The sequence below is a fragment of the Pseudomonas sp. BT76 TE3572 genome (assembly GCF_050435365.1).
In the GTDB taxonomy this organism is placed as follows: Bacteria; Pseudomonadota; Gammaproteobacteria; order Pseudomonadales; family Pseudomonadaceae; genus Aquipseudomonas; species Aquipseudomonas fluorescens_W.
In genome coordinates, this window is sequence record NZ_JBNDKE010000001.1 from 5,761,510 (window position 1) to 5,818,382 (window position 56,873).

Sequence of the window (56,873 nt, forward strand, 5' to 3'; positions counted from 1 at the left end):
TTCGCGAAAACAAAGCGGTGGCCGACCAGGAAATCGCGAACATCGATGACTCCGTGGACACCGCGAAAGTCATTATGGGCATTTCCTTGCTGGTCGCGGTGCTGGCCGCCGGCCTCTGCGGGCTGCTGTTGATGCGCGCGATCATGGCGCCGATGAACCGCATTGTGCAGATCCTCGAAATAATGCGTACCGGCGATCTAAGCAGCCGTCTGAACCTGGCGCGCAAGGACGAATTCGGCGCCGTGGAAACCGGCTTCAACGACATGATGACCGAGCTGACGTCCCTGGTGTCCCAGGCCCAGCGTTCCTCGGTGCAGGTCACCACCTCGGTGACCGAAATCGCTGCCACCTCCAAGCAACAGCAAGCGACCGCCACCGAAACCGCCGCCACCACCACCGAAATCGGTGCGACGTCCCGTGAGATTGCGGCCACTTCGCGGGATCTGGTGCGCACGATGATCGAAGTCTCCACCGCCGCCGATCAGGCCTCGGTGCTCGCCGGTTCTGGGCAGCAAGGCCTGGCGCGGATGGAAGAGACCATGCACTCGGTGATGGGCGCGGCCGATCTGGTCAACGCCAAACTGGCGATCCTCAATGAGAAGGCCGGCAACATCAATCAGGTGGTGGTGACCATCGTCAAGGTCGCCGACCAGACCAATCTCTTGTCCCTCAACGCCGCCATCGAAGCTGAAAAGGCCGGTGAATACGGCCGCGGGTTTGCCGTGGTCGCCACCGAAGTGCGGCGTCTGGCGGACCAGACCGCCGTCGCCACGTACGACATCGAGCAGATGGTGCGCGAGATCCAGTCGGCAGTGTCGGCCGGGGTCATGGGCATGGACAAGTTCTCTGAAGAAGTGCGCCGCGGCATGTCCGAAGTGCAGCAAATCGGCGAGCAGCTGTCGCAGATCATCCATCAGGTCCAGGCGCTGGCGCCGCGGGTATTGATGGTCAACGAAGGCATGCAGGCCCAGGCCACGGGCGCGGAGCAGATCAACCACGCGCTGGTGCAGTTGGGCGATGCCAGCAGCCAGACCGTCGAGTCCCTGCGCCAGGCCAGTTTCGCCATCGACGAACTGAGCCAGGTGGCCGTAGGGCTGCGCAGTGGCGTTTCGCGATTCAAAGTCTGATGAGCGAACCCACGGCCAAGCGCACCGCCGTGAAGCCGGCGCTGCAATCATTGTTTCTGGTGTTTCGCATCGGCAACGAGCGCTATGCCTTGCAGGCCATCGAGGTGGCGGAAGTGCTGCCGCGTCTGCCCTTGAAACCGATTCCCCACGCGCCGGAATGGGTGGCCGGGGTGTTCGCCTACCGTGGCGCGGTGGTGCCGGTGATCGACCTCAGTGCGCTGACGTTCGGCCAACCGGCCCAGGCCCGCACCAGCACGCGCTTGGTGCTGGTCAATTACCGCCCGGATGAAACCGCTGAGGCGCAATTGCTCGGGCTGATTCTGGAACAGGCCAGCGACACCCTGCGTTGCAACCCGGCGGATTTTCAGCCCTATGGCCTGGACAACCGGCAGGCGCCGTACCTCGGGCCGGTGCGTGAAGATGCCCAGGGTTTGCTGCAATGGGTGCGGGTCGCCGACTTGCTCGACGATCAGGTTCGCGCGCTGCTGTTTCCGTTGCAGCCTCTGGACCTGGCGCTGCTTGAGGAGCGGCCATGAACAGCGATCAGCGGTTTTTCGATTTCCTCAAAGAGCGCATCGGCCTCGACGTGACGTCGGTGGGCCCGGCGATCATCGAGCGTGCGGTGCGTCAACGCAGCACGGCATCCAACGCGCTGACGGCGGATGAGTACTGGCACATCTTGCAGGGTTCGCAGGACGAGCAGCAGGCGCTGATCGAAGCGGTGATCGTCCCCGAGACCTGGTTTTTCCGTTACCCGGAATCCTTCGCCACGTTGGCGAAACTGGCCGCCAAACGCCTGAGCGACATCAACAACATGCGCGCGCTGCGGATTCTCAGCCTGCCGTGTTCAACCGGTGAAGAACCGTATTCCATCGCCATGGCGTTGCTTGATGCCGGGCTCCAGCCGCACCAGTTCAAGGTCGAAGGCATGGACGTCAGCCCGTTGTCGGTGGAAAAAGCCCGGCGCGCGCTGTACGGCAAGAATTCGTTCCGTGGCCAGGACATTGCCTTTCGCGACCGGCATTTCACCGCTGAAGGCGAGGAGGGCTATCGCCTCAGCGGGCGAGTGCTCGAACAAGTGCGTTTGCAGGTCGGCAATCTGCTGGATCCGACGTTGCTGGCCAACGAGCCGCCTTATGACTTTGTGTTTTGCCGCAACCTGTTGATCTATTTCGATCAGCCGACCCAGCAGCAAGTGTTCGAAGTGCTCAAGCGTCTGACCCATTTCGACGGCGTGTTGTTTATCGGCCCGGCCGAGGGCAGTTTGCTCGGCCGTTTTGGCATGCGTTCGATCGGCATCCCGCAGTCCTTTGCGTTCAGTCGTCAGAGCGCACCAGAGCCTGCGCCCATTGCCACGTTCGTGCCGACGCCTCTGCCGGTGAGCCAACCGGTGCGCAGCGTGGCACCGCCGCCCGTTCGCAGCAGGCCCTTCGCCACGGTAGCGCCGCTGCCTGTCGTGACGAAAGTCGCCAACCCGGACTCCGCCACACTGCTGGCGAACATCGCCGCGCTGGCCAACGAAGGCAAAAGTGCCGAGGCCCGCGCCGCGTGCGATAGCTATTTGCGCAGTCATGAACCCGTGGCCCAAGTGTTTTACTGGCTCGGACTGCTCAGCGATGTTGCCGGCAGTGCCCTTGAAGCTCAGGGGTTTTATCGCAAGGCGTTGTACCTCGACCCGCAACATCCCGACGCGTTGATGCACCTGGCGGCGTTGCTGCAATCCTTGGGCGACACGGCGGGAGCCAGACGATTGCAGGATCGCGCCGCCCGCAGCGAGCGCGCCGCTGACAGTGAGCGTAAACGATGAACGCCGCCGACACCTTTAGCCTCACCCATGAAGATGCCCAGGCCATCGACGACTGCTGGAACCGCATCGGTATCCACGGCGACAAGTCCTGCCCGCTGCTGAGCGATCACATTCACTGCCGCAATTGCGCGGTGTATTCGGCCGCGGCGACGCGCTTGCTCGACCGCTACGCGCTGCAGCAGGAAGATCGCGGGCAAGTCACCACGGCGGTCGAGAGCGAGGTCAAAACCCGTTCGCTGCTGATGTTCCGTCTGGGCGAAGAATGGCTGGCACTGGCCACTCGGAGTCTGGTGGAAGTCGCGCCGCTGCAAGCGATTCATTCCCTGCCGCACCAACGCTCCCGGGCCTTGCTCGGCGTGGCGAATGTGCGCGGCGCGTTGGTGGCGTGCCTGTCACTGGTGGAATTGCTCGGGCTCGACGGCGCCAGCAGCGTGGCGTCCGGCGCGCGGGTCATGCCGCGCATGCTGATCATCGCCGCCCACGGCGGACCGGTGGTGGTGCCGGTGGATGAAGTGGACGGGATTCACGCCATCGACGAACGCGTCCTCGAGGCGGCGTCCCGCTCCGGTACGCAGGCCAGCGCCAAATACACCCGTGGCGTGTTGCAATTCAAAGGTCGCAGCCTGCGGTGGCTGGATGAAGAACAGCTGCTGTCCGCCGTGACCCGGAGCCTTACATGACCCCCGAGCAAATGCGTGACGCCTCTTTGCTGGAACTGTTCAGTCTGGAAGCCGAGGCCCAGACGCTGGTGCTGAGTACAGGTCTTCTAGCGCTGGAACGCGATCCGACCCAGGCCGATTACCTCGAGTCGTGCATGCGCGCGGCCCACTCGCTCAAGGGCGCGGCGCGGATTGTCGGGGTCGATGCCGGGGTCCGCGTCGCCCATGTGATGGAGGATTACCTGGTCAGCGCCCAGGAAGGGCGCCTGTACCTGCGGCCCGAATACATTGATGCACTGTTGCAAGGCACTGATCTGCTGATGCGAATTGCGACGCCGGGTAACGCTCCGGCGCCTGTGGATGTAGAAGCTTACGTCGTCTTGATGGGACGGCTGCTTGATCACATGGTGACTACCCCCATCGCGCTGCCGATGGCAGAACTTCAGCTGGAATCGCCGACGCCCAAGGGTGAGCCGCCCCTGCCGGCCGCCACCGAAGCCCCCCCGGCAGCGCCCGACGAGCCAGCGCCCCAGACTAGACGCACCCTCGACAATGGCGAGCGCGTATTACGCGTCACGGCCGAACGCCTGAACAGCCTGCTCGATCTGTCGAGCAAATCCCTGGTGGAAACCCTGCGGCTCAAACCGCACCTGGCCACCATGCAACGCCTCAAACGTATGCAGAACAACGGCCTGCGGGCACTGGAAAACCTCAACGTCCACCTCAAGGACCATGCCTTGAGTCTGGAAGCACAGGAAGCCCTCGACGACGCTCGTCGGCTACTGGCTGAGTCGCAGCAATTGCTGGTGGAAAAGAACGCCGAACTGGATGAATTCGCCTGGCAGGCCAGTCAACGGGCGCAAGTGTTGTACGACACCGCGCTGGCCTGCCGCATGCGGCCGTTTGCCGATGTGCTGAGCGGGCAAGTGCGCATGGTCCGCGACCTCGGTCGCAACCTCGGCAAACAGGTGCGGCTGGAGATCGAGGGCGAAAAAACCCAGGTCGACCGCGACGTGTTGGAAAAGCTTGAAGCGCCGCTGACCCACCTGCTGCGCAATGCCGTGGATCACGGCATCGAATCCCCGGAGCAACGGCTATTGGCGGGCAAACCCGCTGAAGGCCTGATCCGTTTGCGCATCTCTCATCAGGCCGGTCTGTTGGTGCTGGAACTGAGCGATGACGGCAATGGTGTCGATCTGGAAAAGGTCCGCCGCAGCATCATCGAGCGCCAATTGTCCCCGGCCGAAACCGCCGCGCAATTGAGTGAAGAAGAGCTGCTGACGTTCCTGTTTCTACCGGGTTTCAGCCTGCGCGACACGGTCACCGAAGTCTCCGGGCGCGGCGTCGGACTGGATGCGGTCCAGCACATGGTTCGCCAGGTGCGCGGCGCGGTCGTGCTGGAGCAGGTGGCGGGCGAGGGCAGCCGTTTCCATCTCGAAGTGCCGCTGACCCTGTCGGTGGTGCGCAGTCTGGTGGTGGAAGTCGGTGACGAGGCGTATGCATTCCCGCTGGCCCATATTGAACGGATGTGCGATCTGGAGCCGGCGGACATTGTTCAGGTCGAAGGCCGTCAGCACTTCTGGCACGAAGGCCGGCATGTCGGGCTGGTCGCGGCCAGTCAGCTATTGCAACGTCCGGCGGGCCAGAACAGTGAGCAAACCCTCAAAGTGGTGGTGATTCGCGAACGCGAGGCGATTTACGGCGTGGCGGTCGAGCGTTTTATCGGCGAGCGCACGTTGGTCGTTTTGCCGCTGGACGAGCGTCTGGGCAAGGTGCAGGACGTTTCCGCCGGGGCCTTGCTCGACGATGGTTCGGTGGTGTTGATCGTCGACGTCGAAGATATGCTGCGTTCGGTGGATAAATTGCTCAATACCGGGCGTCTTGAGCGCATTGCCCGTCAGGGCAGCCAGGCGGTTGAAGCGGCTCGGAAACGGATTCTGGTGGTCGACGATTCGCTGACCGTGCGTGAGCTGCAACGCAAGTTGCTGCTCAATCGCGGCTACGACGTGGCGGTGGCGGTGGACGGTATGGACGGCTGGAACGCCCTGCGATCGGAGAATTTCGATCTGCTGATCACTGACATCGATATGCCACGCATGGATGGCATCGAACTGGTGTCTTTATTGCGTCGGGACAATCGCCTGCAATCCCTTCCGGTTATGGTGGTGTCGTACAAGGATCGTGAAGAGGACCGTCGCCGTGGACTGGACGCTGGAGCCGACTATTATCTAGCCAAAGCCAGTTTTCATGACGACGCCCTGCTTGACGCGGTGGTTGAGCTCATTGGAGGAGCACGTGCATGAGAATAGCGATTGTCAACGACATGGCCATGGCGGTGGAGGCCCTGCGCCGCACCTTGGCGTTCGATCCGGCGCATGAGGTGGTCTGGGTCGCCAGAAATGGGGCCGAGGCGGTGCAGCGTTGCGCTGAAAACACGCCGGATCTGATCCTGATGGACCTGATCATGCCCGTGATGGATGGCGTGGAGGCGACCCGGCGGATCATGGCTGAAACGCCGTGCGCGATTGTCATCGTGACGGTCGACCGCGAGCAGAACGTGCATCGGGTGTTTGAGGCCATGGGCCACGGAGCGCTGGATGTGGTCGATACGCCGGCCATCGGTGCCGGCAATGCCCAAGAGGCAGCGGCCCCGTTACTGCGCAAGATCATGAACATCGGTTGGCTGATCGGTGACCGGGGCAATCGGGAGCGAGCCGCCCCGAGCCCGCTGCGCAATTCGGCTTCGCGCCAGCGCCTGATCGCCATTGGCTCATCCGCCGGTGGGCCGGCTGCGCTGGAAGTATTGCTCAAGGGGTTGCCGCTGGATTTTTCAGCCGCCATCGTGCTGGTGCAGCATGTTGACCAGGTGTTCGCCGCCGGCATGGCTGAATGGCTCAGCAGCTCCAGCGGCCTGAATGTGCGCCTGGCCCGGGAAGGTGAGCCTCCGCAGGCCGGCTCGGTGCTGCTGGCGGGCACCAACCACCATATTCGCTTGTTGAAAAACGGCACGCTGGCTTACACCGCCGAACCGGTCAACGAGATCTACCGGCCCTCGATCGATGTGTTCTTCGAGAGCGTGGCCAATTACTGGAACGGCGATGCCGTGGGTGTTTTGCTCACCGGCATGGGACGAGATGGCGCACAGGGGCTTAAACTCATGCGCCAACAGGGCTACCTGACCATCGCTCAGGATCAGAACAGCAGTGCGGTGTACGGCATGCCGAAGGCGGCAGCGGCCATCGACGCGGCTGTGGAGATTCGCCCACTGGAAAAGATAGCGCCACGATTGCTGGAGATTTTCCCCAAATGAAGACATTTCACAGCAATCTGGCCCAAGTAGTACTCAGGTGACTGCCCATGACTGATTTACAGCTCGACGACTTCAAAACCGACGAAAACGCCGCCATGGTGTTGTTGGTGGACGATCAGGCAATGATCGGCGAGGCGGTGCGCCGCGGGTTGTCGAACGAAGAGAACATCGACTTCCACTTCTGCTCCGACCCGCACCAGGCCATCGCCCACGCGATCCGCATCAAACCGACGGTGATCCTCCAGGATCTGGTAATGCCCGGTCTTGACGGCTTGAGTCTGGTGCGCGAGTACCGCAACCATCCGGCGACCAAGGACATCCCGATCATTGTCCTGTCGACCAAGGAAGACCCGCTGATCAAGAGCGCGGCGTTTGCGGCCGGGGCCAATGATTACCTGGTGAAGTTGCCGGACAACATCGAACTGGTGGCGCGCATCCGCTATCACTCGCGCTCCTACATGACTTTATTGCAACGCGACGCCGCTTACCGCGCGTTGCGGGTCAGCCAGCAGCAGTTGCTCGACACCAACCTGGTGCTGCAACGCTTGATGAACTCAGACGGTCTGACCGGGCTGTCGAACCGCCGGCATTTCGACGAGTACCTGGAGCTTGAGTGGCGCCGTTCGCTGCGTGACCAGAGTCAACTGTCTCTGCTGATGATCGATGTCGACTACTTCAAGTCCTACAACGACAGCTTCGGCCACCTTGAAGGCGATGAAGCCCTGCGCAAAGTGGCCACGGCAATTCGTGATGCCAGCGCCCGACCTTCGGACCTGCCGGCCCGTTACGGCGGCGAAGAATTCGCCATGGTGCTGCCCAATACGTCGCCGGGCGGCGCGCGAATGGTCGCGGAAAAACTTCGCCAGACCGTGGCGGCATTGAAGATTCCGCACATTTTTCCGGCCGAAGGTTCGAGCCTGACCATCAGCATCGGCCTGTCGACCATGACCCCGCAACCGGGCGGCGATTGCCGTCAATTGATCTTGGCGGCGGACAAGGGGCTGTACCTGGCGAAGAACAATGGGCGTAATCAGGTGGGGATTGAGTGAGGATTGGTTGGGATTTTGTGCTGTGGCTTGAATCCACCCCTCACCCCAGCCCTCTCCCCACGGGGGAGAGGGGGAAAGGGAGCCGATCTCCATGGTTTTCGAGTCCTGAGTTCGGCTCGGTAATTCAGGTCGATGTAGCAAGAAGAACACCTCGGTCAGTCCCCTCTACCCTCTGGGGAGAGGGTTAGGGTGAGGGGAGCGATCTCAAGCCAGGCAAATAACCTCAATCCATTCGCCCCTAAAGCCGCCAGGCGGGCTGCCGTGACAGCCTGATTACGTTATACTCGCCGGCTTTCAAAAGTTCGCCAACGAGTGCTGCCCGCCATGGAAATCAACCCGATCCTTAACAGTATCAAGGACCTGTCCGAGCGCTCCGAAACTATTCGGGGGTATCTTTGACTACGATCAAAAGCATGAGCGTCTGACTGAAGTCAATCGCGAGCTTGAAGATCCGTCTGTCTGGAACAACCCGTCGTACGCTCAGGAACTGGGCCGCGAGCGATCCCTGCTGGCCCAGATCGTCGAAACCCTCGACGAAATGCATTCAGGCCTGGCCGACGCCAAAGACCTGTTGCTGATGTCCGCCGAAGAAGAAGACCAGGCCGCCGTCGATGACGTCGCTGCCGAAGTCGAGCGCCTGCGCGAGTCGCTGGAAAAACTCGAATTCCGTCGCATGTTCAGCGGTGAGATGGACGCCAACAACGCCTACCTGGACATCCAGGCCGGCTCCGGCGGCACCGAGGCCCAGGACTGGGCCAACATCCTGCTGCGCATGTACCTGCGCTGGGCTGACAAACGCGGTTTCGACGCGACCATCATGGAACTGTCGGCCGGTGAAGTCGCCGGGATCAAGGGCGCCACTGTCCACATCAAGGGCGAATATGCCTTTGGCTGGTTGCGTACTGAAATCGGCGTGCACCGTCTGGTGCGCAAGAGCCCGTTCGACTCCGGCAACCGTCGCCACACCTCGTTTTCGGCCGTATTCGTGTCGCCGGAAATCGATGACAACATCGAAATCGACATCAACCCGTCGGACCTGCGCATCGACACCTACCGCTCCTCCGGTGCCGGTGGTCAGCACGTAAACACCACCGACTCGGCCGTACGGATTACTCACGTACCGACCAACACCGTGGTCAGCTGCCAGAACGAACGCTCCCAGCACGCCAACAAAGACACCGCGATGAAAATGTTGCGGGCGCGCTTGTACGAGCAGGAAGTGCAGAAACGCAACGCCGCCTCCCAGGCCCTGGAAGACACCAAGTCGGACATCGGCTGGGGTCATCAGATTCGCTCTTACGTGCTCGATGCGTCGCGAATCAAGGATTTGCGCACTAACATCGAACGCAGTGACTGCGACAAGGTGCTCGACGGCGACATCGACGAATACCTGGTGGCCAGCTTGAAACAAGGGCTCTAAGGCACGCGCTACAGGGGTGTCGTGCCCCTGTAGGAGCGAGGCTTGCCCGCGAACCCTGCCGTCAGGCAGGGGCAACGAACCTGTGATGGAATTTTTAAAGACATGAGCGACCTAGAACTCGACCCGCAAGCCCTGCAACAGGAAGAAAACTCCCTGATCGCCCTGCGCAAGGAAAAGCTGGCTGCCGAGCGCGCCAAGGGCAATGCCTTCCCGAACGACTTCCGCCGCGACAACTACTGCGAAGACTTGCAGAAACAGTACGCGGACAAGACCAAGGAAGAGCTGGCAGAGGCTGCAATCCCGGTCAAGGTTGCCGGTCGCATCATGCTCAACCGTGGCTCGTTCATGGTGATCCAGGACATGTCCGGTCGCATCCAGGTTTACGTCAACCGTAAAACCCTGTCCGAAGAAACCCTGGCCGCGGTGAAAACCTGGGACCTGGGCGACATCATCGCCGCCGAAGGCACCCTGGCGCGTTCCGGCAAGGGCGACCTGTACGTCGAAATGACCAGCGTGCGCCTGCTGACCAAATCCCTGCGCCCGCTGCCGGACAAGCACCACGGCCTGACCGACACCGAATCCCGTTATCGTCAGCGTTACGTTGACCTGATCGTCAACGACGACGTGCGCCAGACTTTCCGCGTTCGTTCGCAAGTCATCGCGCACATCCGCAGCTTCCTGATGAAACGAGACTTCCTGGAAGTCGAAACACCGATGCTGCAAACCATTCCAGGCGGTGCAGCGGCCAAGCCGTTCGAAACACACCACAACGCCCTGGACATGGACATGTTCCTGCGCATCGCGCCGGAGCTGTACCTCAAGCGTCTGGTGGTCGGTGGTTTTGAAAAAGTGTTCGAGATCAACCGCAACTTCCGTAACGAAGGCGTTTCGACTCGTCACAACCCTGAATTCACCATGTTGGAGTTCTACCAGGCTTACGCCGACTACGAAGACAACATGGACCTGACCGAAGAGCTGTTCCGCGAACTGGCACAGCTGGTTCTGGGCAGCACCGACGTGCCTTACGGCGACAAAGTGTTCCACTTCGGCGAACCGTTCGTGCGTCTGTCGGTGTTCGACTCGATCCTCAAGTACAACCCTGAGCTGACCGCTGACGACCTGAACGACATAGACAAGGCTCGCGCCATCGCCAAGAAGGCCGGCGCCAAGGTGTTGGGCTTCGAAGGTCTGGGCAAATTGCAGGTGATGATTTTCGAAGAACTGGTCGAGCACAAGCTGGAACAGCCGCACTTCATCACTCAGTACCCGTTCGAAGTGTCGCCGCTGGCCCGTCGTAACGACGACAACCCGAACGTCACCGACCGTTTTGAACTGTTCATCGGTGGCCGTGAAATCGCCAACGCCTACTCCGAGTTGAACGACGCGGAAGACCAGGCCGAGCGCTTCATGGCGCAGGTGGCCGACAAGGACGCCGGCGACGATGAAGCCATGCATTACGACGCCGACTTCGTTCGCGCGCTGGAGTACGGCATGCCGCCAACGGCCGGTGAAGGTATCGGCATCGACCGTCTGGTGATGCTGTTGACCAACTCCCCGTCGATCCGCGACGTGATCCTGTTCCCGCACATGCGGCCACAAGCGTAAGTGTTTCAATAAAAAAGCCGCCTAAAACAGGCGGCTTTTTATTGCCTGTCTGGTACAAACGTATCAATTGGTTACTTTTGAAGTAAGGGAGGAATACCTGTCGTGAACCGTGCAATTGCTCAAGAGGGTGCAGCGGGCGTCGCCACTGCGGTCGCTGAAAGTGTTCAGTACCAGGGTCGCAAGGCCAGCCGACAGGGCAGTGAACAGCGTCGACAGGACATTCTCGATGCGGCGATGCGCATTGTCGTGCGCGATGGCGTGCGGGCCGTGCGTCACCGCGCAGTGGCCGCCGAGGCGGGTGTGCCGCTGTCGGCTACCACTTACTATTTCAAGGATATCGATGACCTGCTCACCGATACCTTTGCCCAATACGTGGAACGCAGCGCGGCGTTCATGGCCAAGTTGTGGGCCAACAACGAAGGCCTGCTGCGCGAGATGGTTGCCTATGGCGATGGCAGCCCCGAGTCGCGTTCACAGCTGGCTGACGATATCGCACGCCTGACTGCCGATTATGTGCAGCGCCAATTGCACAACCGTCGCGAGCACTTGATGGCCGAGCAGGCGTTCCGTCAGGAGGCCCTGTTGAACCCGCGCCTGGCGGAGTTGGTGCGCTCGCATCAGCAAATTCTTCTGCAAGGCACCTGCCATTTTTTCGAGGTGTTGGGTTCCCGCGAGCCACAACAGGATGCCAAAGTGTTGACGGCGATTATCGGACGGATGGAATATCAGGGCCTGCTCAACGACGCCGAGCCTGTCGCCGAAGCCGAAATGCTCGGCATCCTGACCCGCTACATGCATTTGGTATTGGCGTCGGTGTAACCCTCGCGGCGCAGCTACACCCTGTAGGAGCGAGGCTTGCCCGCGAAAGCGATGTTTCAGTCAACGTAGTTGTTGAATGTTAAACCGCCTTCGCGGGCAAGCCTCGCTCCTACAGGGGGCGGTGTTCACATGAGGTTCGCGTGTATTCAAAGGGAGTGTTGAATGAAAGCCTGGCGTGTCGTTGTGATCGCCTTGTCGTTCCTGCTGCTCAGTGGCTGTCTGGTGACCTTCAAGGAGCCGCTGCCCTCGAGTGAGCCCGCGCCTAAAGGGTTGCTCGGCAAATGGACCAGCACCAACGCCTGGGGCGAGCCGCTGAATCTGGAGCTGACACGCCTCGGCGACAATCACTATCAGGCCGTCAGCTACTTCAAGGCCAAACCCAAGGAGCGCGAAGCCTATCCCTTCACGGTGACCCGCCATGGCAGTCGCTGGTACCTGTCGGCCAAGGTGCCGGCGCAATTCGGTGGGCATTTCACGCTCTTGGGTTTTGAACTCACCGATAAGCATGAACTGGTGGTCTATAACCTCGACCTCGAGCAGATCAACCAGGCCCTGAGGCAAAAAGTCCTCAGCGGCGAAGGCTTCCAGACCGACGACGGCGACGGCGTGTTGATCAACAACAATCTGGACCAGGTCTTCGCCTACCTTGACGACCCGGCCAATTCCGATGTGTTCGTCGAGGCCGTGCGCTATCAGCGCCAGGCCAAAGCCAAATAAACCCAGCACGTAAACGGTTTTTCTACAGGAGTTTCGGGTGGACGATTACCAGCAGACGATACGCATGTTGTCCGATCGCATTGTGCTGGCGCAGACGCCGATTCGCGTCCTCGATGCCGTCAAGTGGGACGACAACATCCGCAAAGGTTTCCTCAAGGCCAAGGGCAAGGAAATGCCGGCGGTGGACCGCGATTACTACCTGAACCGGCCACTGGCGTTCGACTCCAGCAAGGTGAAGCTGGAATTCCAGAACATCGAACGCGACATCACCCGTCAGCTCGGACAGTTCAACCCGGTCGGCCAGATCATGCGCCGCATGTGCAAGGAATACCGCATGGTGGTGCGCATGCTCGAAGCGCGCGGCACCGAGGATTTCGGGCTGATTTCACAAGAGCTTTACGGTGCCGCTTCCGACGCGTTCCACGCCGGCGATCCGACCCTTTCCGACCTGGGCCTGATGCTTTCCGATTACCTGAACAACATCGATGGCCGTGGCGACCTGAAGGACGAACCGAAAATCCTCACCGCCAAGGAAGCCGTCCACCTGCTGCAAACCCGCTTGAACAAGGTATTCGGCGAGGCCGAGGAAACCATTCGCGTATTTGAGTCCGACGGGATCGTCGCCGATGCCGCGGCTGGCGCCGACTACATCAAGATTCGCGCCGACGCGATGTTCAACGACCGTGACGTGCGCGCTCTGGAAGTCCACGAAGGGCTGGTGCATGTGGGCACCACGCTCAATGGTCTGAACCAGCCGATCTGCACCTTCCTCTCCAAAGGTCCGCCGTCGTCGACAGTGACTCAGGAAGGCCTGGCGATCCTGATGGAAATCATCACGTTCGCCTCGTACCCGAGTCGTCTGCGCAAACTGACCAACCGCACCCGCGCCATTCACATGGTGGAGGAGGGCGCGGACTTCCTGCAGATCTTCGAGTTCTTCCGCGAGCAAGGTTTTGAAATGGCGGAAAGCTACGGCAACGCCAGTCGGGTTTTCCGTGGCTCGGTGCCGACAGGTCTGCCATTTACCAAAGACTTGTCTTACCTCAAGGGCTTTATCATGGTTTACAACTACATTCAGTTGGCCGTGCGTAAAGGCAAGCTTGAGCAGATACCGCTGCTGTTTTGCGGCAAGACCACGCTGGAAGACATGCGCACCTTGCGCCAGTTGGTGGATGAAGGGCTGGTGGTGCCACCCAAGTATCTGCCGGATCAGTTCCGTGACCTGAACGCGCTGTCGGCGTGGATGTGCTTCTCCAACTTCCTCAATCACCTGAGCCTGGACCGGATCGAAGCGGATTACTCGAACATCCTCTAACGATCACGAAATTCCCCTGTAGGAGTGAGCCTGCTCGCGATTGCGGTTCAACATTCAACATTGATGTTGACTGACACACCGCCATCGCGAGCAGGCTCACTCCTACAGGGATCTTTATTTCAATCCATTTTTGCGAGGTTTCAACGGATGAGATTCCTCGGCATTGTTTGCCTGCTCCTGACACTCGGCGGCTGCAGCTCGCTGCTGTTCTACCCCGAGCCCGGTCAGCTGTTTACCCCGGAAAAAGCCAAACTCGAGTACCGCGACGTCACCCTGACCACCGCCGACGGCCTCAAGCTGCACGGCTGGTGGTTGCCGGCCAAACAAGGTGTCGAGGTCAAAGGCACGGTGCTGCATTTGCACGGTAACGGCGGCAACCTGCCCATGCACCTTGGGGGGAGCTGGTGGTTACCGAAAGAAGGGTATCAAGTGCTGTTGCTGGACTATCGCGGCTACGGTCTGTCCGAGGGGGAGCCGACGCTGCCAGAGATCTATCAGGACATCGACGCCGCGTTCAAATGGCTCGATCAGGCGCCGGAGGTCAAAGGCAAGCCGCTGATTCTCCTGGGCCAAAGCCTAGGTGGTTCGATGGCCGTGCACTATCTGGTTCAGCACCCCGAACGCCAGAAACAACTCAAGGCCATTGTCCTCGACGGCGTGCCCGCCAGTTACCGCAGTATCGGTCAATTTGCCCTGAGCCATTCCTGGCTGACCTGGATGTTTCAGGTGCCGCTGTCCTGGCTGGTGCCGGACGGCGACAGCGCGATCCATTCCATGGCTCAGCTCAATGGCATGCCGAAACTGATCTATCACAGCATCGACGATCCGATCGTGCCCCTTTCCAACGGCATCCGTCTGTATCAAGCTGCGCCGCCGCCGCGGGTGCTGCAACTGACCCGTGGCGGTCATGTGCAGACGTTCGCCGATCCGGTCTGGCGCAAAGTCATGCTGCGTTTTCTCGATGACCCGCAGCATTTCAACGGTCTGCGCCGCCTGGGTGAAGTCCCGAATTACCCGGCGCCGAAAAATTCTGAAGATGAACCACCAGAGAGTCCGCAATGAGTGAAGAACGTAACGCCATCCCGCTGATCATCACCGGTATCTGCAGCATCCTCGGCACTGTCGGAGCCCTGTGGTTCTACGGCTACCTGCACTTCGCCAAACCCGAAGATGCGCTGCTGCTCAGCGACTTCACCATGCTCAAGACGGTGCCGGGCGAAGACTACAAAGTCTCGCTGGAGCCGGCCCCGCAAGTCGCGCAATGCATCGATGGCGTGCTGGTGATGTTCGACACCGAGCAGAAAGGCCTGAGCGGTGTGTTGGTCAACAACAAGAAAAAAGCCGTGCGCTGCATGGGTGAGGAAACCCCGCAGAAGCTGCAACCGTAGCGCCCGATCTTAAAAACAAAAGCCCCGCCTGATCGACTCAGGCGGGGCTTTTGTGTTTCAGCAGACGATACTTAGTTCGAGCTGACCGCCGAACGCGGGATCACCGGCTGGTTGTCATTGGAAATGGTCACTTCCACCCGACGGTTCATCGCACGACCGGAGACGCTGTCGTTCTCGGCCACCGGGTATTCCTTGCCGTAACCCTGCGCCACGATACGCGCTGGATCAACGCCCATTTTCACCAGCGCCATGCGCACGGAACCGGCACGACGCTCGGACAGCGACTGGTTGTGGTTCGCGGTGCCTGTGCTGTCGGTGTAACCCTCGACGATCGCTTTGCGATCAGGGTTTTCCGAGAGGAATTGCGCCAGTTTGTTGATATTCACCAGACCGCTGGACTTCAGATCAGCCCTGTCAGTGGCAAACAACACATCACCGAACGTCACCAAGGTACCTCGATCGGTCTGCTTGGCGTTCAGGCTGTCCTGCAATTGCTTGATCTGCGCGTCGCGAGCATCCAGACGAGCCTGGGCACGCTGCGCGGAAGCATTTTTCAGATTGGCTTCGGCGTTGCGCAGGGCGATGGTCTGCTTCGCCACTTCAACACGTTGATTGGTCAGGTAAGCCAGTTGATCGACCTTGGCCTGGTCCTCTTTGTCCTGGTAAGCCTTGTCGGCCTTGTCCAGGTAATCGCTGGCTTCTTTGGTTTCCAGCGCCGCGACCTTGCTGGCTTGCGGGTTGGTTTGCAGGCCGGTGTAGTTGGTGCGAGCCTGTTCCAGGTTCGCGTTGGGCGGCGTGGAGCAGGCAGCCAGTGCAACGCTCGCGGCCAGCAGGGCAGGGATCATCAATTGTTTACGCATGGTGGTTTCGTCCTTTTAATCGAGTAAGAAGTACGTCTTGCCGGCCGCTTATTGCACGGTGCGCTGGCTTTCCTGACGCAGTTCTTGAACACCTTTCTGAGAGTCCTTCACAGCCTGTTCAGCCTTGATAGCCTGGGCCTTGCGCTCAGCCACGCGAGCGTCCCACTCGGCCTGTTCGGCCAGGACTTTGGCTTCGGCATACTTCTTGTCGTGCAGGGCGATTTCGGCTTGTTTGAGCTTGTCCTGGGCGGATTTCATTTCCACCGCCGCAAACTCGGTACCGCCGGCACTGACGGCGCTGTTGACCGCCGATTCCGTCACGGCGAATTGCTCGCTTGGCGGGTTACCGGCACAACCGGCCAGAACGAAGCTGCTGCCGATGGCCAGTGCAGCCAGTTTCAGGCTACGCAGAGGGGGGAACGAGGATTTGGCAGTTCGGGTCTTCATGGTCTTCAACTCCATTGGAAAAACTCCTGAAAAACTTAAAAATCCATCCTGGGCAAGGAGCCGCAACCTTCAATTTCCGGGGGTGTTTCAAAACGGCCGTCCCAGGCGTGGTTAATGGGTGTGACCCGAGAGGTTTTTCGAAAGTTCAGAGAATATGGCCCATTGCCCGAAATACTTTGACCGAGCGGACAAGTCTCTAAGCCGGGAATTCTTATCGCGAGCAGCAGTGTTCCCGGCCCTGTAGGGGCCAGGAATACGCATTTTGGGAGGGGGAAAGAAGTGCGGTAATCAGTGTTTCTGTTTGTCGTCGACGGCCGACAAGTCGTGCAAATGACGACGGGACAATGCGAGAAAACGTGGAGTCGGACCGATGTCTTCGTACAGCGGATCACCTTCTTCGTCGGTGGCCACGACGGTTGAGCCCTTCACGTACGGGAAGCTTTTTTCGAGCTCTTCCAGGGCGGCGCCGATCAGTTCGCCGAGCAGTTCTTCGGGCTGCCGTTTGGGGTACATATCGATAATGGCCGCCAGTCGTGCGGCGGCTTCCACATCCAGATGAATCGAGTATCCGGTGTCGGTCAGGCGACCCTTGGCGTTTTCTTCCCAGTGATGGGCAAGCTCGCGGATTTTCATAGTGACCTCAATGCGCACCTGCTCGTGGCAGGCAGTGTCAGTGTCCGGCAATCGCCGGCGGCAGCCGTTGTAAGGCTTACTCTTCAGACTAGCTTTAACGCCCAAGGTTTAAAGTCCCTTCGTCGTCTAATGCCGTTGGGGGGATTGGGTGTATATCCGTTTCTGCGGTGATGGCTGATTACGGTTTCGCTTTTACAGCGAGTCACTTTCGAAAAGCGCGAAAGTAACCAAAGCGCTTTTGCCACTTTCGTTCGGTGCCTCGCCTAGGCTCGGCATGCCCTCGCTCCGGTCCTGCTCCGTGGGCCCGCCGCCATCGGCCATCCATGGCCGGGGGCGGCTAACCCGGCATCCATGCCGGGTTGCCCACTGCGCAGAACCTCCACTCGGCCTCTCGAGGCGGCGGTGCATCAAGATCAAAAGCGGCAGGCGAGCTAACGCTCGGCCTGTTGAGTGGTGAGAAGCGTGCGTACACCCCCTCCCCCCTGTAGGAGCTGTCGAGCGAAGCGAGGCTGCGATCTTTTGATCTTGCCGTTGCTGTTGCTTTGCTTTGGCTTCAGATCTGCCGCCCCTTTCCCAGAGGCCGAACGCAGGCGTTGCGCAGGGGGCACCGCGGCAAGGATGCCGCGGTAGCCGCCCCCGGCCATGGATGGCCGATGGCGGCGGGCCCCCGGAGCAATGCCGGAGTGAGGGCATGCCGAGCCTAGGCGAGGCACCGAATGGCGGGGCAAGAGCCCTTGGTTACTTGGGGCTTTTCCAAGTGACTCGCTGTAAGAGCGAAACCGCCAGCCGCCATCACCGCAGAAACGGATATGTCCCCCACCAACCCCAATCCCCAATCACAAAAACTTTCTCAGGCGAACAGCATTCCCTCAGTCGTCCGCTTGTAAGAACCGCTTTACAACGGCACTCTCTAACTCAAGAGCATGGACACCAAGTCACCCGGATTTTCGCTGGAGAACTGCTGATGACCGATATTGATGCACGCTTGCGCGAAGATGTTCACCTGTTGGGTGAGCTGTTGGGCAACACCATTCGTGAACAGTACGGGGACGGATTTCTCGACAAGATCGAGCAGATCCGCAAGGGCGCCAAGGCCGACCGTCGCGGTTCGATGGACGCTGAACTGAGCGCCAGCCTCAACCAATTGAGCGAAGAAGAGTTGCTGCCGGTGGCGCGGGCGTTCAACCAGTTCCTCAACCTGGCCAATATCGCCGAGCAATATCAGCTGATTCACCGTCGCGAAGAGTCGCAGCCTGCACCGTTCGAAGCGCGAGTACTGCCGGAACTGCTCGCTCGGCTCAGCGCTGAGGGCCACAGCGCCGAATCCCTGGCCCGCCAACTGGGGCGGCTGGAGATCGAACTGGTCCTCACCGCGCACCCGACCGAAGTCGCGCGCCGTACACTGATCCAGAAATACGACGCGATTGCCGCACAACTGGCCGCCCAGGACCATCGCGACCTGACCACTGCCGAACGCGAGCAGATCCACACGAAGTTGCAGCGCCTGATCGCCGAAGCCTGGCACACCGAAGAAATCCGCCGCACCCGCCCAACCCCAGTGGACGAAGCCAAGTGGGGCTTCGCGGTGATCGAGCATTCGCTGTGGCAGGCGATCCCCAACTATTTGCGCAAGGCTGATAAAGCCCTGCATGACGCCACTGGCCTGCACCTCCCACTGGAGGCAGCGCCGATTCGCTTTGCCTCGTGGATGGGCGGCGACCGGGACGGCAACCCCAACGTGACCGCTGCCGTAACCCGTGAAGTCTTGCTGCTGGCGCGCTGGATGGCCGCGGACTTGTACCTGCGCGATGTCGATCACCTGGCGGCCGAGTTGTCGATGCAGCAGGCCAGCGACGACTTGAAGGCCAAGGCCGGGGACAGCGCCGAACCTTACCGTGCGGTGCTTAAACAGCTGCGTGAACGCCTGCGCGCGACGCGTAACTGGGCTCACGCCGCCTTGACGACGACCACGCCGGCACCCGCCGATGTGTTGCAAAACAACCGCGAACTGCTCGATCCGCTGGAGCTGTGCTACCACTCGCTGCATGAGTGCGGCATGGGCGTGATCGCCGATGGGCCGCTGCTCGATTGCCTGCGCCGGGCGGTGACGTTTGGGTTGTTCCTGGTGCGGCTCGATGTGCGTCAGGACTCGACGCGACATACCGCGGCCATGACCGAAATCACCGATTACCTGGGCCTGGGCCGCTACGAGGACTGGAGCGAGGAAGAGCGCATCGCCTTCCTGATGCGCGAACTGAACAACCGCCGGCCGTTGCTGCCTGCGTACTTCAAGCCATCGGCGGACACCGCTGAAGTGCTGGCGACCTGCCGGGAAGTCGCTGCCGCGCCGGGTGCTTCGCTCGGTTCGTATGTGATCTCCATGGCTGGCGCCGCTTCCGACGTGCTGGCCGTGCAACTGCTGCTCAAAGAGTCTGGCGTGTTGCGGCCGATGCGCGTGGTGCCGCTGTTCGAAACCCTTGCCGACCTCGACAACGCCGGCCCGGTAATCGAAAAACTGTTGCTGCTGCCCGGTTATCGCTCGCGCCTGCAAGGGCCGCAGGAAGTGATGATCGGCTACTCCGACTCGGCCAAGGACGCCGGCACGACGGCGGCGGCCTGGGCGCAGTATCGGGCGCAGGAGCGCTTGGTCGACATCTGTCGCGAGCAACAAGTAGAACTGCTGTTGTTCCACGGTCGTGGTGGCACCGTGGGGCGCGGCGGCGGTCCGGCGCACGCAGCGATTCTGTCGCAGCCACCGGGTTCGGTGGCGGGGCGTTTCCGTACCACCGAGCAGGGGGAAATGATTCGTTTCAAATTTGGCCTGCCGGACATCGCCGAGCAGAACCTCAACCTGTACCTGGCAGCGGTATTGGAAGCGACCTTGTTGCCGCCGCCGCCACCAGAGCCGGCCTGGCGCAATCTGATGGACGAATTGGCGGCTGACGGTGTCAGTGCTTATCGCGCCGTGGTGCGGGAAAACCCGCAGTTCGTTGAGTATTTCCGTCAGTCCACCCCTGAACAGGAACTGGGACGCTTGCCGTTGGGCAGTCGCCCGGCCAAGCGTCGCGCTGGCGGGATTGAAAGCCTGCGGGCGATCCCGTGGATCTTCGGCTGGACCCAGACGCGTCTGATGTTGCCGGCGTGGCTCGGCTGGGAAGCTGCGTTGAGCAAGGCGCTGGAGCGCGGCGAAGGCGAGCTGCTGGGGCAGATGCGCGAGCAGTGGCCGTTCTTCCGCACGCGCATCGATATGCTGGAAATGGTGTTGGCCAAGGCCGATGCCGATATCGCCCGGTCCTACGATGAGCGTTTGGTCGAGCCGGATCTGCTCCCTTTGGGTGCGCATTTACGCGACCTATTGTCGCAGGCCTGCTCGGTGGTCCTGGGGCTGACCGGTCAGTCTCAGCTACTGGCACATAGCCCAGCCACGCTTGAATTCATCCGCTTGCGCAACACTTACCTCGACCCTCTTCATCTATTGCAGGCTGAGTTGTTGGCGCGTTCGCGACAACAGGAAGTGGCGCAGGGCAGCCCGGTAGAACAGGCGCTGCTGGTGTCTGTGGCGGGGATTGCCGCCGGTTTGCGTAATACCGGCTAAGGTTTTCGTCGTGGGGCAAGGCACTCGGCGTGAGCGTCGAGTTGCCTGTGGGCGAGGGGTTGAAAAGTGCTGCCAGGCGACAGTTAGTGATGGGGTTGCGACTAGGGTTACCCCGACGAAAGGCCACATCAGGCGCGGGTTTCTCCGACTTTCGGCGGCTTGTGTGCTCCGGGCCTGCTGTGTATCTTGATCAGCCTTTGACCGTTTGGGCGGTCACGACCCTTTTTTTGAGATTGGCCCCACGAGGCGAATCTGACGTTATTTATATAAAAAATTGAGGAGCACATCGATGCGCGTCATTCTGCTGGGAGCTCCCGGGGCCGGTAAAGGTACTCAGGCTAAGTTCATCACCGAAAAATTCGGTATCCCGCAAATCTCCACCGGCGACATGCTGCGTGCCGCGGTCAAGGCCGGCACCGAGCTGGGCCTGATCGCCAAGAGCGTCATGGACAGCGGTGGTCTGGTTTCCGATGACCTGATCATCAACCTGGTCAAGGAGCGCATCAGCCAAGCCGATTGCGCCAACGGTTTCCTGTTCGACGGTTTTCCGCGCACCATTCCTCAGGCTGAAGCCCTGGTGAAAGCCGGCGTGGAGCTGGATCACGTGCTGGAAATCGACGTTAAAGACGAAGACATCGTTCAGCGTATCGCTGGCCGTCGTGTTCACGAGGCCAGCGGCCGCGTGTACCACATCGTCTACAACCCGCCAAAAATTGCCGGTAAAGACGACATCACCGGCGACGAACTGGTGCAGCGCAAAGACGACACTGAAGAAACCGTGCGTCATCGCCTGTCGGTCTACCACGCCCAGACTGAGCCTCTGGTGAAGTTTTACCAGGAGCTGTCCGCCGCTCAAGGCAAACCGAAGTACAGCCACGTCGAAGGTGTTGGCTCGGTTGAAGTGATCACCGGCAAGGTGCTTGAAGCACTGAGCTGAAAAGTCTGAATCGCTTCATCTTCTACGGCCCGCTTGCGGGCCGTAGTTGTTTATACTGGCGCACTTTTTCTGACCTCTCTTACGGAAACATCGATGAGCACCTTGCTGGCCCTGGACACCGCGACTGAAGCTTGCTCCGTTGCCTTGCTGCATGACGGCAAAGTCACGAGTCATTACGAGGTGATCCCGCGCCTGCATGCGCAGAAGTTGCTGCCGATGATTCAGCAACTGCTGGCGGATGCCGGGACCACGTTGCAAGCCGTCGATGCCATCGCGTTCGGACGTGGTCCGGGTGCCTTCACCGGCGTGCGGATCGCCATCGGCGTGGTGCAGGGGCTGGCGTTTGCGCTGGATCGCCCGGTGTTGCCGGTGTCGAACCTGGCCGTGCTGGCGCAGCGGGCCTATCGCGAACATGGCGTGAGCCAGGTCGCGGCCGCCATCGATGCGCGCATGGACGAAGTGTATTGGGGTTGCTACCGCGAAACGGCGGGGGAGATGCGGCTGGTCGGCAACGAAGCAGTGCTTGCGCCGGAAGTGGCCGCGTTGCCGGCTGACGCCAGCGGTGAGTGGTTTGGCGCCGGCACTGGGTGGGGTTATGCCGAGCGAATCGCCGTCAGCCTGACCGGGCAGGATGCGGGCATGCTGCCTCACGCCGAGGACTTGCTGACCCTGGCGCGTTTTGCCTGGGCGCGTGGTGAGGCGATCGTGGCAGATGAGGCTCAACCGGTGTACTTGCGCGATAAAGTCGCCACCCCAAAAGCACGTTGATCCGCATTGCTTTTGTGGCGAGGGAGCTTGCTCCCGCTGGGCTGCGAAGCGGCCCCAATTGTAGGCAGGTACACCGCGCAGCCTGATTTTACGACTGCTTCGCAGCCGGACGGGAGCAAGCTCCCTCGCCACAATGAGTATTCCAAGTCAGCCAATCGTCGTTTTATATCCCCGGCTTTTAAACCTTTTCCATTTTCTGTGTTCTAGTTATCACTCGGCGGTTTGCGAAGCGGACTATGCGCCACTAAACTGCCATCATTGATCCCGGACATGTACTCATGCGTATAGACGGCGTTCCCTCCCAGTCCTACCCCATCAAACGCAAGCCTCGCAAAGGTCCTGTGGCGGAGGATGACTACGTCGATATCGATATCGATGGCGAGCTGGAAATTCCATCCGAAGAGCAACTGGCCGCCCGCGCTGCCAAAGCCTCTGCGCAACGCTTGAGCAATCTCCCCGCCCGTCAACAAGACATGCTTTATCACCGTGCCATGAGCAGCAGTGTCGCGAAGGCCCTGGCCAGCTACCTGAGCACCGCCGGTTTTGTCGATTGGGATTCGGATGTGCTGGGCCTCGATCTTTACATCTGATGCGGCTGCCTTACTACCTGGGCTGTCCGTCCTGGAGTGAAAACGCCTGGCGCGACTACCTGTATCCGCTGGACGCCAAACCCGCCGAATTTCTGAGTCTCTATTCCCAAGTATTCAACGCCGTGGAAGGCAATACGACCTTCTACGCGAGCCCGGCTGCGACCACTGTGCAGCGTTGGGCCGAAACCATGCCCGAACACTTTCGCTTCACTGCCAAGTTCCCCGGTGACATCAGCCACGGCGGTGACCTGCGCGAACAATTGACCGCGGCCGAAACCTTCCTGCAATTGCTCAGCCCCCTCGGCGAACGGGCTTCACCGCTGTGGCTGCAGCTGTCCAAAAGTTTCACGCCGCAGCGGCTGTCGGAGCTTGCCGGATTTATTGATGCCGTTGACCGGCCTCTGGCGGTTGAAGTGCGGCATGACGAGTTCTTCGCCAAGGGCGATGCCGAGCGAATGCTTAATCGTCTGCTGCTGGATCGCGGTGTCGAGCGGATCTGCCTCGATCCCCGCGCGCTGTTCAGCTGCACATCGACCGATCCTTCTGTACTTCACGCCCAATCGAAAAAGCCCAGGGTGCCGCCCCGTCCGGCCGCCTTCACGCAATGTCCGCAGGTGCGCTTCATCGGCCATCCGCAACTTGAGGCCAACGACCCGTTCCTGGTGCCGTGGGTCGAGAAAATCGCCGTGTGGATCGAAGAGGGGCGTACGCCCTATATCTTCCTGCACACCGCCGACAATTTACTGGCCGCCAAACTGGCGCAACGTTTTCACGCAAAACTGATGCTGCGTTTACCTGGCCTGCCGCCGCTGCCTGAGCTATACAGAGAGCCCGCTGCCGAGCAACTTGGCCTGCTCTGAAGCGGATTCCTTGCCCTTTTCAGGAGCCTGCCAATGGATGCGCAAACCCTTCGAGCCCAAGCGTTTAAAGCACTGCACGAACGCGCGGGGGCTTTTGTCATTCCCAACCCATGGGACGCCGGCTCGGCGAAAATGCTCGCCAGCCTTGGTTTCGAAGCGCTGGCGACCACCAGTGCCGGATACGCCTTTTCCAACGCCCGCCCCGATGGCGCGCTGACGCTGGACGACACCCTGGCAAACGTTCGGGCGATTGTCGCGGCCACTGATCTGCCCGTCGCCGTCGACCTGGAAAACGGCTTCGCTGACGATCCAGCCGAATGCGCACAGAGTATTTTGCGTGCGGCAGAGGCCGGCGCGGTCGGCGGTTCAATCGAAGATGCCACGGGCCGTGAAGAAGCGCCGATCTACTGCTTCGAGCATGCCGTCGCGCGGATCAAGGCTGCGGTGGCAGCGGCTCGTAGCTTGCCGTTTCCCTTCATGTTGACCGCGCGAGCGGAGAACTTTCTACACGGCAATCCTGATCTCGCCGATACCATTCGCCGCTTGCAGGCGTTTGCCGAGGCGGGTGCCGACGTACTTTATGCGCCGGGTCTGCGCAGTGCTGAAGACGTATTGGCGGTGGTCCGCGCCGTGGCGCCGAAACCGGTCAATGTGTTGATGTCTGGCGGACTGAAATTGACGGTCGAGCAGTTGAGCGAAATGGGCGTCAAACGTATCAGCGTCGGTTCGGCGCTGGCCTTGGCAGCGTACGGTGAGTTCTTCCGCGCTGCTGAAGAGATCAAGACGTCGGGCACCTTCGGATTCACATCGCGATCCATGCCGTACGCCCAGGCCAATCAATTGTTCAAAGGCTGACGATCGCAGAGGTTCAAGCGGCTATGCGCAGGTTTTGCAGGACGATCGGGCGAGCCCAGCCGTTATCGAAGTCGAGTTGTTTCTGTTGCTCCACCAGCTCTTCGGGCGAGAACGGCGGGAATGGCTTGTCCAGCAGATCGAGTTCGAATTCGGCGATCGGCAGGTGCAGCGGACGCGGTTGCGGTGCGGCGCCAGGCACTGGCAGCGGTTGACCGGCCGTGAGCACGATCGGGCGGACCCAGCGGCTTTCGAAGTCTTGTTGTTTCTGTTGAGCGACGATTTCTTGTGCCGGGAACGGTGGGAAAGGTTTGTCGGCCAGGTCCATTTCGAACTCGGCAATCGGCAGGAACAGCGGCTCGGGCGGGCGGACCTCGGTTTCTTTCACATCGCATTCGCGCTGGGAAATGATGTGCGCCAGCAGTTCGCTGCCAACGGTGGGTTCGACTGGGCTATCAAGATCGACCGGTGGAAAGTTGAGAGAAGCCGGTACGACATCGCCCGACTGATCGGCCAGGGCCTGGGCAAAGAAATCCTGCCACAGGTGACTGACGCTGCTCAGTGCTTGGGAGTTTCGTAGGCCAAAATCGCCGTGGGGCGAGATGTAGTCTATCGATGTGCGTTGAATGTCTGACATTTCTCTCGGTCGACGCTCAGCTCTGGCAAAATGCTCGATAGTTTTGTTATCGGCCGTTTTTGCCGATCATTAATTTTTTGAGCGTGTTTTCCCATGATTGAGCAACCTGCGGCCTGCCGCATCCATGTCGAGGCCTTGGCCGCGACTTTTCAGCCACAGGCCGAACAATGGGCCGAGCGCCTGGGTTTGCCGATGCAGGTGGATGACGGTGAGTTTGCCTTGCAGGTCGGTGACCAGGGTTTGCAGCTGCAGCAACTGGGCCCGGACGCACCGGGGCCGGTGCGGGTGGACTTTGTCGAGGGCGGTGCGGCCCATCGTCGCTTGTACGGCGGTGGTAGCGGTCAGATGATCGCCAAGGCTGTCGGGGTTGCCCAAGGCGTGCGTCCGCGCGTGCTGGATGCCACGGCGGGGCTGGGCAAGGATGCGTTCGTGCTGGCGAGCCTGGGCTGCGAGATGAGCCTGATTGAGCGTCAGCCGCTGATTGGCGCGTTGCTTGAAGATGGCCTGGCGCGCGGTGCGGAAGACTTTGACGTGGCGCCGATCGTGGCGCGGATGCGCTTGCTCAAGGGCAATTCGATCGAGGTGATGCGCAATTGGGAAGGCGAGCCGCCGCAGGTGATCTACCTCGACCCGATGTTTCCCCATCGTGAGAAGACGGCCTTGGTGAAGAAGGAAATGCGCCTGTTCCGGCCGCTGGTAGGCGATGACCCGGATGCGCCTGCACTGCTCGAAGCGGCGTTGGCGTTGGCCAGCCACCGGGTGGTGGTCAAGCGCCCGCGCAAGGCGCCATGCATCGAAGGGCCGAAACCGAGTCATGCGCTGGACGGTAAATCCAGCCGGTATGACATTTACCCGAAGAAGGCGCTCAAGCCCTGATACCGAGGCGCGCCCTTCGCGAGCAAGCCCGCTCCCACAGGGGATCTATGGTGGTGCATAGATCCAATGTGGGAGCGGGCTTGCTCGCGAAGGGGGCAGACCAGGCAACCAAACCTTATCAGGCTGTCTCAGGCCTGTAGGCCCGCATAAACAACCCCACCACTTCCTGCACATGGCTCTCGGCCGCATCCCCGGTCAGCGGCTCGCCACAGCCATAAAGCAGCCTGAAATTCCCCGCCCCCTTGAGCAGGCAGAAAAAATGCTCGGCCGCATTGCGTGGCTTGTCGATGCTCAACGCACCGCTCTGATCAACCTTGCTCAGCAACCGTTCCATGCCCTGCAGCATGCGCTCAGGCCCGGCCTCGAAGAAGATCAGCGAGAGTTTCGGGTCCTGGCTGCCCAGCGTCATCATCAGCCGATGCAAGTTGACCGATTCGTCGCTATTGATCAGCTGATGAAAGCCGCGCGCGATGTTCAACAGCACCGTTTCTACGGCAGTGCCGTCCGGCAATTCGAAAAACAGCGTCGGCAACTGCTCTTCGCACTTGGCCATCACGGCGGCGGAGAACAGCGTCTCTTTGTCGTTGAAGTGGCTGTAGACCGTCAGCTTCGACACGCCGGCCTCGGCCGCGACGGCGTCCATGCTGGTATTCGCATAACCCTTGCTCAGAAACAGAATTTTCGCCGCATCGAGGATCGCCTGGCGCTTGGCCAGATCCTTGGGACGGCCCGGGCCGTTAGGTACTGAAAGATTGTTAGGCATATGCGCTTTTAATACTGGACTGGTGAGTTTGCTATTAATAACATACTGCTCAGTATAATTATTCCAAGCACCATTAGCGAAAGGTCCTTCACCATGTTCCGCTATGCCTTGCCCCTCGCGTTGCCAGTCAGTCTGGCGTTTTTATTGTCTGCGTGTGGTCACGAAGAGGCGCCCCAAGTCACCGTTCGCCCGGCCATGGTCGTGCAGCCAGAGCCCTCGGCCCAGGCGATGGAGAGCTTTCCCGGTGAAGTCCGCGCTCGCTTTGAGCCAGACCTGGCGTTTCGCATTGGCGGCAAAGTCAGTCGACGACTGGTCGAAGAGGGGCAGCGGGTCAAGGCCGACCAACCTCTGGCGGAGCTCGATCCTCAAGACGTGCGCCTGCAACTGGAAGCCACCCGTGCCCAGGTCGCCGCTGCCGAGGCCAACCTGAACCTGGTGCGCGCCGAGCGTGATCGCTACAAGACCCTGATGGACCGTCAGATGGTCAGCCGTTCGCAGTTCGACAACTCCGAAAACCTTTACCGATCCGGTGAAGCACGCCTCAAGCAAATCAAAGCCGAATTCAACGTTTCGACCAATCAGGCCAGTTACGCCGTACTGCGTGCACCTCAGGATGGTGTTGTGGCTAAACGCGCGGTTGAAGTCGGGCAAGTGGTAGCGGCGGGGCAAACCGTATTTACCCTCGCCACCGATGGCGAGCGCGAAGTGTTGATCAGCTTGCCGGAGCAGAGCTTTGGCCGCTTCAAGGTCGGTCAGCCAGTGTCGGTGGAACTCTGGACCCAACCCGACCAACGTTTTGCCGGGCGCATCCGTGAGCTGTCGCCCGCTGCCGATCCAAAATCGCGCACCTTTGCCGCCCGCATCGCGTTCACTGGCGGCAAGGTCCCCGCTGAACTCGGTCAGAGCGCCCGGGTGTTCGTCCAGACCTCCGATGTGGTGCCGCTGTCGGTGCCGCTTTCCGCGCTGACCGCAGAAAACGGCGCGACCTACGTCTGGGTCGTCAACGCCAACAACACCCTGAAGAAAACCCCGGTCCGGGTCGGAGCCTTCGGCGAGAAAACCGTACCCGTGCTCGAAGGCCTGAATGCCAGCGATTGGGTGGTGGCCGCTGGCGTCCATGTGCTGCTTGAAGGGCAGCAAGTGCGCCCGGTGGATCGCTCCAACCGCGTGGTCAATCTGGCGGACAAGGAGTAATCCCCGATGGGTTTCAATCTTTCCGAATGGGCGCTGCGTAATCGCCAGATCGTACTGTTCCTGATGCTCTTGCTGGCCATTGTCGGCGCACTGTCCTACACCAAACTCGGCCAAAGTGAAGACCCGCCGTTCACCTTCAAGGCCATGGTGATTCGGACCAACTGGCCGGGGGCCACGGCTCAGGAAGTGTCGCGTCAGGTCACTGAGCGTATTGAAAAGAAACTGATGGAAACCGGCGAGTACGAACGCATCGTTTCGTTCTCCCGTCCGGGCGAATCCCAGGTGACGTTCGTCGCCCGTGATTCCATGCACTCGGTGGAAATCCCGGACCTCTGGTATCAGGTTCGCAAGAAGATCGGTGACATTCGTCAGACCCTGCCACCGGGCATCCAGGGGCCATTCTTCAATGATGAGTTCGGCACAACGTTTGGCAATATCTACGCGCTGACGGGCGAAGGCTTTGATTACGCGGTGCTCAAGGACTACGCCGATCGCGTGCAGATTCAGCTGCAACGGGTCAAGGATGTGGGCAAGGTCGATCTGCTCGGGTTACAGGACGAGAAGATCTGGATCGAACTCTCCAACGTCAAACTCGCCACCCTCGGCCTACCGTTGGCGGCGGTGCAGCAAGCCCTTGAAGAGCAGAACGCGGTGTCCACCGCCGGGTTCTTCGAGACCACCAGTGAGCGATTGCAGCTACGCGTCTCGGGGAATTTTCAGACGGTCGAAGAGATCAAGAACTTCCCGATCCGCGTTGGTGATCGCACCTTCCGCATCGCCGATGTGGCGGATGTGCGCCGGGGGTTCAACGATCCGCCAGCGCCGAGCATGCGCTTCATGGCGGAAAACGCCATTGGACTGGCCGTGGCCATGAAGGACGGTGGCGACATTCTGGTGCTGGGCAAGGCCTTGGAAATCGAGTTCGACCGGATCCAGAAAAACCTGCCTGCCGGTATGCAGCTGCGCAAGGTCTCCGACCAGCCCGCCGCCGTGAAAAGCAGTGTCGGTGAGTTTGTTCAGGTGCTGGTGGAAGCACTGGCCATCGTCTTGCTGGTGAGCTTCTTCTCCCTCGGCGTGCGCACCGGCATGGTGGTCGCGCTGGCGATTCCTTTGGTATTGGCGATGACCTTCGCCTGCATGTATTACCTGGGCATCGGCCTGCACAAGATTTCCCTCGGGGCATTGGTGCTGGCGCTGGGTTTGTTGGTGGACGACGCGATCATCGCCGTGGAAATGATGGCGATCAAAATGGAGCAGGGCTTCGACCGGATCAAGGCGGCCAGTTACGCCTGGACCAGCACCGCCTTCCCGATGCTCACCGGTACGCTGATCACCGCCGCCGGCTTCCTGCCGATTGCCACGGCGCAATCGGGTACGGGCGAATACACCCGTTCGATCTTCCAGGTGGTGACCATCGCGTTGCTGGCCTCGTGGGTGGCCGCCGTTGTGTTTGTGCCTTATCTGGGGGAAAAACTCCTGCCGGATCTGGCGAAGATTCATGCAGCTAAACATGGCACAGGTCAGCCGGACCCATACGGCACTCCGTTCTATCAGCGTGTCAGACGCTTGGTGGAATGGTGCGTGCGCTGGCGTAAAACCGTCATCGTGCTGACCGTGGTGCTGTTCATCGGCTCCATCGTGCTGTTTCGCTTTGTACCGCAACAGTTCTTCCCGGCATCGGGTCGTCTGGAGTTGATGGTCGATCTGAAACTGGCGGAAGGGGCCTCATTGAGCCACACCCGCGATGAGGTCAAACGCCTCGAAGCACTGCTCAAGGATCACGCTGGTATCGATAACTATGTCGCTTATGTGGGCACCGGTTCGCCACGTTTTTACCTGCCGCTCGATCAACAACTTCCTGCAGCAAGCTTCGCCCAGTTTGTCGTCCTGGCCAAAACCATCGAGGAGCGCGAAGTCCTGCGCACCTGGCTGATCGAAGCCCTCAAGGAACAATTCCCGGCCCTGCGCGCGCGGGTGACACGTCTGGAGAACGGGCCACCGGTTGGCTATCCGATGCAGTTCCGGGTCACCGGTGAGCACATAGAGGAAGTCCGCGCACTGGCCCGAAAAGTGGCGGCCAAGGTTCGCGAGAATCCGCATGTGGTCAACGTCCATCTGGATTGGGAAGAACCGAGCAAAGTCGTTTATCTGAACGTCGATCAGGACCGCGCCCGGGCGCTTGGCGTGAGCACCGCGAACCTGTCGAAGTTCCTGCAAAGCTCTCTGACCGGTTCCAGCGTCAGCCAGTACCGTGAAGACAACGAATTGATCGAGATTCTGTTGCGCGGCACGTTGCACGAACGCACTGAGCTGTCATTGCTGCCAAGCCTGGCGGTGCCGACTGATAACGGTCGCAGCGTGGCGCTGTCGCAAATCGCGACCCTGGAATACGGCTTTGAAGAAGGCATCATCTGGCACCGCAACCGCTTGCCGAACGTGACAGTGCGCGCCGACATCTACGGCAAGGAACAACCGGCGACGCTGGTGAAGCAGATCATGCCGACCCTCGATCCGATTCGCGCCGAACTGCCGGACGGGTATTTGCTGGAGGTCGGTGGCACGGTGGAAGACTCGGCTCGCGGGCAGAATTCGGTGAAGGCCGGTGTGCCGCTTTTTATCGTGGTGGTGCTGACATTGCTGATGCTGCAACTGCGCAGTTTCTCACGCACGGTAATGGTGTTTCTGACGGCGCCTTTGGGTTTGATCGGTGTGACCTTGTTCCTGATGGTGTTCCGTCAGCCGTTCGGTTTCGTCGCCATGCTCGGTACCATCGCGCTGTCCGGGATGATCATGCGTAACTCGGTGATTCTGGTGGACCAGATCGAGCAGGACATTGCCTCCGGGCTCAAGCCTTGGCAGGCGATTATTGAAGCCACGGTGCGGCGTTTCCGGCCGATTGTGTTGACTGCACTCGCGGCGGTGCTGGCGATGATTCCGCTGTCGCGGAGCGTGTTTTTCGGGCCGATGGCGGTGGCGATCATGGGCGGGTTGATTGTGGCGACGGCGTTGACGTTGCTGTTTTTGCCGGCGCTGTATGCGGCGTGGTTCAGGATAAAAAAGGACCCGGCCTGACGTCCTACATGTATTTCAGATCCCTCTGATATTGAGTCATAGGGGTCTGAATGCTGTACTCAAGACTCAGTTTTACGAGTTTTTGAGACAGTAATAATGAAAAAGCCACCGATTTTGAGGGGACGGACCGACCCGGTATTCGACCTGTTGGGGAAGTCGCCCCACAAGGAACGCCTCTCGGATTACCTCGCCTTGCTCAAGCCGCTGGACGATCAGGGACGTTATCTGCCTTTCGATGAGTTGCGCTACCGCTGGGCTCCGGGGCTGGATTCGAATCTGTGCTGGGCGCTGGTGAAGAAAGCCCGGACTGCGCAGTACTCAAGTCTTTTGCCGCTAGGCGAGCCGCTTCAATGGGGCAACTTCGTGCTCACGCCGTTGGCGCAGAAAGCTGTTTCCGCCGTCGATCGACGAGCCACAACGGCCGCGCTGGAGTACATGACCAGTCAGATTGGTGAGCATGCGCACTTCAGCTATCTGCTCAACGATTTGATCGAAGACGAAGCCATCAGCAGCAGCCAGCTCGAAGGCGCGGCGACCACCACGCGCGTGGCCAAGGACATGCTCAAACGCAATCGCCTGCCGCGCACGCCGGATGAGCGAATGGTGATCGGCAACTACAAGATGATGAATTTCGCCTGGGAAAAGCGTTATGACGCCCTGAGTGTCGAACTGATTTCAGCCATGCACCGGGTGGGTGTCGAGGGCATTGATGACGCGCAGTATTCGCCGGGGGCGTTCAGGGGCAACGATGATGTGGTGGTGCAGGACGGCGAGGGCAACACCGTGCATACACCGCCGCCCGCAGCAGGACTGGTGTCACGATTGCGGGTACTGTCGACGTGGATCAACCAGCCCCACAACGATCCCGATCAAGCGGATTACCTTCATCCACTGATCAAAGGCATCGCACTGCATTTTGCCCTGGGCTATGAGCATCCGTTCCGCGATGGCAACGGCCGGGTCGCGCGGGCACTGTTTTATTGGTTCATGTTCAAGAATGACTTCTCAGCCTTTCGCTACATTGCGATCAGCATTTTGCTGCGCAGTGCGCCGGTGAAATACGGGCGGTCGTATCTGAACACTGAGGCTGATGACCTCGACCTGACTTATTTCATCGATTTCCAGTGTTCGGTCATCCTGCGGGCTGTCAGCGGTTTCACCGAGGCATATCGGAAAAGTCTGGCGTATGCCGAAACCTTTGATCGCTGGTTGTTGGCGTCCGGTTTTTTTGACCGATTGACCGAGAAGCAGCGAGCCGTATTCCAAGCGGCCAAGAGCGGTATGGCCAAGGAGTTTACGGCGGTCAATGTGAAGGAGAATCTGGACTGTTCTTACAATACCGCTTCGGCCACGTTGAATGGGCTGGTCGAATTGGAGGTGTTTGAGAAAAGGAAGATGGGACGCGAGTGGGTGTTCTTTCTGCGGGCTCAAAACACAACTCCGTTCTGACCATTCCCCCGCAGAGCGTGGGAACGGTCAGCGGGAGAGAGTATTAGAGGGTACCAAACACCTTCTTCGCCAAACTCGTCGCTGCTGCTGCAGGATTCTGGCGAATGGCTTCTTCCTGTTTACCAATCATCTCGAACAGACCGTTCAACGCCTGCTCGGTCACATAGCTTTCGATGTTGGCGCTCTTCGCATCCACCACACCCATCGTCGCGGCTTGCCCTGCGAACGAGTTGTACTGCTTGGCCAGGCCGACCTGGTCGGTGGCTTGCTTGACGATTGGCAGGAACTTGACGCGGATCTGCTCGCGGCTGGTTTTGCTCAGGTACTGAGTGGCCGAGTCCTTGCCGCCGCTGAGAATGCCCTTGGCATCTTCCACGCTCATCTTCTTCACCGCGTCCACCAGGATCGGCTGGGCTTGCGTCACGGCGGTTTCAGCCGCTTTGTTCATGCTGGTTTCCAGCTGTTCGACCTGGTCGCCCATGCCGAACTGTTTCATCTTGCTGGCGACTTTGCCCAGTTTGCCCGGCAGTTCGATTTTCACGTCCGGGTTGTTGCTGAAGCCACCCGGCGTGCCGAGTTGTTTCACGGCCAGTTGCGCACCTTGAGTCAGGGCATCCTTGAGGCCGCCGGTGGCGTCGTTTTGTGACAGGTCGTTGAGCGACAACGCCAGGGCGCTGGCGGAGATCATCAAGCCTGCGCACAGGCCGGCGAAGCGAAGGGTAGGGCGGAACATGGCAGCTTCCTTAGTTCAAAAAATGAGAGTTAGCGAGCGGCGTCGACGCGGATTTTCAGAGGCTGCGGGTCGCTGCCATCCAGCTGCACGGCGTGATGTTCGGTGCTGATGAACATCAGTTCGCCATTCACTTCGATACGGGCGCTGACCGAATAATGATGGCCCGTTTTGACCTGCGCTGGATCGTAACTCAGATGAAATGGCAGCGGCACCTGGCCTTTGATCGGGCCTTTGTGTTCGTCGAGGACCACGGCGGGTGCGTCGGCCAGGGAAACGTCCTGCAAGCTGACGCTTAACGTGGCGCTCGGCGGCAGGGCGATGCGTTGCAGGTAGAACACTTCGCCATCGAGGGAGGTTTTAGCGGCAGGTTGCATCGACTGACAAGCGCCCAGCAGGGTAGTCATGGCCAATAAAGAGAGTTTTTTCATCGGAGATCTCCGTATCGAGGGCGCCAGATGAGGCCTGGCGCCCGTAGGAATTTAGTCGGATAGCGTCGGAGCCGAGACCTGATCCGCCGCATCTTCACTGCGATGCAACGCGACCTGACGGATCGACAAACGAATCTCCGCCGGCAACACGCGCTTGGCCGCGCCTTCGGCCAGTTCGCCGAGCAGTATGTGATAGCTCAGCTTGCCGGCCTCGTCGCGCTTGAGCACGTCGAGGTCGAGCATTGTCTGGATGAAGTGGCGGAACAGGCTCTTGTCGAAGAACTCCGGGGCGTTGAGGCCATGGAGGATCGACAGGCGCTGGGCCATGACCGTGCACAGGTCTTCCAGCTCTTCGGCGCTGATGCTGTTCTGACCGCTGTTGAGCAGCAGCGAAACCGTCATGTAGAAGCGCTGCAAGGTCTGGGCAATGCTTTTCGACAGCAGGGTCAGCAGCACGAAATGCCGCGAGCTCGGCGCCGGCCGCAGGTAGACATCATTCTCAAAACGCAGCAGACCTTGCTCGACGAAGGCTTCGAGCCATTGGTCGATCACCGCATCCAGCTCGTCCATCGACCAGCGAATGAACAGCTCCGATTGCAGGTACGGATACAGCGCACGGGTGTAGCGCAGGACCTGATCGCGGCTCATGCGCGAGGCGCTCTGGAAGAAGCTCGCCAGCAACGCCGGCAAGGCGAAGATGTGCAAAACGTTGTTGCGGTAGTAGGTCATCAGGACGGCGTTTTGCTCGTCCAGGTACAGAATCTTGCCCAGGGCATCGCTCTGCTCGGACAGCAGATCCATGTCCTTCACATGCTCGATCAACGCGCGGCCGTCACCTTCCGGCAGGGTGGTGTGCGGCGAATACGGGACCTTGCGCAACAGCGCCAGGTACAGATCGAGCACGCGCGCCATAGCGCGATCATCCAGCGCGAGACGGCTGGTGGACAGCAGCGCCAGGGCCACCAGGTTGACCGGGTTGATCGCCGCCGCTTCGTTCAAATGCTGCGCGACTTTCTCCCCGAGGCGGTTGGTGGTTTCGTTGAGCCAGGCCGGTTTGAACTGCGGGCCGAACTCCTGTTTACGCCAGTCCGGCTGTTCGCTGTCGAGGAATTCCGCCAGTTTGATCGGCTCGCCGAAGTTCACCGCCACCTGACCGAAACGCTGCTTGAGCGCGCCGATGACTTTGAAGATGTCGAAGATCGATTCTTTCTTCTTGGTCGCGCCACGCAGTTCGCCGAGGTAGGTCCGGCCTTCCAGCACGCGTTCATAACCGATGTAGACCGGGATGAAGACGATCGGCATCCGAGACGAACGCAGGAAGCTGCGCAGGGTAATCGCCAGCATCCCGGTTTTCGGCTGCAGCATGCGCCCGGTGCGCGAACGGCCGCCCTCGACGAAGTACTCCACCGGGAAGCCTTTGGTAAACAGGGTGTGCAGGTATTCGTTGAACACCGAGGTGTACAGCGGGTTGCCCTTGAAGGTGCGGCGCATGAAGAACGCACCGCCGCGTCGCAGCAGGCCGCCGATCCCCGGCATGTTGAGGTTGATCCCGGCGGCGATGTGCGGCGGGGTCAGGCCATTGCGGAACAGCAGATAGGACAGCAGCAGGTAGTCGATGTGGCTGCGGTGGCAGGGTACGTAGATCACTTCGTAACCCGGGGCGACGTTTTGCACGCCTTCGATGTTGTTGACCTTGATGCCGTCGTAGATCTTGTTCCAGAACCAGCTCAGCACCACTTCCATGAAGCGGATCGCGGTGTAGGTGTAGTCCGAGGCGATCTCGTTTCCATAGCGCAAGGCCTGGGCCTTGGCTTTCTCCGGGGAGATGTTCTCGCGCTCGGCTTCGTCGAGGATCGCTTGCTTGACCAGCGGCTGATTGAGCAGGCCTTTGACCAGGTTGCGGCGGTGGGAAATGTCCGGACCGATCACCGCCGCTTTCAGGTTGCGGAAGTGCACCCGCAGAATTCGCTGGGCCATGCGCACGGTGCGCTCGTGGCCCTTGTTGTGGTCGATCAGTTCGCGCAAATGGATCGGCGCCGAGAACTGCACCCGGGTTTTACGCCCCAGCACGATGATGCTCAGCAACCGACGCAGGCGCCCGGTGACTGCCCAGCTGTCGGCGAAGAGCAGTTTCCACGGGCTCGATTCGCTGTCCGGCGATTGGCCCCAGAACACGCTGACCGGAATGATCTGCGCGTCTTCGGCGGCGTTCTGGCTCAGGGCGCTGACCAGGCGGGTCAAGGTCGGCGGTGCACCACGCTTATCCTGACGACCCAGCCAATCAGGCTCCGGCGTGAGGTAAAAGAACGCGGCGGGCTCCATCAGCGTACCTACCGATACCGGCAACACCGGGCGGGGCAAACCCGCCTTGCTGCACTCGGTATCGACCACGGCCAGGTCGGTCAGCGAAGGGTTTTGCAGGACGTAGAACACCGGACGGCTGCGGTCGAGGTTGAGGGTGAACGACGACTGATTGATCGTCTCCGAGCGAACCCAGAGATAGAGCAGTCGGCGCAGGGTGCCAAACACAAGACGGCGGAACGGGGAACGGGTCATACGGCTTCTGCGTGAGTGAATAAAACCAAGCAATTGCTCGGGCGGGCGATAGTGTGCCGTATTCGCCGAAAATCGGCAAAAAAGCTCCTAAGTAAAGTTGAGTTGAGAGTTTTGGCGGCTGTCATATACTCGGCCGTTCAAAATAAAAACAAGGGGGTACTGACATGGCTACGCGCGAAACCGGCAATGTGAAGTGGTTCAACGATGCCAAGGGTTACGGATTCATTCAGCGCGAGGACGGGGTGGACGTGTTCGTGCATTACCGCGCGATTCGCGGCGAAGGGCATCGCTCCCTGGCTGAAGGTCAGCAGGTGGAGTACGGCGTGGTGACTGGCGAGAAGGGCTTGCAGGCTGAGGATGTTGTAGGTCTGTAAACCCACTCCTCGGATCTCACAAAACCCCTGTAGGAGCGAGGCTTGCCCGCGAAGCTTTTAGCGCCAGTGATGACGCCTTCGCGGGCAAGCCTCGCTCCTACAGGTTTTGTGGTGACCTGGATTACGCGGTTTTCCAGGTGATCTCTTCTTCACCGTCAGCGCTGATGCGCATCCAGCGATCAGCTGTCTCTTCACCTTCTTCTTCAACCCAGCTGCCCGGTGCGCAACGTACTTCGACGTTCAGCGCGGCAAACGCTGCGCGGGCGCAGGCGATGTCGTCTTCCCATGGGGTCTGGTCGCTGTCCAGGAACAGGCTGTTCCATTTGCCCACGGCTTTCGGCAGCCAGGTGACCGACACGTTGCCGGCCTTGCACTTGTAGGTCTGGCCTTTCTGGACCCAGTCGGTGCATGGGCCCAAAGCAGTGCCGAGCCAGGCCGCGACGGCCTTGTAGTCGACGTCGGCGTCTTTCAGGTAAATCTCGATATCGGGTTGGCGCATGGATGTCCTCACTGCGGGTCTGAAAAATCCATTCGCGGATTTAGCCGGTCTACGGCAACTGCCGAAGACCAAAAAATTAAAAATTATTGAAGTACGAAGTAATCGTAGCGCATTGAAATAGTGACCTCGAACGGCTCGACCTGTTCGATGACCGCCGCCCGGCGTTCAGCACTGGCGCGCCAGCCGTGGGGCGTCATGGCCAACAGGTTCGCCCGGTCCTGCCCCTTTTCCAGCGTCAGTTTGAACTCCAGGGTTTCGCTGTGTTGCAGCGCCATGCCGTCCGGCACCAAAGCCAGATGCTTGTCGTCGGTGTACTCACGGACTTCGTCGTAAAGCCGCTCGCGCAATTCCATCAGATGACCGCTGGTCGGCCCGACTTTCATCAAACCGCCACCGGGGCTGAGCAGGCGTTTGGCTTCCTCCCAGTCCAGCGGGCTGAAGACGCTGGCGAGAAACTGGCAGCTGCCAGAGGCCAACGGCACCCGCGCCATGCTGGCGATCAACCACGTCAGCTGCGGGTTGCGTTTGCAGGCGCGTTTGACCGCTTCCCGGGAGATGTCCAGCGCGTAACCGTCGGCGTTCGGCAAGGCCTCGGCGATTTGTGCGGTGTAGTAACCCTCGCCACAACCGATGTCCAGCCAGCGCTGAGGCGCGTATTGCGCCGCCAGTTCGGCCAGACGCTTGGCCACGGGTGCGTAATGACCAGCGTTCAAAAAGTCGCGTCGGGCCTCGACCATCGCCAGGTTATCCCCAGGGTCGCGGCTGTTCTTGTGCTGCACCGGCAACAGGTTCAGGTAACCCTGACGCGCACGGTCGAAACGATGCCCGGCGGGGCAGGCCACGCCGTTGTCCACCGCGTTCAGCGGTTCGCTGCAGATCGGGCAGGCGAGCATCAGGCGAGCAACTTGATCAGGGTCTGGTAATAAATTTCAGTCAGCACGTCGAGGTCGGCAGCCAGTACTCGTTCGTTGACCTGGTGGATCGTCGCGTTGACCGGGCCCAGTTCAACCACCTGAGTACCCATGGTCGCAATGAAACGCCCGTCGGAGGTGCCACCACTGGTGGACGCCTTGGTTTCACGACCGGTGATGTCCTTGATGCTCGACGCAACGGCATCCAGCAACGCACCCGGTTCGGTCAGGAACGGCAGGCCGGACAGCGCCCAGTCGATGTGCCAGTCCAGGCCATGTTTGTCGAGGATGTCAGCGACGCGCTTTTGCAGGCCTTCCACGGTGGATTCGGTGGAGAAGCGGAAGTTGAACACCGCCACCAGATCACCCGGGATCACGTTGGTCGCGCCGGTGCCGGAATTCACGTTGGAGATCTGGAAACTGGTCGGCGGGAAGAAATCGTTGCCGTGGTCCCAGTGCTCGGCGGCCAGTTCGGCCAGCGCCGGGGCGGCAAGGTGGATCGGGTTTTTCGCCAGGTGCGGATACGCCACGTGACCTTGCACGCCGCGAACGGTCAGCTTGGCACCGAGGGAGCCGCGACGGCCGTTCTTGACCACGTCGCCCACCAAGGTGGTGCTCGATGGTTCGCCGACGATGCACCAGTCCAGACGCTCCTTACGGGCGGCAAGGCGTTCGATCACCGCTTTGGTGCCGTGGTGCGCCGGGCCTTCTTCGTCGCTGGTGATCAGGAAAGCGACCTTGCCCTTGTGATCCGGATAGTCGGTGACGAAACGCTCGGCCGCCACGGTCATGGAGGCGAGGCTGCCTTTCATGTCCGCCGCGCCACGGCCGCAGAGCATGCCGTGTTCGTCGATGACTGCGTTGAACGGGTCGATTTGCCAGGCGGTCACCGGTCCGGTCGGCACCACGTCGGTGTGACCGGCGAAGCACAGTACCGGACCGTCGTGTTTACCGTGGGTGGCCCAGAAGTTATCCACATCTTCGATGCGCATTGGCTCAAGCGCAAAACCGGCATCGCCCAGGCGCTGCATCATCTGCTTCTGGCAATCGGCGTCGACCGGCGTCACGGACGGACGGCGGATCAGGTCGATGGCGAGTTGAAGGGTCGGCGAAAGGTCGGCGTGGGCCGTCATGTAAGACTCCGGAAGCTCTATTTGTAGGAGCGAGGCTTGCCCGCGAAGAACGATGATGAGGTTTTTCTGTTACACCGAGTCGCTTCATTCGCGGGCAAGCCTCGCTCCTACGGGATATGGGGGGCAAGGCGCGCAAAATGGCGGTTATCTTAAAGCAAAACGGCGGCCATTGGCCGCCGTTTAGTGCATCTGGAACGATTTAGACCGCCGGTGCCGTCTCGCCCTCGACCACCGGTTTCGGCAGCGAAGACAGAAACGCCATGATCAGCGCCGCCAGGTACGGCAGCGACTGCACGAGCAACATCGTCACCCAGAAGCGCATGTCGTTGCTCGGCAGGCCGTTCACCAGGAAAATCCCCAGCGCCGCGCTCCACAACAGCAGCATGATGAACATTTCTTCGCGAGCTTCCGAAATCGCCACCCAGAAGCCGTGGTTATCGGCGTTTTTCGGGGTGCGGAAGAACGGAATGCTGCTGGTGAAGAAGCCGTACAACACCGCTTTGGCGATGGTGTGCGACAACGCCAACCCGGCCAGTGCCGCGCAGAACGCATCCTTCAGGTTGACCCCGACCGCACGGCGGTAGAGGAAGATGATCTTGCCCACCTTGAACACGAACAGCGCCAGTGGCGGGATCGCGAAAATCAGCAACGGTGGATCGACCCGCTGCGGCACGATGATCATCGCCGACGACCACAACAGGGCGCCCACGGTGAAGAAGATGTTCATGCCGTCCGCCACCCACGGCAACCAGCCCGCGAGGAAGTGATAACGCTGGCCACGAGTCAGCTCGGTGTCCTTGCCGCGCAGCAAACTGGCGGTGTGACGCTTGATGATCTGAATCGCACCGTAAGCCCAGCGGAAACGCTGTTTCTTGAAGTCGATAAAGGTATCGGGCATCAGGCCTTTGCCGTAGCTGGTGTGGTAATACGCCGCTGACAGGCCTTTCTCGAACACGCGCAGACCCAACTCGGCGTCTTCACAGATGCACCAGTCAGCCCAGCCCAGTTCCTCGAGCACCGATCGCCGGGTCATGGTCATGGTGCCGTGCTGGATGATCGCGTCACGGTCGTTACGGGTAACCATGCCGATGTGGAAGAAGCCTTTGTATTCCGCGTAGCAGAGCTTCTTGAAGGTGCTTTCGTTCTGGTCGCGATAATCCTGCGGCGACTGCACCACGGCGATTTTCGGATCGGCGAAGTGCGGCACCATGTGCTTGAGCCAGTTCGGGTCGACGCAGTAGTCCGAGTCGATCACCGCAATCACTTCGGCATCCTTGGCGGTGTGCGGAATCAGGTAATTCAGCGCACCACCTTTGAAGCCTGCCAATGGCGCGACGTGGAAGAACTTGAAGCGCGGGCCGAGGGTTTCGCAATAATCGCGTACCGGTTCCCAGACCGCCGGGTCCTTGGTGTTGTTGTCGATGATCAGGACTTCGAAATCCGGATAGTCGAGGTTGGCCAGGGCGTTGAGGGTCTGTTTGACCATCTCCGGCGGCTCGTTGTAGCAAGGTACGTGAATCGAGACTTTCGGTCGGTAGTCCGAATCGCCCACCACCGGCAGGAATTCACGCCGGCGTTTGTGGGTCCAGACCGCTTCGGCCAGTTCATGCGCCTCGGTCAGTAGCACGATAAACACCCCGAGTGCGCCGAGCGCGAGCAAGAAGCCCACCGTCAGGCTGAACCAGGTGCTGTATTGCTGGCTGTAGTCGTAACCGATCCACACCAGCACCGAACCACAGAGGAACGCGATGAAGGTCAGGAAGGTGCGACCGCGCTGACGCAAGGCCGAGCCGTCGATCATCAGCAGGGTCAGGGACAGCAGAGCCAACACCACCGAACCGATGGCCAGCACGCGCCATTGCGGGATCGCGACGACGGGGCCTTCAAAGTTGAATTTCTGCTGGCGCGCGGCGTTGAACACGCCCCAGTAAGCGCCCACGGAACCTTCGTCGCTGGCTTTCCACGGTTGGTCAAAAGCTTCGATCACGAAGTAGTTGAAGCCTTGGCGATTGAGCTTGTTGACCAAGGTCCGCAGATAAATCGCCTGGTCTGCCGGCGACGCGTCGGCGCCACCGCGCATACGGCCGTTGCTCGGCCAGCCGACTTCCGACAGCAGCAGCGGTTTTTTCGGGAACATCTTTTTCAGGTCACGGGCCCGGTCGAGTACGAACTGCCCGGACTGCTCCATCGGAACATGTTCCCAGTACGGCAGGACGTGGGCGGCGATCAGGTCGACGTGCTTGGCCAGGCTCGGGTTTTCTTCCCAGACGTGCCATTGCTCGGAGGTCGTCACCGGCACTTTCACGGCTGCGCGGACGCGATCAAGGATCACGCTCAGTTCGGCGGCAGTAATTTCCTTACGGAAGATCGCCTCGTTACCGACCACCACGCGAACCACGCTGCGGGAGGTATTGGCCAGGTCAATCGCGCGCAGGATTTCACGCTCGTTGCGCTCCTGGTCCGGGCTGATCCAGATACCCAGCGTCACGCGCAAACCGAATTCTTCGGCGAGCTTGGGAATATCACCCAGGCTGCCATCGACCGAGTAAGTACGGATGTTGTCCGTCAGCTTGCTCATGATCTCCAGATCGCGACGCATTTCATCGTCGGTCGGGTATTGCTCTTTTTGTGGGTACTGCCCTTGCTGGAACGGCGAGTACGAAAAGCCGGAGATCTGTTCAGGCCAGTTGGGGGCGGTGACCGGGCGATTGATCAGCGCCCAGAAGCCGGTAAACAAGGCTGCGATGGCGAGCACCACGACCAGGTTGAGTCCAAATTTACGCGATGACATAGCTATTTCGGGTTCCAAAGGCTGTGGAACGAAGGAACGGGTGGCTACCGCCAAGGGGCGCGCATCCTACACCGGGCGTTCACTGACCGTACAGCGGACAGGGAAATGCCGGACGTTGGGCAATCCAACTCGGCTTAAGTTCTTTCGTTGGACCTTGTAGGTTAAATCTTGGTTCTGTGTAGGCTGAATAATGAGATCAAGACGCCCGTTCATAGCCCAAAGATGCTCTTGGCCGCTGACGGCCCTATAATGCGCGCCGGTTTTTGGGGTAATGGTCATGAGTACAGAAGATCCGCGGTTTGCAGGCATCGCCCGTTTGTATGGCATCGAAGGGCTTGAGCGCTTGCGCGCGGCCCACGTGGCGATCGTCGGCGTGGGTGGCGTCGGTTCCTGGGCGGCGGAAGCTGTCGCCCGTTGCGGCGTTGGCGAGATTTCGCTGTTTGACCTCGACGACGTCTGCGTCAGCAACGCCAACCGTCAGTTGCACGCGCTGGACAGCACCGTCGGCAAACCCAAGGTCGAGGTGATGGCCGAGCGCCTGCGCGGGATCAACCCGGACTGCACCGTGCACGCGGTGGCGGATTTCGTCACCCGCGAGACCATGGCCGAATACATCACGCCGAATATCGACTGCGTCATTGATTGCATCGACAGCGTGAATGCCAAGGCGGCGCTGATTGCCTGGTGCAAGCGTCGCAAGATTCAGATCATCACCACCGGCGGTGCAGGCGGGCAAATTGATCCGACGCTGATCCAGGTCTGCGACTTGAACCGGACCTTCAATGATCCGTTGGCCTCGAAAGTGCGCTCGACCTTGCGCCGCGATTACAACTTCTCACGCACCGTGACCCGCCATTACAGCGTGCCGTGCGTGTTTTCCACCGAACAACTGCGTTACCCGAAACCGGATGGCAGCATTTGCTTGCAGAAGAGTTTTGTCGGTGATGGTGTGAAACTCGACTGCGCCGGAGGGTTTGGTGCGGTGATGATGGTGACGGCGACGTTTGGCATGGTCGCGGCGACCAAGGCTGTGGATAAGATTGTTGCCGGGGTGCGGCGCCCCGCGGATCGCATCAAGCCTGAGGCTTGAAACACCCTCCCTGTAGGAGCGAGGCTTGCCCGCGAAGGCGTTTTATCCGACACACCGCTTTCGCGGGCAAGCCTCGCTCCTACAGGTGTAGGTTTAGTTGGCCAACTCACGCATCCGCTGTAACACCGCATTCAAGCCATTGCTACGGGACTGGGACAACTGGCGACCCAGGCCCAACTGATTAAACCAATCCGGCAAATCCACTTGCTGCAACTCAACCGCCGACAACCCGTTAACCCGCGCCAGCAGCAACGCCACCAACCCGCGAATCAATCGTGCATCGCTGCTGGCACTGAATTGCCAGTGCCCGTCCTGCAACGTGCCGACCAACCACACCTGGCTTTCACAGCCATGCACGCGGTTGGCGTCACTCTTATCCACATCACTCAACGCGGGCAGACGGTCGCCCCATTGCATCAACAGCCGCGCCCGTTGTTCCCAGCCGGCAGCCTTCTGAAAAGTCTCCAGCGCCGTAGCCGCGTCGGCAGACAAGTTCATCGCAACAACTCCAGCGCCTGATCCAGCGCTTCAAAGAACCGCTCCAGGTCTTCGGAATCGTTGTACAGCGCCAACGACACCCGGATCGCCCCAGCCAGCTCAAAATGCTTGAGCAACGGCATGGCGCAGTGATGACCGGCGCGCACCGCGATCCCCTGTTCCGTCAGCAAATGCGCCAAATCAGAGTTATGCACACCCTCGACGACAAAACTGGCCAGCGCCAGTTGCGGCTTGCCCAGCAACCGAATGCCGTTGCGCGCTTCAAGGCCTTTGAGCAAATAGTCATGCAGCGCTGCTTCATGGGCGCAAACCGCGTCCTGATCAAGCCCGGCCAGATAATCCAGCGTCGCGCCCAAACCAATCACACCGGCAATCGGCGGCGTACCCGCCTCGAAACCCAGCGGCGCCGGGCGGAACCGTGCGCTGTGGTAATCCGCATCCAGCACCATTTCGCCGCCGAATTGCCAATGACGCAGTTGCTCAAGCGCTTCGTTGCGACCGAACAGCACGCCCAGACCCTCGGGGCCGTAGAGCTTGTGGCTGGAAAACACATAGAAGTCGCAACCCAACGCCTGCACGTCGTGCCGACCGTGGACCACCCCTTGGGCGCCATCGATCACAGTCAGTGCGTTATGCGCCTTGGCCATCGTCAAGAGGGCGGGCAACGGCTGCCAGGCGCCGAGTACGTTGGACAACTGACTGACTGCCAGCAAACGGGTTCGCGGACCGATCATCTGCGCGGCAGCATCAAGGTCAATCAAACCGTCGGCGTCCAGTGGCAGGATCACCAGCTTCAGGTCGCGGCGGTGGGCCAGTTGCTGCCACGGCAACAGATTGGCGTGATGCTCCAGGGCGCTGATGACAATTTCATCGCCCGGATTGAAAAGATGTTCCAGGCCGTAAGCCAGGAGGTTCAACGCAGACGTTGCGCCATGGGTAAAGATGATCTGCCCGCAATCGCCGGCATTGAGCCAGTGGGCGACTTTGCTGCGGCTGGCCTCGAACGCCTGGGTGGCGTGGGCGCCGGGCAGGTGTTGCGCCCGATGCACGTTGGCCGCGCCGTTGGCGTAGTAATGCGCCAGGGCATCCAGCAGGGCTTGAGGTTTTTGCGTGGTGGCGGCGTTGTCCAGATAGGTCTGGTCTTGCCGTTGCAATGCGGCGATGGCCGGAAAATCGGCGCGCCAGGGAGAGGGAATCATCATGCTGTCGGGCCCTGGTGGGTTTACGCCGGACCTTGTAGGAGCGAGCCTGCTCGCGAAGGCGTCCGCGAGGTCGCCAAAAGCTTCGCGAGCAGGCTCGCTCCTACAGGTGATCATGCACTGCTTAGTTGTGAGCGTGCAGCGCTTCGTTCAGTTCGATCGCCGATTTGTGGGTTTTGCATTCCACGGCACCGGTCTCCGAATTGCGGCGGAACAGCAGGTCAGGCTGACCGGCCAGTTCACGAGCCTTCACGACTTTGACCAGTTTGTTGTTTTCGTCCAGCAGCGCCACTTTGGTACCCGCGGTCACGTACAGGCCCGACTCAACGGTGTTGCGATCGCCCAACGGAATGCCGATACCGGCGTTCGCGCCGATCAGGCAGCCTTCGCCGACCTTGATCACGATGTTGCCGCCGCCCGACAGGGTGCCCATGGTCGAGCAACCGCCGCCCAGGTCCGAACCCTTGCCGACGAATACGCCAGCGGAAACGCGGCCTTCGATCATGCCAGGGCCTTCGGTGCCGGCGTTGAAGTTGACGAAACCTTCGTGCATCACGGTGGTGCCTTCGCCCACATAAGCGCCCAGACGAATACGTGCCGCGTCAGCGATGCGCACGCCGGCCGGAACCACGTAGTCGGTCATTTTCGGGAATTTGTCCACCGAGAACACTTCCAGCAGCTCGCCACGCAGACGGGCTTCCAGTTGATGCTCGGCCAGCTCGGCGAGGTCGATTGCGCCCTGGCTGGTCCATGCCACGTTCGGCAGCAACGGGAACACACCCGCCAGGTTCAGGCCGTGCGGCTTGACCAGACGATGGGACAGCAGGTGCAGCTTGAGGTAGGCCTCAGGGGTGGAGGTCAACTGAGCGTCTTCGGCCAGAATGGTCGCGACCAGCGGCTTGTGACTCTCGGCCAGACGGGTCAGCAAGGCGGCCTGGGCAGCGTCGACGCTTTTCAGGATTTCAGCCAGTTGGGAGGCCTGAGCGGTAGTGAACGCGATGGCCTGATTGCCTTCGGTGTAGCCCAGAATTGGCGCGATGGCAGCGACCAGTTCGGCCGAAGGGTTGAGCAGTGGCTGCGCGTAAAACACTTCCAGCCATGCACCTTGACGGTTTTGAGTGCCGACACCAAAGGCCAGGCTGAACGGGGTAGTGGACATGTTGATACCTCTAACAAAATGGAACGGGCTGCCTTACTTGAGCGCTGCCGCGTAGATATCTGGCTTGAAGCCAATCAGGGTTCGGTCACCGAGATCAAGCACCGGGCGCTTGATCATCGAGGGTTGTGCGAGCATCAGTTCGATGGCTTTCGGCTGGTCGAGATCGGCTTTGCGTTCGTCGTCGAGCTTGCGAAAGGTCGTGCCAGCACGGTTCAACACCACTTGCCAGCCGTGCTCGTCGCACCATTGGTTCAGGTGTTCACGGTCGATGCCGACCGTCTTGTAATCATGAAAGTCATAGCTGACAGCGTGTTCATCGAGCCAGGTGCGCGCCTTTTTCATGGTGTCGCAGGCTTTGATGCCGAAAAGGTGCAACGTTTTGCTTGAGACGGTCAAGGAATTGCCCCCTTTAGCAGGTGCTGAAAATAAAAGGTGACGGATTATGCCATGACCGGACGGTTTCGCGTCGGTCGTGCTCGGGTTTGTCCGTGGGTCGTGGCGATCAGCCATTGCATGCGACATGGGTGAAACGGCTTGCCCGCAGTCTAAACGACTAATATGGCACTTCAATGCTGTCGATTGTCTTGGCAACCGCGCTTTATGTGGGGCGTTGCGGGCGCAGCGCCTGGAGTTGTATAGCCTCCTCAGCCGTCATCACCAGAGGGGTGATGACGTATTGCGAGAAGTGCCGGATGAGCTAGCCTGTGCGTTCGCTGGACTCAGTCAGCTTCGTCCGGTCGAAATTTTGGGTAGGCTTTACGCATGACTCGCCTGTCCAGCATGCTGATTTTGGTGTTGATACCCACTTCCCAATCCCCTGTTGTCAGTTCGTTCGGGACTGCGTAGTGCATGATCGAATCCTTGTCATAGCGACCCCATAGATGGTCGCTGCCTCCAAGGGGCATCAGGACGTTAAAATCCGTGTCTGCCTCGGTCCACCCATAGTGGGTTCTATAAAACTCGTAAACCTTTGGTTTGTCCCAGGGAATGTTCGCTTTTGGATGCTGCTGCTCGTGCTGCAGGCCCAACGCGTGACCGAACTCATGCAGTACGGTTATTTCGAATTCTGGATGGTCGAATTCAATATTCAAATTCAGCGTCGGTACATGTTGTTCGTACAACAACGCATCAGTGCCTACTGCGGAGTTGTTTGCCGCGCTGGATGTTGAAATCCTGATCTCGCTTTCGCCTTGGTCAATAAATTCGAACTGCAAGTTCACAGAGGGTTGCCATTGCTTGATCATCGCTTCGATGGCAAGCCTTTTCGGTTGAGTTGGAGTATCCACGAACGCGATTCTTAACGTCCGGCCATTAGCCCAGAATTTGCTCCAGGTACCAATGGCACGCTTGGAACGTCGGCCCGTGGAAGAGCGTTGTGCGTTGTCGGGGTTTTCCAGGATGGCGGCGTCGTAAGAGGCGAGTTCATCAATTGGGCGGATCGTTTTACAAGGAGTACTCATGTTCATGATTGATGTGCTTATAGTGTACTTATAGTCGTTTGGATGGCGGCAGTGCTCGTCCGTTAACTTAAAGACGATGCCCCTGTTATTGATCATTGCAAAGAATAAGTTTTAGCGCTTGGGATAGAGCAGTTTCATCAAGCGCTTGTCTTTTTTGCTGATCTTGCGGTTGATTGGAATTTCCCAGTCACCCAATGTCAGGGTGTTCGCCACTGGATGGTGCATGATCGACTTTCTGTCGTACGGCGTATAAATCGCTTCGATTGTATCGAAGGGCTGAAACAGGTTCCTGTCGACTTGTTCTTTGGTCAGTGGATTCATTTCTCGGTTCTGGTAGAACGCATACACTTTTGGTTTATCCCAGGGGATATTGGCCTCAGGGTGTTGGTGTTCATGCATGGCGCCTAAGGCATGCCCAAACTCATGAGTCACGATCACATCGAAGTCTTCATGTTCGGGCTTGACCCCCAGGTTCATGGTTGGCCAGTCTGGATGAATCAATAGCGCGTCAGTGCCCAGCATTGAACTGTTGTCATTGTTTTTGGTTGCGATTCGGATATCACCTTCAAGCCCCTCGACGAAATCGAAGGTCAGATTGATATGGGGCAACCATTGTTTGGCTGCATTGATGATCTTCTGTTTGTGTGCATTATCGGGGCCGTCGATAAACGCGATCTTGAGTGTGCGCCCGTTTGCCCACAGTTTTGAATAATTGATCAGAGAGCGTTTGCGACGAGTGCCGCCGCCCTTACTGGCATTCTCAGGATTCTCGTTGATGGCGGCTTCGTAGGATTGTTGATCGTCGGGCCATTGGATAAGGGTGCAGTCTTCAATGCTGTTCATTGGCTACTTCTTCCATGAAGTAAGGTTGTGTGAGTGCGCACACTAATGTGCTGCATGAGAGTAAGGGGAACTCTGCAGTGTGGTGAGCTTTAATTGTGGACGAAATGTAACTGGCTATATAAGAGTGCCCGCACTGCGTTGCACAGTGCGGGCAGGAATATTTACTTGTTGCGGATAATAAATTCGCGAATTCTCTTGGCCGCTTCTACACATTCGGCCAGCGGCGCGACCAGTGCCATGCGCACGCGTCCGGCGCCCGGATTGGAGCCATCAACTTCACGAGACAGATAAGAACCCGGCACCACGGTCACGTGTTCTTCCACAAACAGATCACGGCAGAACGCCTCATCGTCGCCTTCAACATTTGGCCACAGGTAGAAACCGCCATCTGGACGCTGCACGTCCATCACCGGACCAAGGATTTCCAACACTGCATCGTATTTCTCGCGATACAGCGCACGGTTGGCACGTACATGCACTTCGTCATTCCACGCGGCAACACTGGCCAGTTGGGTCTGAACCGGCATCGCGCAGCCGTGGTAGGTGCGATACAGCAGGAAGCCCTTGAGGATGTCCGCATCACCGGCCACGAAGCCTGAACGCAGGCCAGGCAGGTTGGAACGCTTGGACAGACTGTGGAACACCACGCAGCGCTTGAAGTCCTTGCGGCCCAGTTCCACACAGGCGCTGAGCAGGCCGGCCGGCGGGGTTTGTTCGTCGAAGTACAGTTCGCTGTAGCACTCGTCGGCGGCGATCACGAAGTCGTATTCGTCGGCCAGGGCGACCAGCTTCTTCAGGGTTTCGACCGGGATCAGTGCGCCGGTCGGGTTGCCCGGCGAGCACAGGAACAGGATCTGGCAGCGTTTCCAGATGTCTGGGGAAACGGCGTCGAAGTCCGGGTTGAAGCCGTTTTCGTCCAGGCATGGCAGGTAATGCGGCTTGGCCCCGGCGAGGAACGCTGCGCCTTCATAGATCTGATAGAACGGATTCGGGCTGACTACCAGTGCATCGTCGCCACGGTTGACTACGGTCTGGGTGAAGGCGAACAGCGCTTCACGAGTGCCGTTGACCGGCAGCACATTGCGTGCCGGGTCGAGCCAGCCGTTCGGAACGCTGAAACGACGTTCGCACCACGCCGCGATGGCTTCACGCAGGGCCGGAATGCCGAGGGTGGTCGGGTACACGGCCATCTTATCCAGATTGCTTGCCAGGGCTTCGGCGACAAAGCTTGGCGAACGGTGTTTCGGCTCGCCGATGGACAGCGCAATGGCACGCTTTTCCGGGTTTGGCGTGACGCTGCCGAGCAGGGCGCGGAGCTTCTCGAACGGGTAGGGCTGCAACTGGTTCAGAGCGTTGTTCATCGGTACGGGGTCTCGTTCAAAGCGGCTGAATCCTGACGCGCAATCAGATACTGATGCGCGACAGTTTGATATCGGGTTCGTTACTGACGGTCAGCTGTTCGACGATTGCATCCTGCAAGCGGCTGCACAGCAAGGGGTCGGACAACGGCTGGTTGTTCGCGTCGGTGATGAAGAACACGTCTTCCACGCGCTCGCCGAGGGTGGCGATCTTGGCGTTCTGTAGCGACAAGTCGAACTCCAGGAAGATCGTGCCGATGCGTGCCAGCAGGCCCGGGCGGTCGGGGGCGCTGAGTTCCAGCACGGTCACCGGACGCTGGGCGTCATTGTGGATCGTCACCTGTGGCGCAAACGCGAAATGCTTGAGCTGGCGCGGTACCCGCCGCTGAATGATGGTCGGGTAGTCGTCCGGGTTGCGCAGGGCCTCGGTCAGGCCTTCGCGAATCTGTTTGACCCGCGCCGGGTTATCGCCGATCGAGTCGCCGTCGGTGTCGAGCACGATGTAGGTGTCGAGCGTGAACTGGCTGCTGGAGGTGATGACCCGGGCGTCGTGAATGTTCAGGTTGAGCTGGTCCATTGCCGCCACGGTCACCGCGAAAAAGTCGTGCTGATCCGGCGCATAGATAAAGATCTGCGTGCCGCCTTCGAACTCGCGCTGGGTGGTTTCCTTGATCAGCACCAGCGGCCCGCCGTCGGCCGGCTGCTGAAGGATCGCGTCGCTGTGCCAGGCCACGTCACCGGCGGTGTGGCGCAGGAAATAGTCATCGCCCAATTGCGACCACAATTGCTCGACGTCGTCCGGGTCGGTACCGCCGCGTACCAGAATGTCCAGTGCTGCGCTTTGGGTCTGGCGGATCTGCTCTTCGCGATCGACCGGGTTTTCCAGGCCACGGCGCAAGGCACGCTTGGTCTCGGTGTAGAGCTGGCGCAACAGGCTGGCGCGCCAGGAATTCCACAGCGTCGGGTTGGTGGCGTTGATGTCGGCGACGGTCAGCACGTACAGATAATCGAGGTGGGTTTCGTCGCCGACGATCTGCGCGAAATCGTGGATGACCTGCGGGTCGGACAAGTCCTTGCGCTGGGCAGTGGTCGACATCACCAAATGGTTCTGCACCAGCCAGACGATCAGGCGGCTGTCCCACACCGGCAACTGATGGCGCTGGCAAAAGGCTTCGGCATCCACGGCACCGATTTCCGAGTGATCGCCATGCCGGCCCTTGCCGATGTCGTGGTACAGACCGGCCAGGTAGATCAGCTCGGGTTTGGGCAGTTTGCCCATGAGCTTGCTGGCCAGCGGGAATTTTTCCGACACCTGGGTGTACTGCAACTTACGCAGATGTTTGATCAGGTTCAGGGTGTGAGCATCGACCGTATAGATGTGAAACAGGTCGTGCTGCATCTGCCCGACAATGAAGCCGAACTCCGGCAAGTAGCGCCCGAGGATGCCGTAACGGTTCATCCGTCGCAGGTTGCGGTGGATGCCGATCTTGCACTTGAACAGTTCGATGAACAGGCTGGTGTTGCGAATGTCGTTGCGGAAATCATCGTCGATCAAGTGACGGTGCTCGCGCAGCAGACGAATGGTGTCGGCGCGCACGCCCTTGATTTCCGGCTGCTGCGCCATCAGCACGAAGATCTCGAGCATGGCGAACGGTGTGCGGCGGAACACGTTGTCGTTGCGCGCTTCGATGTAGCCGTCGTGCAACTGGAATCGCGAGTTGATCGGCTGCGGCGTCGCTTGGTCTTCCGGCGCGAGGATGACTTCCTCGAAGTGCTGGATGATCAGGTCGCTGAGCTGGGCAATGCTCATGACCACGCGGTAATACTGCTGCATGAAGTTTTCGATGGCTTGCTTGGCGTCATCGCCTTTGAAGCCCAGCAGCCCGGCAATGGTGCGCTGGTGATCAAACAGCAAGCGGTCTTCGGAACGGCCGGCGAGCATGTGCAGGGCGTAACGAACTTTCCACAGGAATTCCTGGGAGGAGGCCAGCAGGGCGTTTTCGCTTTCGACCAGGAAACCTTCACCGGCCAGGGCCCGCAGGTTCAGGGTGCCGTATTCACGACGGGCCACCCACAGAATCGTCTGAATATCCCGTAGGCCGCCGGGCGAGCCTTTGACGTTGGGTTCCAGGTTGTATTCGGTGTCGTTGTACTTGTGGTGACGGGCTTTCTGCTCGGCGCGTTTGGCCAGGAAGAAGTCCTTGCTCGGCCACATGTGCGCGGTGCTGGTGACGTCCAGCATGCGCTGGCGCAAGCGCTCGGGGCCGCAGATGGTACGGCTTTCCATCAGGTTGGTGACGACTGTCAAGTCGGCGCGGGCCTCAACGGCGCATTCGTCCACCGAACGCACGCTCTGGCCGACTTCCAGGCCGATGTCCCACAGCAGCGTCAGAAAACGCTCGATGGAGTCGCGGAAAACTTCGTGATCGGCGCTGTCCAGCAGGATCAGCAAATCGATGTCGGAATAAGGGTGCAACTCACCGCGACCGTAGCCGCCGACCGCGACCAGCGCGATGTCGGCTTCGGAACTCAAGCTGAACTGCTCCCAGGCCTTTTGCAGGATGTTATCGACGAACCAGGCGCGATCCTCGATCAGCCGGCGAATGTCGCGGCCGCTGCGGAAGCGCTCGTCGAGCACCTCGCGGGCCTGGCGAATCGCCTTCTTGAAGGCCGCGATCGGGCTTGCCTTCAGGGCCAGTTCAGCCTGGAACTGGCCACGGTCGAAGAGTTCGGGATCCACCTGCGGCATCGATTGGCTTTCCTGTCTATAAGGCTGAGGAGCTGCGCGCCCGGATCAGGCCGAAACGCGCGGGATGGTGTCGTCGGCGCGGAGGGTGAAGATCTCGTAACCGGTTTCGGTTACCAGCAGGGTGTGTTCCCACTGTGCCGACAGCTTGCGGTCCTTGGTGATCGCGGTCCAGCCGTCGCCCAATACCTTGGTGTCGGCCTTGCCCTGGTTGATCATCGGCTCGATGGTGAACGTCATGCCGGCTTTCAGTTCCATACCAGTGCCCGCACGGCCGTAGTGCAGGATCTGCGGCTCTTCGTGGAACACCTTGCCGATGCCGTGACCACAGAATTCGCGAACCACGGAAAAACCGTTCTTTTCAGCGTGCTTCTGGATGACTTCACCGATATCGCCGAGACGGCAGCCGGGTTTGACGATCTCGATCGCCTTGTACATGCATTCCTGAGTCACTTGCGACAGGCGCTCGGCCCAGACCGGCACGGTGCCGACGTGGAACATGCGGCTGGTGTCGCCGTGGTAGCCGTCCTTGATGACGGTGACGTCGATGTTCAGCGTGTCGCCATCCTTCAATGGCTTCTCGTTCGGAATGCCGTGGCAGACCACGTGGTTGATCGAGGTGCAGATCGACTTCGGGAAGCCCTTGTAGTTGAGCGGGGCAGGGATGGCTTTCTGCTCGTTGACGATGTAGTCGTGGCAGATGCGGTCCAGTTCTTCAGTGGTAATGCCCGGCTTGACATGTTCGGCAATCATTTCCAGCACATCGGCGGCCAGTTTGCCGGCGATGCGCATTTTTGCGATGTCCTCTGGGGTTTTGAGGGTGACGGTCATACAGGCTCTCTCTGCGCTCGATGGCGCCTTCTAAAACGGAATGGGCGTTGCGCGATCGATCTTCGCGGCCCTGAAAAACGCGATTCTAACAGACGAGCCGCGCAAATCTGAGCCTCTGTGCATCGCTTCTCCTTATAGAATGGCGCATTCTTGGAGGATTCCAAGGGGCGGAACCAAGGCGCGCGCCAGGATTTAACAATCCGGGTTCCGTTTTTTTCAGCCTTGTGATATAAAATGCGCCGCTTTCCGGGGATCCCCTGAAAAGCCTAAATCCACACACGTGTCGACACGATGACCTGGGTGCCTTCAGCTGATGCTGCTGGTTGGTCATTGGGATACGTGGAGGCCAAACCCGACTTATTAAGGAACTATCATGTCCCAAGTCAACATGCGCGATATGCTGAAGGCCGGTGTGCACTTCGGTCACCAGACCCGTTACTGGAACCCGAAAATGGGTAAATACATTTTCGGCGCGCGTAACAAGATCCACATCATCAACCTTGAAAAAACCCTGCCAATGTTCAACGAAGCTCTGACTTTCGTAGAGCGTCTGGCCCAGGGCAAAAACAAGATTCTGTTCGTCGGCACCAAGCGTTCCGCTGGCAAGATCGTTGCTGAAGAAGCAGCACGTTGCGGTTCGCCGTACGTCGATCACCGCTGGTTGGGCGGCATGCTGACCAACTTCAAAACCATCCGTGCTTCCATCAAGCGTCTGCGTGACCTTGAAGTGCAAGCCGAAGACGGTACTTTCGCCAAGCTGACCAAGAAAGAAGCGCTGATGCGCACTCGCGATCTTGAGAAGCTCGATCGTTCCCTGGGTGGTATCAAGGACATGGGCGGTCTGCCAGACGCACTGTTCGTTATCGACGTTGATCACGAGCGCATCGCGATCACCGAAGCCAACAAGCTGGGCATCCCGGTTATCGGCGTAGTCGATACCAACAGCAGCCCGGAAGGCGTTGACTACATCATCCCAGGCAACGATGACGCAATCCGCGCTATCCAGCTGTACATGGGTTCGATGGCTGACGCTGTAATCCGCGGTCGCAACCACGTTGCTGGCGGCACCGAGCAGTTCGTTGAAGAAGCTCCGGTAGCAGCAGCTGAGTAATTGACGCCTTGGCGTTGACTCAGTAAGCAAAAAGGGGGCTTGGCCCCCTTTTTGCCACCTTGAAAACCGTTTGTCGGCAGCGCAGTTACAGCCTTTGTAACCTGCAGCAGCCAGCAAGGGTGATTCGGGAAGAATTGATCGCCCGTTCGATCGGGTGGAATGGTTGAAAACCTATCCAAGAGGAATTTTGAAATGGCAGAGATTACTGCAGCGTTGGTCAAAGAACTGCGCGAGCGTACTGGCGAAGGCATGATGGACTGCAAAAAGGCCTTGACCAAGGCTGGCGGCGACATCGAAAAAGCCATTGATGACATGCGTGCTTCGGGCGCCATCAAGGCTGCCAAGAAAGCTGGCAACGTTGCCGCTGAAGGCGCTATCGCTCTTAAAGAAGACGGTAAATCCGCCGTTCTGCTGGAAGTGAACTCGCAGACCGACTTCCTGGCTCTGCAGGACGACTTCAAGGCATTTGTCGCTTCCAGCGTTGAAAAAGCGTTCGCTGACAAACTGACTGACGTTGCTCCGCTGATCGCAGCTCAAGAAGCCGATCGCCTGGTTCTGGTCGGCAAGGTTGGCGAAAACGTCAACATCCGTCGCCTGGCTCGCGTTGAAGGTGATGTTGTTGGTGGTTACCTGCACGGCAACAAGATCGGTGTTGTGGTTGCCCTTAAAGGCGGCAGCGTTGAGCTGGCCAAAGACATCGCCATGCACGTAGCGGCGACCAACCCTGAATTCCTGCTGCCATCGGAAGTTTCCGCTGAAGCGGTAGAGCGTGAGAAAGGCGTGTTCCTGACCCTCAACGCTGACAAGATCGCTGGCAAGCCAGAAAACATTGTTGAAAACATGGTCAAAGGCCGTATCAGCAAGTTCCTGGCTGAAGCAAGCCTGGTTGAGCAGGCGTTCGTCAAGAACCCTGAAATCAAGGTTGGCGAACTGGCCAAGAAAGCCGGTGCAGAAATCGTTTCCTTCACCTACTTCAAAGTAGGTGATGGTATCGAGAAGCCGGTCGACAACTTCGCTGAAGAAGTTGCTGCCCAGCTGGCTGCCGCCAAGCAATAAGACGGTTTTTAACTGTCGCCCTGAAGAGGCTGCCCGCTCACGCGCGCAGCCTCTTTTCAGATGGGGCACCAATTTTTAATTGGTTTCCCTTTGGAACTGGCTTACAAAGCCATGTTCCGATGGCGCTGAAGCAGCGCCAAGTTAGAGTGAACGCCAGCTGTAAACAGCTCGCAAAGAATTTTTAAAATACGCCGCAGGAGAGATTCGCAATGGCTCAGCAGGGCAGTGGTTATCAGGCTCGCTATAAACGCATTCTACTCAAGCTTAGCGGCGAGGCCCTGATGGGCTCGGAAGAGTTCGGGATCGATCCGAAAGTTCTGGATCGCATGGCGCTGGAAGTCGGCCAACTGGTCGGCATCGGTGTTCAGGTCGGTCTGGTGATCGGCGGCGGCAACCTGTTCCGCGGTGCAGCGCTGAGCGCGGCCGGCATGGATCGGGTCACTGGCGACCACATGGGCATGCTGGCCACTGTGATGAACGCCCTGGCCATGCGCGATGCGCTGGAACGTGCCAATATCTCGGCCATCGTGATGTCGGCCATTTCCATGGTTGGCGTAACCGATCACTATGATCGCCGCAAAGCCATGCGCCACTTGAACGCCAAGGAAGTCGTGATTTTCGCGGCCGGTACCGGCAATCCGTTCTTCACCACGGATTCGGCAGCGTGCTTGCGTGCAATCGAAATCGATGCCGATGTCGTGCTCAAGGCGACCAAGGTCGATGGCGTCTACACCGCTGACCCATTCAAAGACCCGCATGCCGAGAAGTTCGATCATCTGACTTACGATGAAGTGCTGGATCGCAAGCTGGGCGTGATGGATCTGACTGCTATTTGCCTGTGCCGCGACCACAAGATGCCGTTGCGCGTATTTAACATGAACAAGCCCGGCGCCCTGCTGAATATCGTACATGGCGGCGCTGAAGGGACCCTGATCGAGGAAGGCCAACAATGATCAACGAAATCAAGAAAGACGCTAAAGAGCGTATGCAGAAATCCGTCGAATCGCTGATGCACAACTTCGGCCGTATTCGTACTGGCCAGGCGCACCCAAGCATTCTGGAAGGTGTGATGGTGCCGTATTACGGTTCTGACACCCCGATCAAACAGGTGGCGAACATCACCGTCAAAGACGCCCGTACCCTGCAAGTCGTTGCCTTTGAGCGCAACATGCTGGGTGCCGTCGACAAAGCCATCGGTAGCGCGGGTCTGAACCTCAACCCGACCAACCTGGGTGAATTGCTGCTGATCTCCATGCCGGCCCTGACCGAAGAAACCCGTAAGGGCTTCACCAAGCAGGCTCGCGATGTCGCAGAAGATGCCCGTGTTGCGGTGCGCAACATCCGTCGT

Annotated in this window: 51 protein-coding genes (2 of these 51 only partly in view); 30 read left to right on the forward strand and 21 right to left on the reverse strand. The window is 59.7% G+C overall.

All coding sequences use genetic code 11. The features are described from left to right. The 14 genes from ABH912_RS26275 to ABH912_RS26340 all read left to right on the forward strand — a co-directional run. Window positions 1-1,127 carry the 3' portion of a methyl-accepting chemotaxis protein gene (locus ABH912_RS26275; RefSeq protein ID WP_429511964.1) on the forward strand. Its footprint begins 496 nt before the window's first position, so 1,127 of the gene's 1,623 nt are visible here — the last part of the coding sequence; the start codon falls outside the window, past its left edge; the stop codon is at window positions 1,125-1,127. Further along, window positions 1,127-1,663, forward strand: coding sequence for a chemotaxis protein CheW (locus ABH912_RS26280; protein ID WP_429511965.1), 537 nt, complete (start codon window positions 1,127-1,129; stop codon window positions 1,661-1,663). Before ABH912_RS26275 ends, ABH912_RS26280 begins: the two co-directional genes overlap by 1 nt. Next, window positions 1,660-2,934: a CheR family methyltransferase gene (locus ABH912_RS26285; RefSeq protein ID WP_429511966.1), complete on the forward strand. Its 1,275-nt coding sequence runs from the start codon at window positions 1,660-1,662 to the stop codon at window positions 2,932-2,934. The genes ABH912_RS26280 and ABH912_RS26285 overlap by 4 nt, the downstream gene beginning before the upstream one ends. Further along, window positions 2,931-3,614, forward strand: coding sequence for a chemotaxis protein CheW (locus ABH912_RS26290; protein ID WP_033056363.1), 684 nt, complete (start codon window positions 2,931-2,933; stop codon window positions 3,612-3,614). The genes ABH912_RS26285 and ABH912_RS26290 overlap by 4 nt, the downstream gene beginning before the upstream one ends. Next, window positions 3,611-5,896, forward strand: a complete 2,286-nt coding sequence (locus ABH912_RS26295; RefSeq protein ID WP_429511967.1) for a hybrid sensor histidine kinase/response regulator — start codon at window positions 3,611-3,613, stop codon at window positions 5,894-5,896. The genes ABH912_RS26290 and ABH912_RS26295 overlap by 4 nt, the downstream gene beginning before the upstream one ends. Next, entirely contained in the window at window positions 5,893-6,903 is a 1,011-nt protein-coding gene (locus ABH912_RS26300) for a chemotaxis response regulator protein-glutamate methylesterase (protein ID WP_429511968.1), read from the forward strand. Before ABH912_RS26295 ends, ABH912_RS26300 begins: the two co-directional genes overlap by 4 nt. 47 nt (window positions 6,904-6,950) lie before the next feature. Next, window positions 6,951-7,952 carry a response regulator gene (locus ABH912_RS26305; protein WP_033056357.1) on the forward strand — a complete coding sequence of 334 codons (1,002 nt, stop codon included), beginning with the start codon at window positions 6,951-6,953 and terminating at the stop codon, window positions 7,950-7,952. Between the two features lie 324 nt (window positions 7,953-8,276). After that, window positions 8,277-9,372 (forward strand): peptide chain release factor 2 gene (prfB, locus tag ABH912_RS26310; RefSeq protein ID WP_095920368.1). Its coding sequence is split into 2 segments (ribosomal slippage): window positions 8,277-8,348 and window positions 8,350-9,372, totalling 1,095 coding nucleotides; the frame shifts between segments, so codons are not numbered across the junction. A 102-nt stretch (window positions 9,373-9,474) separates the two neighbouring features. Beyond that, window positions 9,475-10,977 carry a lysine--tRNA ligase gene (gene lysS / locus ABH912_RS26315; protein WP_429511969.1) on the forward strand — a complete coding sequence of 501 codons (1,503 nt, stop codon included), beginning with the start codon at window positions 9,475-9,477 and terminating at the stop codon, window positions 10,975-10,977. 102 nt (window positions 10,978-11,079) lie between these two features. Beyond that, the gene (locus ABH912_RS26320; protein ID WP_429511970.1) at window positions 11,080-11,796 is read left to right on the forward strand and encodes a TetR/AcrR family transcriptional regulator; all 717 of its coding nucleotides are present in this window, start codon (window positions 11,080-11,082) and stop codon (window positions 11,794-11,796) included. A gap of 162 nt (window positions 11,797-11,958) precedes the next feature. Beyond that, complete coding sequence (locus tag ABH912_RS26325; RefSeq protein ID WP_046053313.1) at window positions 11,959-12,513, forward strand: hypothetical protein; 555 nt, start codon at window positions 11,959-11,961, stop codon at window positions 12,511-12,513. Window positions 12,514-12,577: 64 nt separating this feature from the next. Further along, on the forward strand, window positions 12,578-13,828 hold the full coding sequence (locus ABH912_RS26330; protein ID WP_177338882.1) for a flavohemoglobin expression-modulating QEGLA motif protein: 1,251 nt from the start codon (window positions 12,578-12,580) through the stop codon (window positions 13,826-13,828). Window positions 13,829-13,975: 147 nt separating this feature from the next. Further along, on the forward strand, window positions 13,976-14,890 hold the full coding sequence (locus ABH912_RS26335) for an alpha/beta hydrolase (protein ID WP_033056346.1): 915 nt from the start codon (window positions 13,976-13,978) through the stop codon (window positions 14,888-14,890). After that, window positions 14,887-15,216, forward strand: coding sequence for a hypothetical protein (locus ABH912_RS26340; protein ID WP_033056344.1), 330 nt, complete (start codon window positions 14,887-14,889; stop codon window positions 15,214-15,216). The genes ABH912_RS26335 and ABH912_RS26340 overlap by 4 nt, the downstream gene beginning before the upstream one ends. A 71-nt stretch (window positions 15,217-15,287) precedes the next feature. Here ABH912_RS26340 and ABH912_RS26345 read toward each other — a convergent pair whose 3' ends face one another. From ABH912_RS26345 to ABH912_RS26355, 3 genes are all read right to left on the reverse strand, one after another. Next, window positions 15,288-16,076 (reverse strand): OmpA family protein, encoded by a 789-nt coding sequence (locus ABH912_RS26345; protein ID WP_033056342.1) that lies wholly within the window; start codon window positions 16,074-16,076, stop codon window positions 15,288-15,290. Window positions 16,077-16,124: 48 nt separating this feature from the next. Then, entirely contained in the window at window positions 16,125-16,538 is a 414-nt protein-coding gene (locus tag ABH912_RS26350; protein ID WP_033056340.1) for a DUF4398 domain-containing protein, read from the reverse strand. Window positions 16,539-16,811: 273 nt separating this feature from the next. Further along, window positions 16,812-17,156, reverse strand: coding sequence for a pilin assembly protein (locus ABH912_RS26355; RefSeq protein ID WP_429513166.1), 345 nt, complete (start codon window positions 17,154-17,156; stop codon window positions 16,812-16,814). 964 nt (window positions 17,157-18,120) lie between these two features. On the opposite strand from ABH912_RS26355, the gene ppc reads away from it, so the two are divergent. The 6 genes from ppc to ABH912_RS26385 all read left to right on the forward strand — a co-directional run bounded on the left by ppc (window position 18,121) and on the right by ABH912_RS26385 (window position 24,761). Next, a complete protein-coding gene (ppc, locus tag ABH912_RS26360) occupies window positions 18,121-20,751 on the forward strand; it encodes a phosphoenolpyruvate carboxylase (protein ID WP_033056336.1) in 2,631 nt (876 codons plus the stop codon). Between the two features lie 289 nt (window positions 20,752-21,040). Continuing rightward, window positions 21,041-21,688, forward strand: a complete 648-nt coding sequence (gene adk, locus ABH912_RS26365; protein ID WP_008156862.1) for an adenylate kinase — start codon at window positions 21,041-21,043, stop codon at window positions 21,686-21,688. A 93-nt stretch (window positions 21,689-21,781) separates the two neighbouring features. Further along, entirely contained in the window at window positions 21,782-22,456 is a 675-nt protein-coding gene (gene tsaB / locus ABH912_RS26370) for a tRNA (adenosine(37)-N6)-threonylcarbamoyltransferase complex dimerization subunit type 1 TsaB (protein WP_033056334.1), read from the forward strand. A gap of 278 nt (window positions 22,457-22,734) precedes the next feature. Beyond that, the gene (locus ABH912_RS26375) at window positions 22,735-23,046 is read left to right on the forward strand and encodes a hypothetical protein (protein ID WP_033056332.1); all 312 of its coding nucleotides are present in this window, start codon (window positions 22,735-22,737) and stop codon (window positions 23,044-23,046) included. Further along, entirely contained in the window at window positions 23,046-23,906 is an 861-nt protein-coding gene (locus tag ABH912_RS26380) for a DUF72 domain-containing protein (protein WP_429511971.1), read from the forward strand. The genes ABH912_RS26375 and ABH912_RS26380 overlap by 1 nt, the downstream gene beginning before the upstream one ends. 33 nt (window positions 23,907-23,939) lie before the next feature. Then, complete coding sequence (locus tag ABH912_RS26385; RefSeq protein WP_033056328.1) at window positions 23,940-24,761, forward strand: isocitrate lyase/PEP mutase family protein; 822 nt, start codon at window positions 23,940-23,942, stop codon at window positions 24,759-24,761. 13 nt (window positions 24,762-24,774) lie between these two features. Here the strand turns inward: ABH912_RS26385 and ABH912_RS26390 are convergent, their stop codons facing one another. Beyond that, a complete protein-coding gene (locus ABH912_RS26390; RefSeq protein ID WP_429511972.1) occupies window positions 24,775-25,395 on the reverse strand; it encodes an energy transducer TonB in 621 nt (206 codons plus the stop codon). A 93-nt stretch (window positions 25,396-25,488) separates the two neighbouring features. Between ABH912_RS26390 and ABH912_RS26395 the strand changes: the two genes are divergently transcribed. Beyond that, window positions 25,489-26,271, forward strand: a complete 783-nt coding sequence (locus ABH912_RS26395; RefSeq protein ID WP_033056325.1) for a class I SAM-dependent methyltransferase — start codon at window positions 25,489-25,491, stop codon at window positions 26,269-26,271. Window positions 26,272-26,389: 118 nt separating this feature from the next. On the opposite strand, the gene ABH912_RS26400 is transcribed toward ABH912_RS26395, so the two are convergent. Beyond that, window positions 26,390-27,034 (reverse strand): TetR/AcrR family transcriptional regulator, encoded by a 645-nt coding sequence (locus ABH912_RS26400; RefSeq protein ID WP_033056324.1) that lies wholly within the window; start codon window positions 27,032-27,034, stop codon window positions 26,390-26,392. 93 nt (window positions 27,035-27,127) lie between these two features. On the opposite strand from ABH912_RS26400, the gene ABH912_RS26405 reads away from it, so the two are divergent. The 3 genes from ABH912_RS26405 to ABH912_RS26415 all read left to right on the forward strand — a co-directional run bounded on the left by ABH912_RS26405 (window position 27,128) and on the right by ABH912_RS26415 (window position 32,749). Next, window positions 27,128-28,228 carry an efflux RND transporter periplasmic adaptor subunit gene (locus ABH912_RS26405; protein ID WP_429511973.1) on the forward strand — a complete coding sequence of 367 codons (1,101 nt, stop codon included), beginning with the start codon at window positions 27,128-27,130 and terminating at the stop codon, window positions 28,226-28,228. A 6-nt stretch (window positions 28,229-28,234) separates the two neighbouring features. Next, window positions 28,235-31,300, forward strand: a complete 3,066-nt coding sequence (locus ABH912_RS26410; protein WP_033056321.1) for an efflux RND transporter permease subunit — start codon at window positions 28,235-28,237, stop codon at window positions 31,298-31,300. Between the two features lie 96 nt (window positions 31,301-31,396). Continuing rightward, window positions 31,397-32,749, forward strand: coding sequence for a Fic family protein (locus ABH912_RS26415; RefSeq protein ID WP_429511974.1), 1,353 nt, complete (start codon window positions 31,397-31,399; stop codon window positions 32,747-32,749). Window positions 32,750-32,792: 43 nt separating this feature from the next. Here the strand turns inward: ABH912_RS26415 and ABH912_RS26420 are convergent, their stop codons facing one another. From ABH912_RS26420 to plsB, 3 genes are read right to left on the reverse strand one after another with little or no spacing between them, the layout of a single operon-like run. Further along, on the reverse strand, window positions 32,793-33,482 hold the full coding sequence (locus tag ABH912_RS26420) for a DUF4197 domain-containing protein (protein WP_033056319.1): 690 nt from the start codon (window positions 33,480-33,482) through the stop codon (window positions 32,793-32,795). Between the two features lie 29 nt (window positions 33,483-33,511). Next, entirely contained in the window at window positions 33,512-33,910 is a 399-nt protein-coding gene (locus tag ABH912_RS26425; RefSeq protein ID WP_033056318.1) for a YbaY family lipoprotein, read from the reverse strand. 51 nt (window positions 33,911-33,961) lie between these two features. Then, window positions 33,962-36,466, reverse strand: a complete 2,505-nt coding sequence (gene plsB / locus ABH912_RS26430; RefSeq protein WP_429511975.1) for a glycerol-3-phosphate 1-O-acyltransferase PlsB — start codon at window positions 36,464-36,466, stop codon at window positions 33,962-33,964. 164 nt (window positions 36,467-36,630) lie between these two features. Here plsB and ABH912_RS26435 point away from each other — a divergent pair, with 164 nt between their 5' ends. Next, window positions 36,631-36,840, forward strand: a complete 210-nt coding sequence (locus ABH912_RS26435) for a cold-shock protein (protein WP_008146705.1) — start codon at window positions 36,631-36,633, stop codon at window positions 36,838-36,840. A gap of 121 nt (window positions 36,841-36,961) precedes the next feature. On the opposite strand, the gene ABH912_RS26440 is transcribed toward ABH912_RS26435, so the two are convergent. The 4 genes from ABH912_RS26440 to ABH912_RS26455 form a co-directional block, all read right to left on the reverse strand. Continuing rightward, window positions 36,962-37,339 (reverse strand): hypothetical protein, encoded by a 378-nt coding sequence (locus ABH912_RS26440; protein ID WP_074879738.1) that lies wholly within the window; start codon window positions 37,337-37,339, stop codon window positions 36,962-36,964. Between the two features lie 83 nt (window positions 37,340-37,422). Continuing rightward, window positions 37,423-38,232 carry a putative RNA methyltransferase gene (locus ABH912_RS26445; RefSeq protein ID WP_429511977.1) on the reverse strand — a complete coding sequence of 270 codons (810 nt, stop codon included), beginning with the start codon at window positions 38,230-38,232 and terminating at the stop codon, window positions 37,423-37,425. Next, window positions 38,232-39,383: a succinyl-diaminopimelate desuccinylase gene (gene dapE / locus ABH912_RS26450; RefSeq protein WP_008146697.1), complete on the reverse strand. Its 1,152-nt coding sequence runs from the start codon at window positions 39,381-39,383 to the stop codon at window positions 38,232-38,234. The genes ABH912_RS26445 and dapE overlap by 1 nt, the downstream gene beginning before the upstream one ends. A gap of 199 nt (window positions 39,384-39,582) precedes the next feature. Then, window positions 39,583-42,174: a glycosyltransferase gene (locus ABH912_RS26455; protein ID WP_429511978.1), complete on the reverse strand. Its 2,592-nt coding sequence runs from the start codon at window positions 42,172-42,174 to the stop codon at window positions 39,583-39,585. A gap of 277 nt (window positions 42,175-42,451) precedes the next feature. Here ABH912_RS26455 and tcdA point away from each other — a divergent pair, with 277 nt between their 5' ends. Then, complete coding sequence (tcdA, locus tag ABH912_RS26460) at window positions 42,452-43,264, forward strand: tRNA cyclic N6-threonylcarbamoyladenosine(37) synthase TcdA (RefSeq protein WP_161807497.1); 813 nt, start codon at window positions 42,452-42,454, stop codon at window positions 43,262-43,264. A 93-nt stretch (window positions 43,265-43,357) separates the two neighbouring features. Here tcdA and ABH912_RS26465 read toward each other — a convergent pair whose 3' ends face one another. The 9 genes from ABH912_RS26465 to map all read right to left on the reverse strand — a co-directional run bounded on the left by ABH912_RS26465 (window position 43,358) and on the right by map (window position 53,358). After that, the gene (locus ABH912_RS26465; protein WP_429511980.1) at window positions 43,358-43,762 is read right to left on the reverse strand and encodes a SufE family protein; all 405 of its coding nucleotides are present in this window, start codon (window positions 43,760-43,762) and stop codon (window positions 43,358-43,360) included. Beyond that, window positions 43,759-44,964, reverse strand: coding sequence for an aminotransferase class V-fold PLP-dependent enzyme (locus tag ABH912_RS26470; protein ID WP_429511982.1), 1,206 nt, complete (start codon window positions 44,962-44,964; stop codon window positions 43,759-43,761). Before ABH912_RS26470 ends, ABH912_RS26465 begins: the two co-directional genes overlap by 4 nt. Window positions 44,965-45,085: 121 nt before the next feature. Continuing rightward, window positions 45,086-46,120, reverse strand: a complete 1,035-nt coding sequence (dapD, locus tag ABH912_RS26475) for a 2,3,4,5-tetrahydropyridine-2,6-dicarboxylate N-succinyltransferase (RefSeq protein ID WP_429511984.1) — start codon at window positions 46,118-46,120, stop codon at window positions 45,086-45,088. Window positions 46,121-46,153: 33 nt separating this feature from the next. Continuing rightward, entirely contained in the window at window positions 46,154-46,462 is a 309-nt protein-coding gene (locus ABH912_RS26480; RefSeq protein WP_231670529.1) for an arsenate reductase, read from the reverse strand. 377 nt (window positions 46,463-46,839) lie between these two features. After that, window positions 46,840-47,586 (reverse strand): M12 family metallopeptidase, encoded by a 747-nt coding sequence (locus tag ABH912_RS26485; RefSeq protein WP_033056448.1) that lies wholly within the window; start codon window positions 47,584-47,586, stop codon window positions 46,840-46,842. Window positions 47,587-47,691: 105 nt separating this feature from the next. After that, window positions 47,692-48,423 (reverse strand): M12 family metallopeptidase, encoded by a 732-nt coding sequence (locus ABH912_RS26490; protein WP_033056305.1) that lies wholly within the window; start codon window positions 48,421-48,423, stop codon window positions 47,692-47,694. 161 nt (window positions 48,424-48,584) lie between these two features. Further along, window positions 48,585-49,784 carry a succinyldiaminopimelate transaminase gene (gene dapC, locus ABH912_RS26495; RefSeq protein WP_033056304.1) on the reverse strand — a complete coding sequence of 400 codons (1,200 nt, stop codon included), beginning with the start codon at window positions 49,782-49,784 and terminating at the stop codon, window positions 48,585-48,587. 43 nt (window positions 49,785-49,827) lie between these two features. Continuing rightward, complete coding sequence (locus ABH912_RS26500; RefSeq protein WP_033056303.1) at window positions 49,828-52,530, reverse strand: [protein-PII] uridylyltransferase; 2,703 nt, start codon at window positions 52,528-52,530, stop codon at window positions 49,828-49,830. Window positions 52,531-52,575: 45 nt separating this feature from the next. Beyond that, on the reverse strand, window positions 52,576-53,358 hold the full coding sequence (gene map, locus ABH912_RS26505) for a type I methionyl aminopeptidase (RefSeq protein WP_008146676.1): 783 nt from the start codon (window positions 53,356-53,358) through the stop codon (window positions 52,576-52,578). A 373-nt stretch (window positions 53,359-53,731) separates the two neighbouring features. Between map and rpsB the strand changes: the two genes are divergently transcribed. The 4 genes from rpsB to frr form a co-directional block, all read left to right on the forward strand. Then, window positions 53,732-54,469, forward strand: a complete 738-nt coding sequence (gene rpsB / locus ABH912_RS26510; RefSeq protein ID WP_003219330.1) for a 30S ribosomal protein S2 — start codon at window positions 53,732-53,734, stop codon at window positions 54,467-54,469. Between the two features lie 192 nt (window positions 54,470-54,661). Then, window positions 54,662-55,525 carry a translation elongation factor Ts gene (gene tsf / locus ABH912_RS26515; protein WP_033056302.1) on the forward strand — a complete coding sequence of 288 codons (864 nt, stop codon included), beginning with the start codon at window positions 54,662-54,664 and terminating at the stop codon, window positions 55,523-55,525. A 209-nt stretch (window positions 55,526-55,734) separates the two neighbouring features. Beyond that, window positions 55,735-56,478, forward strand: coding sequence for a UMP kinase (gene pyrH / locus ABH912_RS26520; RefSeq protein ID WP_003172271.1), 744 nt, complete (start codon window positions 55,735-55,737; stop codon window positions 56,476-56,478). After that, window positions 56,475-56,873, forward strand: partial view of a ribosome recycling factor gene (gene frr / locus ABH912_RS26525; RefSeq protein ID WP_033056300.1) — the 5' portion only. It continues 159 nt past the right edge of the window; 399 of the gene's 558 nt are visible here — the first part of the coding sequence; its start codon is at window positions 56,475-56,477; its stop codon lies off the right edge, out of view. The genes pyrH and frr overlap by 4 nt, the downstream gene beginning before the upstream one ends.

Excerpts from the sequence above, each read along its gene's own strand:
- ABH912_RS26280 (WP_429511965.1), top strand. The coding sequence starts at position 1,127 with ATGAGCGAACCCACGGCCAAGCGCACCGCCGTGAAGCCGGCGCTGCAA.
- ABH912_RS26285 (WP_429511966.1), top strand. The coding sequence starts at position 1,660 with ATGAACAGCGATCAGCGGTTTTTCGATTTCCTCAAAGAGCGCATCGGC.
- ABH912_RS26290 (WP_033056363.1), top strand. The coding sequence starts at position 2,931 with ATGAACGCCGCCGACACCTTTAGCCTCACCCATGAAGATGCCCAGGCC.
- ABH912_RS26295 (WP_429511967.1), top strand. The coding sequence starts at position 3,611 with ATGACCCCCGAGCAAATGCGTGACGCCTCTTTGCTGGAACTGTTCAGT.
- ABH912_RS26300 (WP_429511968.1), top strand. The coding sequence starts at position 5,893 with ATGAGAATAGCGATTGTCAACGACATGGCCATGGCGGTGGAGGCCCTG.
- ABH912_RS26305 (WP_033056357.1), top strand. The coding sequence starts at position 6,951 with ATGACTGATTTACAGCTCGACGACTTCAAAACCGACGAAAACGCCGCC.
- lysS (WP_429511969.1), top strand. The coding sequence starts at position 9,475 with ATGAGCGACCTAGAACTCGACCCGCAAGCCCTGCAACAGGAAGAAAAC.
- ABH912_RS26325 (WP_046053313.1), top strand. The coding sequence starts at position 11,959 with ATGAAAGCCTGGCGTGTCGTTGTGATCGCCTTGTCGTTCCTGCTGCTC.
- ABH912_RS26330 (WP_177338882.1), top strand. The coding sequence starts at position 12,578 with ATGTTGTCCGATCGCATTGTGCTGGCGCAGACGCCGATTCGCGTCCTC.
- ABH912_RS26335 (WP_033056346.1), top strand. The coding sequence starts at position 13,976 with ATGAGATTCCTCGGCATTGTTTGCCTGCTCCTGACACTCGGCGGCTGC.
- ABH912_RS26340 (WP_033056344.1), top strand. The coding sequence starts at position 14,887 with ATGAGTGAAGAACGTAACGCCATCCCGCTGATCATCACCGGTATCTGC.
- ABH912_RS26345 (WP_033056342.1), bottom strand. The coding sequence starts at position 16,076 with ATGCGTAAACAATTGATGATCCCTGCCCTGCTGGCCGCGAGCGTTGCA.
- ABH912_RS26350 (WP_033056340.1), bottom strand. The coding sequence starts at position 16,538 with ATGGAGTTGAAGACCATGAAGACCCGAACTGCCAAATCCTCGTTCCCC.
- ABH912_RS26355 (WP_429513166.1), bottom strand. The coding sequence starts at position 17,156 with ATGAAAATCCGCGAGCTTGCCCATCACTGGGAAGAAAACGCCAAGGGT.
- ppc (WP_033056336.1), top strand. The coding sequence starts at position 18,121 with ATGACCGATATTGATGCACGCTTGCGCGAAGATGTTCACCTGTTGGGT.
- adk (WP_008156862.1), top strand. The coding sequence starts at position 21,041 with ATGCGCGTCATTCTGCTGGGAGCTCCCGGGGCCGGTAAAGGTACTCAG.
- tsaB (WP_033056334.1), top strand. The coding sequence starts at position 21,782 with ATGAGCACCTTGCTGGCCCTGGACACCGCGACTGAAGCTTGCTCCGTT.
- ABH912_RS26375 (WP_033056332.1), top strand. The coding sequence starts at position 22,735 with ATGCGTATAGACGGCGTTCCCTCCCAGTCCTACCCCATCAAACGCAAG.
- ABH912_RS26380 (WP_429511971.1), top strand. The coding sequence starts at position 23,046 with ATGCGGCTGCCTTACTACCTGGGCTGTCCGTCCTGGAGTGAAAACGCC.
- ABH912_RS26385 (WP_033056328.1), top strand. The coding sequence starts at position 23,940 with ATGGATGCGCAAACCCTTCGAGCCCAAGCGTTTAAAGCACTGCACGAA.
- ABH912_RS26390 (WP_429511972.1), bottom strand. The coding sequence starts at position 25,395 with ATGTCAGACATTCAACGCACATCGATAGACTACATCTCGCCCCACGGC.
- ABH912_RS26395 (WP_033056325.1), top strand. The coding sequence starts at position 25,489 with ATGATTGAGCAACCTGCGGCCTGCCGCATCCATGTCGAGGCCTTGGCC.
- ABH912_RS26400 (WP_033056324.1), bottom strand. The coding sequence starts at position 27,034 with ATGCCTAACAATCTTTCAGTACCTAACGGCCCGGGCCGTCCCAAGGAT.
- ABH912_RS26405 (WP_429511973.1), top strand. The coding sequence starts at position 27,128 with ATGTTCCGCTATGCCTTGCCCCTCGCGTTGCCAGTCAGTCTGGCGTTT.
- ABH912_RS26410 (WP_033056321.1), top strand. The coding sequence starts at position 28,235 with ATGGGTTTCAATCTTTCCGAATGGGCGCTGCGTAATCGCCAGATCGTA.
- ABH912_RS26415 (WP_429511974.1), top strand. The coding sequence starts at position 31,397 with ATGAAAAAGCCACCGATTTTGAGGGGACGGACCGACCCGGTATTCGAC.
- ABH912_RS26420 (WP_033056319.1), bottom strand. The coding sequence starts at position 33,482 with ATGTTCCGCCCTACCCTTCGCTTCGCCGGCCTGTGCGCAGGCTTGATG.
- ABH912_RS26425 (WP_033056318.1), bottom strand. The coding sequence starts at position 33,910 with ATGAAAAAACTCTCTTTATTGGCCATGACTACCCTGCTGGGCGCTTGT.
- plsB (WP_429511975.1), bottom strand. The coding sequence starts at position 36,466 with ATGACCCGTTCCCCGTTCCGCCGTCTTGTGTTTGGCACCCTGCGCCGA.
- ABH912_RS26435 (WP_008146705.1), top strand. The coding sequence starts at position 36,631 with ATGGCTACGCGCGAAACCGGCAATGTGAAGTGGTTCAACGATGCCAAG.
- ABH912_RS26440 (WP_074879738.1), bottom strand. The coding sequence starts at position 37,339 with ATGCGCCAACCCGATATCGAGATTTACCTGAAAGACGCCGACGTCGAC.
- ABH912_RS26445 (WP_429511977.1), bottom strand. The coding sequence starts at position 38,232 with ATGCTCGCCTGCCCGATCTGCAGCGAACCGCTGAACGCGGTGGACAAC.
- dapE (WP_008146697.1), bottom strand. The coding sequence starts at position 39,383 with ATGACGGCCCACGCCGACCTTTCGCCGACCCTTCAACTCGCCATCGAC.
- ABH912_RS26455 (WP_429511978.1), bottom strand. The coding sequence starts at position 42,174 with ATGTCATCGCGTAAATTTGGACTCAACCTGGTCGTGGTGCTCGCCATC.
- tcdA (WP_161807497.1), top strand. The coding sequence starts at position 42,452 with ATGAGTACAGAAGATCCGCGGTTTGCAGGCATCGCCCGTTTGTATGGC.
- ABH912_RS26465 (WP_429511980.1), bottom strand. The coding sequence starts at position 43,762 with ATGAACTTGTCTGCCGACGCGGCTACGGCGCTGGAGACTTTTCAGAAG.
- ABH912_RS26470 (WP_429511982.1), bottom strand. The coding sequence starts at position 44,964 with ATGATGATTCCCTCTCCCTGGCGCGCCGATTTTCCGGCCATCGCCGCA.
- dapD (WP_429511984.1), bottom strand. The coding sequence starts at position 46,120 with ATGTCCACTACCCCGTTCAGCCTGGCCTTTGGTGTCGGCACTCAAAAC.
- ABH912_RS26480 (WP_231670529.1), bottom strand. The coding sequence starts at position 46,462 with ATGAAAAAGGCGCGCACCTGGCTCGATGAACACGCTGTCAGCTATGAC.
- ABH912_RS26485 (WP_033056448.1), bottom strand. The coding sequence starts at position 47,586 with ATGAACATGAGTACTCCTTGTAAAACGATCCGCCCAATTGATGAACTC.
- ABH912_RS26490 (WP_033056305.1), bottom strand. The coding sequence starts at position 48,423 with ATGAACAGCATTGAAGACTGCACCCTTATCCAATGGCCCGACGATCAA.
- dapC (WP_033056304.1), bottom strand. The coding sequence starts at position 49,784 with ATGAACAACGCTCTGAACCAGTTGCAGCCCTACCCGTTCGAGAAGCTC.
- ABH912_RS26500 (WP_033056303.1), bottom strand. The coding sequence starts at position 52,530 with ATGCCGCAGGTGGATCCCGAACTCTTCGACCGTGGCCAGTTCCAGGCT.
- map (WP_008146676.1), bottom strand. The coding sequence starts at position 53,358 with ATGACCGTCACCCTCAAAACCCCAGAGGACATCGCAAAAATGCGCATC.
- rpsB (WP_003219330.1), top strand. The coding sequence starts at position 53,732 with ATGTCCCAAGTCAACATGCGCGATATGCTGAAGGCCGGTGTGCACTTC.
- tsf (WP_033056302.1), top strand. The coding sequence starts at position 54,662 with ATGGCAGAGATTACTGCAGCGTTGGTCAAAGAACTGCGCGAGCGTACT.
- pyrH (WP_003172271.1), top strand. The coding sequence starts at position 55,735 with ATGGCTCAGCAGGGCAGTGGTTATCAGGCTCGCTATAAACGCATTCTA.